The 54,727-nt window shown below is 42.2% G+C and carries 47 protein-coding genes; 16 read left to right on the top strand and 31 right to left on the bottom strand.

Features of this window, described 5'->3' with window-relative positions; genetic code table 11:
- Nucleotides 1–71: 71 nt before the first annotated feature.
- From FC87_RS05760 to FC87_RS05740, 5 genes are all read right to left on the bottom strand, one after another.
- Nucleotides 72–1,661 carry a type I restriction-modification system subunit M gene (locus FC87_RS05760; RefSeq protein ID WP_054690714.1) on the bottom strand — a complete coding sequence of 530 codons (1,590 nt, stop codon included), beginning with the start codon at nucleotides 1,659–1,661 and terminating at the stop codon, nucleotides 72–74.
- Nucleotides 1,662–1,678: 17 nt separating this feature from the next.
- Nucleotides 1,679–4,657 carry a type I restriction endonuclease subunit R gene (locus FC87_RS05755; RefSeq protein WP_009166243.1) on the bottom strand — a complete coding sequence of 993 codons (2,979 nt, stop codon included), beginning with the start codon at nucleotides 4,655–4,657 and terminating at the stop codon, nucleotides 1,679–1,681.
- Nucleotides 4,658–4,730: 73 nt separating this feature from the next.
- Nucleotides 4,731–5,423: a Fic family protein gene (locus tag FC87_RS05750; protein WP_040473151.1), complete on the bottom strand. Its 693-nt coding sequence runs from the start codon at nucleotides 5,421–5,423 to the stop codon at nucleotides 4,731–4,733.
- Between the two features lie 232 nt (nucleotides 5,424–5,655).
- Nucleotides 5,656–6,492, bottom strand: coding sequence for a hypothetical protein (locus FC87_RS05745; RefSeq protein WP_054690712.1), 837 nt, complete (start codon nucleotides 6,490–6,492; stop codon nucleotides 5,656–5,658).
- A 200-nt stretch (nucleotides 6,493–6,692) separates the two neighbouring features.
- Nucleotides 6,693–7,889, bottom strand: coding sequence for an ammonium transporter (locus tag FC87_RS05740; protein ID WP_056961876.1), 1,197 nt, complete (start codon nucleotides 7,887–7,889; stop codon nucleotides 6,693–6,695).
- A 190-nt stretch (nucleotides 7,890–8,079) separates the two neighbouring features.
- Between FC87_RS05740 and FC87_RS05735 the strand changes: the two genes are divergently transcribed.
- The gene (locus FC87_RS05735; protein WP_056961873.1) at nucleotides 8,080–9,417 is read left to right on the top strand and encodes an aspartate aminotransferase family protein; all 1,338 of its coding nucleotides are present in this window, start codon (nucleotides 8,080–8,082) and stop codon (nucleotides 9,415–9,417) included.
- Nucleotide 9,418: 1 nt separating this feature from the next.
- Here FC87_RS05735 and FC87_RS05730 read toward each other — a convergent pair whose 3' ends face one another.
- From FC87_RS05730 to rbsK, 3 genes are all read right to left on the bottom strand, one after another.
- The gene (locus FC87_RS05730; RefSeq protein WP_056961871.1) at nucleotides 9,419–9,988 is read right to left on the bottom strand and encodes a DNA-3-methyladenine glycosylase I; all 570 of its coding nucleotides are present in this window, start codon (nucleotides 9,986–9,988) and stop codon (nucleotides 9,419–9,421) included.
- 161 nt (nucleotides 9,989–10,149) lie between these two features.
- A complete protein-coding gene (locus tag FC87_RS05725; RefSeq protein WP_054690710.1) occupies nucleotides 10,150–11,070 on the bottom strand; it encodes a phosphoglycerate dehydrogenase in 921 nt (306 codons plus the stop codon).
- A gap of 21 nt (nucleotides 11,071–11,091) precedes the next feature.
- On the bottom strand, nucleotides 11,092–12,717 hold the full coding sequence (gene rbsK / locus FC87_RS05720) for a ribokinase (protein ID WP_202812910.1): 1,626 nt from the start codon (nucleotides 12,715–12,717) through the stop codon (nucleotides 11,092–11,094).
- A gap of 344 nt (nucleotides 12,718–13,061) precedes the next feature.
- Between rbsK and FC87_RS05715 the strand changes: the two genes are divergently transcribed.
- Together FC87_RS05715 and FC87_RS05710 are read left to right on the top strand one after the other, a co-directional pair.
- Entirely contained in the window at nucleotides 13,062–14,087 is a 1,026-nt protein-coding gene (locus tag FC87_RS05715; RefSeq protein WP_009166251.1) for a zinc-dependent alcohol dehydrogenase family protein, read from the top strand.
- Between the two features lie 63 nt (nucleotides 14,088–14,150).
- Nucleotides 14,151–14,936 (top strand): DUF6198 family protein, encoded by a 786-nt coding sequence (locus FC87_RS05710; protein ID WP_051393818.1) that lies wholly within the window; start codon nucleotides 14,151–14,153, stop codon nucleotides 14,934–14,936.
- Between the two features lie 128 nt (nucleotides 14,937–15,064).
- Here the strand turns inward: FC87_RS05710 and FC87_RS06955 are convergent, their stop codons facing one another.
- Nucleotides 15,065–15,682, bottom strand: coding sequence for a hypothetical protein (locus FC87_RS06955; RefSeq protein ID WP_156656538.1), 618 nt, complete (start codon nucleotides 15,680–15,682; stop codon nucleotides 15,065–15,067).
- Here FC87_RS06955 and FC87_RS05700 point away from each other — a divergent pair.
- Together FC87_RS05700 and FC87_RS05695 are read left to right on the top strand one after the other, a co-directional pair.
- Nucleotides 15,675–16,313: a hypothetical protein gene (locus tag FC87_RS05700; protein WP_054690704.1), complete on the top strand. Its 639-nt coding sequence runs from the start codon at nucleotides 15,675–15,677 to the stop codon at nucleotides 16,311–16,313. The two genes, FC87_RS06955 and FC87_RS05700, sit on opposite strands and share 8 nt — an antisense overlap.
- A gap of 27 nt (nucleotides 16,314–16,340) precedes the next feature.
- Nucleotides 16,341–16,706 carry a hypothetical protein gene (locus FC87_RS05695; RefSeq protein ID WP_054690703.1) on the top strand — a complete coding sequence of 122 codons (366 nt, stop codon included), beginning with the start codon at nucleotides 16,341–16,343 and terminating at the stop codon, nucleotides 16,704–16,706.
- 88 nt (nucleotides 16,707–16,794) lie between these two features.
- Here the strand turns inward: FC87_RS05695 and FC87_RS07210 are convergent.
- From FC87_RS07210 to FC87_RS05665, 6 genes are all read right to left on the bottom strand, one after another.
- Nucleotides 16,795–20,228, bottom strand: a 3,434-nt coding sequence (locus tag FC87_RS07210) for a KxYKxGKxW signal peptide domain-containing protein (RefSeq protein WP_420864877.1), incomplete at its 3' end; no start/stop codon positions are given.
- A gap of 201 nt (nucleotides 20,229–20,429) precedes the next feature.
- Complete coding sequence (locus tag FC87_RS05685) at nucleotides 20,430–22,214, bottom strand: oligopeptide ABC transporter substrate-binding protein (RefSeq protein ID WP_054690693.1); 1,785 nt, start codon at nucleotides 22,212–22,214, stop codon at nucleotides 20,430–20,432.
- 21 nt (nucleotides 22,215–22,235) lie between these two features.
- Nucleotides 22,236–23,174 carry an ABC transporter permease gene (locus tag FC87_RS05680; protein ID WP_009167098.1) on the bottom strand — a complete coding sequence of 313 codons (939 nt, stop codon included), beginning with the start codon at nucleotides 23,172–23,174 and terminating at the stop codon, nucleotides 22,236–22,238.
- Nucleotides 23,175–23,191: 17 nt separating this feature from the next.
- Complete coding sequence (locus FC87_RS05675) at nucleotides 23,192–24,148, bottom strand: ABC transporter permease (RefSeq protein ID WP_009167099.1); 957 nt, start codon at nucleotides 24,146–24,148, stop codon at nucleotides 23,192–23,194.
- 2 nt (nucleotides 24,149–24,150) lie between these two features.
- A complete protein-coding gene (locus tag FC87_RS05670; RefSeq protein WP_056961865.1) occupies nucleotides 24,151–25,122 on the bottom strand; it encodes an ATP-binding cassette domain-containing protein in 972 nt (323 codons plus the stop codon).
- Complete coding sequence (locus tag FC87_RS05665) at nucleotides 25,119–26,126, bottom strand: ABC transporter ATP-binding protein (RefSeq protein ID WP_054690691.1); 1,008 nt, start codon at nucleotides 26,124–26,126, stop codon at nucleotides 25,119–25,121. The genes FC87_RS05670 and FC87_RS05665 overlap by 4 nt, the downstream gene beginning before the upstream one ends.
- 407 nt (nucleotides 26,127–26,533) lie before the next feature.
- On the opposite strand from FC87_RS05665, the gene FC87_RS05660 reads away from it, so the two are divergent.
- Genes FC87_RS05660 through FC87_RS05640 form a run of 5 tightly spaced genes read left to right on the top strand, consistent with a single transcriptional unit; the run spans nucleotide 26,534 to nucleotide 32,135 of the window.
- Nucleotides 26,534–28,180, top strand: coding sequence for a peptide ABC transporter substrate-binding protein (locus FC87_RS05660; RefSeq protein ID WP_056961863.1), 1,647 nt, complete (start codon nucleotides 26,534–26,536; stop codon nucleotides 28,178–28,180).
- A gap of 17 nt (nucleotides 28,181–28,197) precedes the next feature.
- Nucleotides 28,198–29,130, top strand: coding sequence for an oligopeptide ABC transporter permease (gene opp3b / locus FC87_RS05655; RefSeq protein ID WP_009167103.1), 933 nt, complete (start codon nucleotides 28,198–28,200; stop codon nucleotides 29,128–29,130).
- Nucleotides 29,130–30,152 carry an ABC transporter permease gene (locus tag FC87_RS05650; protein WP_009167104.1) on the top strand — a complete coding sequence of 341 codons (1,023 nt, stop codon included), beginning with the start codon at nucleotides 29,130–29,132 and terminating at the stop codon, nucleotides 30,150–30,152. The genes opp3b and FC87_RS05650 overlap by 1 nt, the downstream gene beginning before the upstream one ends.
- A gap of 14 nt (nucleotides 30,153–30,166) precedes the next feature.
- Nucleotides 30,167–31,216, top strand: a complete 1,050-nt coding sequence (locus FC87_RS05645) for an ABC transporter ATP-binding protein (RefSeq protein WP_056961861.1) — start codon at nucleotides 30,167–30,169, stop codon at nucleotides 31,214–31,216.
- Entirely contained in the window at nucleotides 31,209–32,135 is a 927-nt protein-coding gene (locus tag FC87_RS05640; RefSeq protein WP_035422494.1) for an ABC transporter ATP-binding protein, read from the top strand. The genes FC87_RS05645 and FC87_RS05640 overlap by 8 nt, the downstream gene beginning before the upstream one ends.
- 67 nt (nucleotides 32,136–32,202) lie before the next feature.
- On the opposite strand, the gene FC87_RS05635 is transcribed toward FC87_RS05640, so the two are convergent.
- The 4 genes from FC87_RS05635 to FC87_RS05620 form a co-directional block, all read right to left on the bottom strand.
- Nucleotides 32,203–33,060: a phytoene/squalene synthase family protein gene (locus FC87_RS05635; RefSeq protein ID WP_056961859.1), complete on the bottom strand. Its 858-nt coding sequence runs from the start codon at nucleotides 33,058–33,060 to the stop codon at nucleotides 32,203–32,205.
- Entirely contained in the window at nucleotides 33,044–34,537 is a 1,494-nt protein-coding gene (locus FC87_RS05630; RefSeq protein ID WP_009167108.1) for a phytoene desaturase family protein, read from the bottom strand. The genes FC87_RS05635 and FC87_RS05630 overlap by 17 nt, the downstream gene beginning before the upstream one ends.
- A gap of 177 nt (nucleotides 34,538–34,714) precedes the next feature.
- A complete protein-coding gene (locus FC87_RS05625) occupies nucleotides 34,715–35,476 on the bottom strand; it encodes an ABC transporter permease (protein ID WP_056961857.1) in 762 nt (253 codons plus the stop codon).
- Entirely contained in the window at nucleotides 35,469–36,125 is a 657-nt protein-coding gene (locus FC87_RS05620) for an ABC transporter ATP-binding protein (RefSeq protein WP_054690690.1), read from the bottom strand. Before FC87_RS05620 ends, FC87_RS05625 begins: the two co-directional genes overlap by 8 nt.
- A gap of 147 nt (nucleotides 36,126–36,272) precedes the next feature.
- Between FC87_RS05620 and rlmD the strand changes: the two genes are divergently transcribed.
- Nucleotides 36,273–37,679 carry a 23S rRNA (uracil(1939)-C(5))-methyltransferase RlmD gene (rlmD, locus tag FC87_RS05615; RefSeq protein ID WP_056961856.1) on the top strand — a complete coding sequence of 469 codons (1,407 nt, stop codon included), beginning with the start codon at nucleotides 36,273–36,275 and terminating at the stop codon, nucleotides 37,677–37,679.
- Nucleotides 37,680–37,690: 11 nt separating this feature from the next.
- Nucleotides 37,691–38,098: a hypothetical protein gene (locus FC87_RS05610; RefSeq protein ID WP_035422489.1), complete on the top strand. Its 408-nt coding sequence runs from the start codon at nucleotides 37,691–37,693 to the stop codon at nucleotides 38,096–38,098.
- A gap of 46 nt (nucleotides 38,099–38,144) precedes the next feature.
- On the opposite strand, the gene FC87_RS07205 is transcribed toward FC87_RS05610, so the two are convergent.
- From FC87_RS07205 to FC87_RS05585, 6 genes are all read right to left on the bottom strand, one after another.
- Entirely contained in the window at nucleotides 38,145–38,309 is a 165-nt protein-coding gene (locus FC87_RS07205; protein WP_420864878.1) for an LPXTG cell wall anchor domain-containing protein, read from the bottom strand.
- 998 nt (nucleotides 38,310–39,307) lie between these two features.
- Nucleotides 39,308–41,216 (bottom strand): BspA family leucine-rich repeat surface protein (locus tag FC87_RS07200; protein WP_420864876.1); only part of this gene is annotated, 1,909 nt, incomplete at its 3' end.
- Nucleotides 41,217–41,332: 116 nt separating this feature from the next.
- Nucleotides 41,333–42,274 (bottom strand): phosphoglycerate dehydrogenase, encoded by a 942-nt coding sequence (locus FC87_RS05600; protein ID WP_054690683.1) that lies wholly within the window; start codon nucleotides 42,272–42,274, stop codon nucleotides 41,333–41,335.
- Nucleotides 42,275–42,276: 2 nt separating this feature from the next.
- Nucleotides 42,277–43,239, bottom strand: coding sequence for a sugar kinase (locus tag FC87_RS05595; protein ID WP_009166369.1), 963 nt, complete (start codon nucleotides 43,237–43,239; stop codon nucleotides 42,277–42,279).
- Nucleotides 43,240–43,260: 21 nt separating this feature from the next.
- The gene (locus FC87_RS05590; protein ID WP_035422147.1) at nucleotides 43,261–44,544 is read right to left on the bottom strand and encodes a hypothetical protein; all 1,284 of its coding nucleotides are present in this window, start codon (nucleotides 44,542–44,544) and stop codon (nucleotides 43,261–43,263) included.
- Nucleotides 44,545–44,546: 2 nt separating this feature from the next.
- Complete coding sequence (locus FC87_RS05585) at nucleotides 44,547–45,290, bottom strand: sugar phosphate isomerase/epimerase family protein (protein ID WP_054690677.1); 744 nt, start codon at nucleotides 45,288–45,290, stop codon at nucleotides 44,547–44,549.
- A 109-nt stretch (nucleotides 45,291–45,399) separates the two neighbouring features.
- Here FC87_RS05585 and FC87_RS05580 point away from each other — a divergent pair, with 109 nt between their 5' ends.
- Both FC87_RS05580 and FC87_RS05575 read left to right on the top strand, forming a co-directional pair.
- Complete coding sequence (locus FC87_RS05580) at nucleotides 45,400–46,392, top strand: LacI family DNA-binding transcriptional regulator (protein ID WP_056961851.1); 993 nt, start codon at nucleotides 45,400–45,402, stop codon at nucleotides 46,390–46,392.
- 234 nt (nucleotides 46,393–46,626) lie between these two features.
- Nucleotides 46,627–47,511: a 3-hydroxyacyl-CoA dehydrogenase gene (locus FC87_RS05575; RefSeq protein ID WP_009166365.1), complete on the top strand. Its 885-nt coding sequence runs from the start codon at nucleotides 46,627–46,629 to the stop codon at nucleotides 47,509–47,511.
- Nucleotides 47,512–47,593: 82 nt separating this feature from the next.
- On the opposite strand, the gene rbsU is transcribed toward FC87_RS05575, so the two are convergent.
- The 4 genes from rbsU to FC87_RS05555 all read right to left on the bottom strand — a co-directional run bounded on the left by rbsU (nucleotide 47,594) and on the right by FC87_RS05555 (nucleotide 51,402).
- The gene (rbsU, locus tag FC87_RS05570) at nucleotides 47,594–48,514 is read right to left on the bottom strand and encodes a ribose/proton symporter RbsU (RefSeq protein ID WP_035422140.1); all 921 of its coding nucleotides are present in this window, start codon (nucleotides 48,512–48,514) and stop codon (nucleotides 47,594–47,596) included.
- Between the two features lie 111 nt (nucleotides 48,515–48,625).
- Nucleotides 48,626–49,510, bottom strand: coding sequence for a GRP family sugar transporter (locus tag FC87_RS05565; protein ID WP_035422139.1), 885 nt, complete (start codon nucleotides 49,508–49,510; stop codon nucleotides 48,626–48,628).
- Nucleotides 49,511–51,073, bottom strand: a complete 1,563-nt coding sequence (glpK, locus tag FC87_RS05560) for a glycerol kinase GlpK (RefSeq protein ID WP_009166364.1) — start codon at nucleotides 51,071–51,073, stop codon at nucleotides 49,511–49,513.
- 77 nt (nucleotides 51,074–51,150) lie between these two features.
- A complete protein-coding gene (locus FC87_RS05555; protein ID WP_009166363.1) occupies nucleotides 51,151–51,402 on the bottom strand; it encodes a hypothetical protein in 252 nt (83 codons plus the stop codon).
- Between the two features lie 133 nt (nucleotides 51,403–51,535).
- Here FC87_RS05555 and FC87_RS05550 point away from each other — a divergent pair, with 133 nt between their 5' ends.
- The gene (locus FC87_RS05550; RefSeq protein ID WP_056961849.1) at nucleotides 51,536–52,330 is read left to right on the top strand and encodes a tyrosine-protein phosphatase; all 795 of its coding nucleotides are present in this window, start codon (nucleotides 51,536–51,538) and stop codon (nucleotides 52,328–52,330) included.
- Between the two features lie 224 nt (nucleotides 52,331–52,554).
- Nucleotides 52,555–53,808, top strand: coding sequence for a tyrosine--tRNA ligase (gene tyrS, locus FC87_RS05545; RefSeq protein WP_009166361.1), 1,254 nt, complete (start codon nucleotides 52,555–52,557; stop codon nucleotides 53,806–53,808).
- Between the two features lie 60 nt (nucleotides 53,809–53,868).
- Here the strand turns inward: tyrS and FC87_RS05540 are convergent, their stop codons facing one another.
- Nucleotides 53,869–54,252: a hypothetical protein gene (locus FC87_RS05540; protein ID WP_009166360.1), complete on the bottom strand. Its 384-nt coding sequence runs from the start codon at nucleotides 54,250–54,252 to the stop codon at nucleotides 53,869–53,871.
- Between the two features lie 165 nt (nucleotides 54,253–54,417).
- Nucleotides 54,418–54,727, bottom strand: a 310-nt coding sequence (locus tag FC87_RS07110) for an aggregation-promoting factor C-terminal-like domain-containing protein (protein WP_477190168.1), incomplete at its 5' end; no start/stop codon positions are given.

Below are 54,727 nucleotides of genomic sequence, written 5' to 3'. Positions count from 1 at the left end.
AAATATCACCAAGCTTACGCTGCTCCCAAGGTTCCAAAAAGCCCTTAAACCGGATTTTAGGAGTCATTTTATCATTTTTCATTAAATAACCCCTTAATTTCATCAAGCTGCTGTTGAGCGACAGCATCTGCACCGACCAAATCATCCATTAACGAACTAATTTCACCGTTTAACTGTTTAATTTCGGTATCAGTTTCCTGCATGTCACTAACCAATTTATCAACATCAACGGGTGGCTCTGGTTCAAAAGTATCGACGTAGCGTGGAATATTAAGGTTATATTCATTTTCCTTGATTTCATCAAGATTTGCTACATGGGCATACTTATCAACATCTTTACGGTTTAGATAAGTATCAACAATTTTATTAATGTCTTCATTTCTTAATTTGTTGCTGTTTTTTTGTTTTTCAAATCCTTTCGATGCATCAATAAAAAGCACGTCATCTTCCATTCGATTTTTTTCTAATACCATGATAATCGTTGGGATTCCAGTATTGGTAAATATTTTAGGAGGGATACCGATCACAGCTGAAATATTATTCTCTTCCAGTAACTGTTTTCTAATTCTTCCTTCTGCTGCTCCACGGAACAAAACTCCGTGAGGTAAAACAATCGCCATTCTTCCATCTTGCTTCAAGTGATAAAGGCCATGTTGTAAAAAGGCAAAATCGGCTTTTGATTTAGGGGCAACTCCACTCTTAAATCGAGGATCATCTTCACGATTAGTATTATCCCATTTCAAAGAATATGGTGGATTTGCCATCACTGCATCAAACATCCGAGGATTATCAACCCCATCTGTAACACCATCCGGCCAATCAGAGCTTAGGGTGTCGGAATTGTGAATATGAATGTCGTTATACTCCACCCCGTGCATCATTAAGTTAATTCTGCCTAGGTTATACGTAGTCGTAATTACTTCTTGTCCATAATATTTGATGGCTCCACGAACTCCGTCATTTTTCATGTATGAAGCTGTCGTTAACAATAACGAACCTGAGCCCATCGCTGGATCATAAAGGCTATATTCTGGCATATCTTCGCGACCTGCTGTTAAAATACGAGCCATGATATCAGATACTTCATGCGGAGTATAAAATTCACCAGCTTTAGCTCCAGAATTAGCAGCAAACATTCCAATTAAATATTCGTATAGATCTCCAAGCACGTCTGTATTTTCATCGATTTCAATCTTATCGATTAAACCAATCCAGTCCATCAAGGTCTTGGTTCTAGTTTGGGTATTGCTTCCCAGGCGATTAGAAGTTAAATCCATGTCATCAAAAATACCTTCAAATTCAGGCTTCGCATTAGGACTAACTCCCTGATTAAATCGAACAATTGCATCTGATACATTAGAAATATTAAACTGATCAGTATTAATTTTTTCTTGCCAGTCAGAAAACATATCTCCTGGTCTAATTACATAGCCAAGTTTATTTTGCATAAACCTAGTCGCCTTTTCTGGATTTTGCTGCCAAATGTTTTCCCAGGATTCTCCATGAAGCTGATTATTTAACCATGCTTGGGCTTTATTAGAAAGAAATTTGTAAAACATCAACCCAAAAATGTAATTTTTATATTCAGCAGGTTCAATCTTTCCCCTTGTTTCATTTAGAGTTTTCCAAATGAGACTCTTTTTTTCAGCTGTTAATACCATAATATTTATTATATTCCTTATTTATTATTTATTTTGTCAAAGTAATTCGTTACTGAATCTTCAAAATCGGCCGTTTGAAAGAAACCAATGTCTAATTTTTCCTCAATCTCTTGTAATTTTTGGCTTAACTCCGGATTATCATTTAATGATTTGCCGGGCGAATACAGTGCATATGCACTAATGATATCGTTGCCGTTGTAATTATGATCGGCAGCCCATTTATAAATCTTTAATTCTTGTTGGGCATTTCTAATAACTTTACGTGTTGACTGTAACGTTTCAGTATTAAAGTGTTCTTTATATTCCCCTCGTTCAATACCATCAAGCACCGCACCAATTTCTTCTCGGCTACTTTCGTCCATTGGCTTCACATGTTCCTCAACTGCTGTGCGATTTTGATTACTTTTTTCGTCCATATAGTTGTTTAACAATTCAACCAAGTGATCATAATCGATGATTTCATTTGCATACGACTCAATTGCAACTTTAATATTAGTCAAATCAATTTGTTTTTTAGCCGGTAACATTTCATTAACATCGTTCATTCTAGCCTGGAGAGAGTTAAACTGTTCCTCTGTTTTTATTTGTAAGGAAGTTGGTTGGTTTTTGTCATCCGTAACCTCACTCCCAATGCTGTATCCTTGCTGTACTAATCTTTGCACTTTAGAATTAACATCAGCAGCTGTCACGGCAAATTCAAACTTTTCTTTTTCGGAAGGTGGGGTTTGCGAAAAATCTTCCCCAGCTAATTCTTGTAATCGTTCAATTTGTGGTTGTAAGTCATTAATTTGCTTAGACATGCTAGGAGCTAAAATATCATCATCTAATAATTTCTTTTGTTCAGCTGTGTCTGGAACTTTACTAGCATCTTCAATCGTATCATTACCACCCTTGGTATAAATAATAAGGGCGTTTTTTACGTTTTCTTCCATTGCTGAACCTTTACGATAAAAACGTACTTTACCATGTGGTTTAGCATTCCTATCAATTGTTCGATTAGTTCTAGACATGGCCTGGATTAGTGGGCCTTCCTTCATCATTTTATCCATATAAATTATATTGATATATTTTGAATCAAAACCCGTCAAAAGCTGATCCGAAACAATAATTAAATCTAATCGGTCATCATCATTCCCGGTATTATAAGGTTTCTTACGAGAGATTCTCTTAGTTATATCATTTAAATATGCTCGTTCTGGATCATTATCTTCCAAAAAATTACGGGTCCCATACCGTTCGATATAATCTTCCATAGATTGCTTCAAAGCTGCTTGTAAATCAGAGTCTCCCACACCATTGTCGTCGCTTTTTGAATAAGTCATGCTTACTCTTAGTTCTGGAGCATCCTTTTTAAATAAATTATAGTATGCGACCACGGCTTGCTTACCAGAAACAGCTAACATACCTTGAAATTGGTTCGGTTTTCGAACGCCCATTTCAATGGGCCCACTGGAATTTGCAACCCAGTTGTTTTTAATATCGTTTACAACGGCTTTCCTAAAAGGTAAGCTCGTCAAAACCTCTTTTTCTAGCTCGTCATCAGAAACTTTTGTTTTTTTATCTGCTTCAATCTGTGATTCATAATAGGTCACATCAAAACCAAGCACATTCCCGTCTCCAATGGCATCCTTAATGGTGTAGCGATGTAGTCTGGGTCCAAAAATATCATAAGTAGAAATTTCCTTAGAAGTTTTGACTTCATTTATTTCATCACTATAAAAGTTAGGCGTCCCGGTAAAACCAAACCAGGTTGTTTTTGGCAGTGCCCTCTTTATCCGCTTAACCGCATCTCCACTAGCTGAACGGTGCGCCTCGTCCATTAAGATAACCATTCGATCATCAGAAGCTAACTTTCCCTCTTTGATTACTTTATCTAGACCTTGAATCGAAATTAAATAAATATGTGACTGACTATTTTTTCGTAAGCCTTTCTTTAGTTCCCGTCCATTAACCACCTTAATTCGATCCTCAAAGGTTTTATAAGCAAACGATTTAAAATTTTCTGCAGTTTGATTAACTAAATCCACCCGATCAACAATAAACAACACATTTTTCACTCGTGGCATTGAAGCTAAAAGTTGGGCGACCTTGAACGAAGTAACTGTTTTACCAGAACCTGTCGTATGCCAAATATAGCCTCCCTCTCTTTCAATCAGCCCATTATTATCCATTTCCTTCATTCGCTCTAAGATTTTCCGAGTTGCTTGAATCTGATATGAACGCATTACCATCAAATTGTCATTTGAAGCGTCTGGAATCATATTAACTGTAACTAAACGATGTAGTGCGGGGATTCCCATCACTCTATGAATAAATTTCATCGTATTAGTTACATCTTTACCATCATCATCACGCCAACCAAATACAAAATCCCGGTTATAAGATTCTATGTTCTTGGGTCTTGCAAAATAATGAGCGGAATGTTGTGACAAAATAAATTGAACTTGTACAAAGGACATTAGTCCAGCATACATACCATCGCCATCATATTTTTGTAACTGTTCAAATGCACTCCATTGATTCTGTAATGACTCGTCTTTTTCTTCAATATGGCAGACTGGTAAACCATTAATTAATAATAAAATATCAACCCGCCGATTTTCACTTAAACTATAAGGTAAATTATTAAAAGTAATCTGGTTAACTACTTCATAGCGAGAATGACCGCCAGCGACTTCATCACCATAAAAAATTTCTAATTCAATCTGACTGCCGTCATCACGATTTAACGGAATCGTGCCTACTCCACCAGCCCCAGCCAGCATTAGTTGCGCATCATAAGGAGTTTTATTTTTCTTTAATTCTAGCTTGATTCTAGAAAATTCATCATCAGTTAATGATTTACCCTTAAGCCGTTTATGATTATTTTGATTTAAAATGTCTCGCCAATGATCATATAAGTGCTTAATAGTTACACCTGAATAATCATCAAGATAATCCCAACCTTCATCCCTTAGTTTATCAATCACTGCCGCTTCAAACTTATTTTCTGCCATGATTCCATCCTTTGATATTATTAATCCAAACAAAAATAATTTATTAAATTTAATTATACATTTTTTAAGGGACTCATTTCCCACGTGCTTGTAAACCTTGAATCCCGTTTTCATATGTCCATTGCTTAGTTTTGGTCATATCATTAGTACGGTAAAAATCCGCAATTAATTCATTCCATTTGTCCCATTTACTTAAAGGAACATTAATTAGGCCGGCGCCGCCGTCTATCATAATTTTATTGGCACTCAGTATTGCCGTTCGTTTGTTGCCATCCCAGAATATTTGTTGGCGCATATTATGATACATGAGTGTCAATGCTTTATCGGTGGTAGTAATCCGTGAAGCTTCCAATGTTTTTTGCAAAAAATTCTGTTCTTGAAGCTCATCAATCAGCGGTGATTCAAAGAATTCTTCGTCACCTAAATCAACCCCACCTTGTCCCTGTCGTAATTCACCGAGAACTAGTGCATCTTCTGCCGCCACAATTTTATTGATTTGTTTCTCCATGGCTAATGTCAGTGGACCATCTTGGATCGTTACATATTGCCAACCACGCTTCAAATTAACAATCGTCAAAACATCCTCAATAGGAACTCCCGCTACGCTCATGCCATCCATGATAGTTTGTGTCTGTGGCAAGGTGGTATTAACACCTTCAAAACGGGAGCTAGTGTACACAAGTTTTGTAAGATTTGTACGAGCAAACCGTTTATTCTCATCAGGTGTGAATTTGTATCTATTCGCGTATGGTTGCGTTTCGGACATATTCGAACTCCTTAGCCAATTATTTGGTTTTCAATTAACTTCGGTCTTCTTGAGCTAGACCGAGATATACGTTTACTTACAAAGTATTAATTTGTTCCGCCCCACCACAGCGTAATAATTATATTTTTTTCAGATTTTTTAGCTTACACTCGTTAGCAGCGTAAGCTTTATATTAAAAACATCATACAACAAAAGGAGCTCCTTATCCAAGGCGCTCCCTTTAATCTATAGATTATTTCTTCATTGTTTTGTGCAGTTGATTACCCCGATAAAGATTATACCCAATTCCTAACACGTAAAATAGCGCTGCAAGCCATGGCAACCAGCGACCAATGCTATACATATTTTGCATGTCACTCAAACTCAACCCGTTTTGCCAAGCTTTCGTTGCGCTATCAATCGGATTGGTATAAACATAGATGGCAAAAACTACGCCTCCCAACAACATGATCACTCCAATTGTTTTCAGCATCGTCCCCGCCGTTTTCTCGCGATTAACTCCCTTCAACAAACCCCCAATTGAGGCTAGAATCCCATATTCAGTCAGAGTTCCCCCAAAGAAGTAATAATAGCCGGCCGTACTCAACGAACCGCTTTGAATCACGGTCAATAATTGATTAGATAGATTGCCAACCCGATTGCGTCCAATCGTATAGATCACCACTCCAATAATCAAAGCCAAGAGACCACTCCACAGCTCCAAATTGCCAGTAAAATCTGATTTTTTAAAACCATTTAGACGCTGGCGCCAGCCAGTTGCTGGGGTAGAGTTGGGCTGAAAGGTGATCGTCTCTTCATCATGCACCACTGCTGGTTTCTCACCAAGAATTCGCTTATGTAAATTCGTCTCCCATGTAAACCGCTTTTTACCAGTTAATAGTGGCGTCAGATACAGAAAAGCCACTAAAAGTAACAATAAAAATTTCTGGGAACCTGGTAAAACAATCATCAACAACCAAACTCCAAAGATCGTTAATCCACTATTACTAACAAATAACAATACTTGTTTTAAATGTGGCTTGGTTGGGATGATCTTCTCCCAAGAAGACTCTATGTGCATTTTCCTCATTAATTAGCCTCCCATCATAACACTACTCTAACTTAAATCTAACTGCTTCCTTATAAAAAAGCAATTTAAGTTTTACTGAACTTTGCTACCAAGGATTCCATTTAAACACTGATCATTAATTTTGTAACAAAAAGCTACTAAAAAAGCCCGCTAATTGCTAACCAGCAATCTCGGACTTTTTGTTGTAAGCTTTTAATTTTTTAAGCGTCCCAATCCTCCTGTAGCTTTTCTGCCGCGGACGAAATTCGCATCCGGATAATTTGCTTCAAAACTAGGATAATCAAGGTCACAATTACTGCGGTGTACAAAATCGTAAAACCAGTGGCCCCTAACTGTAATCCCAATTGATGCCAGCCTCCACCTGCGAACAAACCGTTCGAGGTAACTGCTGCATTAATCGATTTGCTGGCAAAGAGCCCGGTCATTATGCTCCCAACAATCCCAGAGACTCCATGACAGCCAAAGGCGTCCAACGTATCATCAATCTTCAACAGTGGTTTAACCGTTGTAATGAAAAAGTAACTAACCAAGGTCGCCACCAAGCCGATCCAAAGCGCGGCTGCCACTGAAACAAATCCACATGCCGGTGTGATCGCCACCAAACCACAAATTGCTCCCGAGCAAACTCCAAATAACGTGGCATTTCGTTTCGTAAAGACATCGAGCACCATCCAAGTCAACATGGCCGTCGCAGTTGCCACCGTCGTCGTCAGCATGGCCTGCATCGCCACGCTATTCATGCTTAGTGCCGAGCCCGCATTAAATCCATACCAACCAACCCACAGCATCGCCGTTCCTAGTAAAACCCAACTCAAATTTTTAGGACTTCCCTTTTTCTGTACAAGCCGAGGTCCCAAAAAATAGGCCAAAATGAGGGCAGTCACTCCCGCATCGATATGAACAACCAGTCCCCCGGCAAAATCTAATGCTCCAAAACTCTGTAAAAAGCCTCCACCCCATACCAGATGAACCAGGGGATAATATACAAAAATGGACCAGAGTATCACAAATGAAATCAAAAATTTAAAATTCATGCGACCGACAATCGCTCCTACAAATAATGCTGGTGTGATAATCGCAAACATCATCTGAAATAACAAAAACGCCGCATTTGAAATTTTACCTCCGGCGGCTACAGAAGGCGCAGCTAAATTCAAATGATTCAGCATGAGATTATGAAAATCTCCGATTAGATTCCAATGATTCCCGGAAAAAGAAAGTGAGTAGCCCCCAATCACCCACAAAAGTACTGGAATGCTACACATGATAAAAACCGACATTAGAGTATTATTAATCTGCTTTTGTGGCACCATTCCCCCATAAAAAAATGCTAGTCCTGGTGTCATAAAAAAGACTAGCACTGCACAAATGAAGATAAACGTCATACTACTTGCCATCAATCTGTCCTCCCCGACCAAGATTTCAAAATTGATTTTAGTATAGTAAGTTTCTGGTCACCTGCCTAGCTTTCATGTTGCAATTTGCGACATCTAAAAAATATCTCAAGTAGCCTTGACATGTACCTTAGAAACAAATAAACTTTACAAAAATTATTGTAGGAAATCTAATTACCGGGAGGCGGTTTTTATGGGCACCAATCAGTCATTGCTAAATCGCGAACAACAAAACTATGCTCCTGCTGATCGAATTAAATATTTTGATATTGTCTTAGCAAGTGGGCAAGGTGCCAGCTTGACTGACGTAGAGGGTCATGAGTACCTAGACCTATTGTCGAGTGCCTCGGCAACTAACGTCGGTCACTGTCATCCGCACGTGGTTGAAGCGATAAAACGCCAAGCAGACCAATTAATCCAATATACACCCGCCTATTTTGCTACCAAGCCAGAGGTTGCACTGACGGAAAGATTGGCCGCATTAGCTCCCATCGACGGACCAGTCAAAGTAGCTTTTGGTAATTCTGGATCAGATGCCAATGATGCCATCATTAAATTTGCTAGAGCAGCGACAGGTCGTTCTTACGTGGTCAGCTTCACGGGTGCTTATCACGGATCAACCTACGGTTCGATTAGTACTTCGGCTATAAGTCTTAATATGAGCCGCAAAATTGGTCCATTACTCCCAAACGTTATTAAAATGCCCTTCCCCAGTCCTTGGGAACGATTAGCACATGAAACTGACACAGAATTTTCCGAGCGCATGTTTCAAGAATTTCTCCGACCATTCACAACCTACCTGCCTCCCGAAGAAACCGCCGTTATCGAAATCGAACCCATCCAAGGTGATGGTGGTTTTCTCAAGGTTCCAGAGCATTTTATGAATTTGATCTACCAGTTTGCCCAAGATCACGGGATCTTATTTGCCGTTGACGAGGTCAATCAAGGACTCGGACGGAGTGGCAAAATGTGGAGCATCGAACATTTTCCTCATGTCCATCCTGATCTAGTCGCTATTGGTAAATCACTAGCAGCCGGACTACCCCTTAGTGCCGTGCTCGGACGAGCTAAAGTCATGGATGCCCTAGCAGCACCAGGAAATGTCTACACCACTGCCGGAAATCCGGTTACCACCGCAGCAGCTAGCGCCGTGCTGGACGTGATCGCTGACGAGCAGCTAGTTGAACGTAGCGCACGACTCGGAGCACGAGCAGCCGACTTTTTCAACCAGCTTCAAACAAAGTATCCAGTCATCCATGACGTCCGTCTTTACGGTCTAAATGGTGGTCTAGAAATCTGCAAACCCCACACCGACCATCCAGATAGCAACACGGCTACTCGGTTAATTCAAAGAATTTTTGAGCTAGGGGCGCTGATGATCACCGTCCGCGGAAATGTCTTACGATTTCAACCACCATTAGTTATCACGGAAGCGGAGCTCGACCGTGCCCTTCAAATCATCGCTCAAGCATTTCAAGAATTAGAAGCAGGACGGCTAACTGGGCCCGTTCCCCAACTGGGATGGAACTAGTTCACCGTGCAGTTTGCAGTTGCTGATAGCGAAAACAACTGCTTTCATGATCATTAACCAGCCCAGCTGCCTGAAAAAATGAATAAATCGTCACCGGTCCTACAAACTGAAAGCCGGCTTGTTTTAATTTTTGACTGAACTCGACCGCCTTTGGAATTGTTTTAGGAACATCATTAGCCGTCTGACAATGATGATTCAGCGGGTGCTGTCCAACCACTGACCAGACGACTTCAGCAAAATTTTGTCCTTGTTGCTCCCCAGCAGCAATAATCTTAGCATTCGTGATAACTGCCTGGAGCTTGCGCTGGTTTCTAATGAGAGCGGCATTAGTCATCAGGCGTGGCAACTGCTCCTGCATTTGTGCAACCTTAGTGACCTCAAAATCATGAAATGCTTCCCGAAACGCTGGTCTTTTCGCCAAAACGGTGCTCCAACTCAAACCTGCTTGCATTATTTCTAGTGACAGAATTTCAAATAAGCGGCAACGATCATGACAGGGAGTACCCCACTCCTCATCATGGTACGGTTGCATCATTTGATCCTCGGTAGGAACCCAACTGCATCGAATCATATCCGCAATCCTTTCTTCTATACGAGTGGTTTTACGTTTCTTAAGCTAGCTGTTTATTGGAGGAATTCCATTTATACGGCTAACAGCTATTTATAATCACAATAATATTATAAAAATATCCTTCAGCTGTGTTGCTAACAATAGCTGAAGGATATTTATTTTTATAATGACCATCGAAGGGGTTGTTGTTGCAACAATCGTAAAATTTCACTGGCAGCATCACCACTCATCCGTTCAATTGCTTCTGTTGTACTACCACCAAGATGCGGTGTCAGCAAAACATTGGGTAATTGATATAGCGGACTGGTCAGTGGTAGCGGTTGCTCAGTAAATACATCAAGTGCAGCACCCGCAATTTTCTGCTGTTGCAAGGCCGTCAGCAAAGCTGATTGGTTCACAATTGGTCCCCGCGCCAAATTAACTAAGACTGAGCTAGCTTTCATCCAGCTCAATTCTTGCGACCCAATCGAACCAATGGTGGTTGGATTGGCTGGCAAATGAAGGGTAACCACATCAGCTGTTCGAAAAAGCTGTTCTCGATCCACAAATTTACCAACCGTGCTCGTAGCTGGATGGGGTGTTGAAATTAGAATCTTCATCCCCAACGCTGCTAATTTTTGCGCAACTAGTTTACCAATCCGACCATAACCTAAAATCCCAGCAGTTTTCCCTGCCAAATCAGACCCTGGAATTGCCTGTAACCAGTCTCCCTGACGCATTAGCATCGAGTTCCGAGTTAGATGTCGCATTAAATCAAAGATCTCTGCTACCGTGGCCTCTGCCACCGTATTGGCATTGGCGTGTGGTGTGATGGTCACAGCAACTCCACGTTGACGTAATGCTTCGACATCGAGATTGTCATAGCCAACTCCCATTCGAGCGATTAGTCGTAGCTTTGGCAAAGATTCTAAGTCAGCTGTCGTTAAGGGGTTCAAGCCCCAAATTGCTGCCACAGCTTGTGGAGCCTGCTCCGTCAAAGCTGTAGCCGTGCTTTCAGTTAGCTCTACTAACGTAGCATGATCTACTAATAATTGTCGTGCCGTAGCTGGCAACGACTTTGGAATCGCAATGACTGGTTTCATCACTATCACGACCTTTCTAATCTAATTTTTAGACCGATCAATGACCCGAACATGCTGACCACCAATGATTAATTCATCACAAATCCCCAAGAATAATCCATGTTCAACCACTCCGGTTTGATGTTTTAAATCAGTTGCCAGTTTTGCTAAATCAGCTTGAGCTGGAATCGTAATGTCAATCAAATAATTGCCAGAATCCGTCGTTAAAATATCACCGTTCTTTTCAAAACGAAAAGCGGGTTCATAACCATGGTCGCGGAGATAACGAAAGACTCCCATGCCACCAAAAGGAATCACTTCTACCGGTAGCTGCTGGCCGACCAGAGTCTGCTTAGGTTTGCTTTGATCAACAATCCAAATATTTTTCTTAGACATGCTGGCAACTAATTTTTCAAAGAGTAGCGCGGCTCCACCACCTTTAATTCCGTCAAGGTTCTCATCCACTACATCAGCACCGTCTACCGTAATGTCAACGGCGTCAATCGTATTTACATCTAACATTTTCATTTTAAGCCGTTCCGCCAACTGTTGTGTTCCAAGGGAAGTGGCAACACATTCAATATCCAAATGTTCTTTTTCAATTCGTTCATGAATTGCCTTTACAAAGTAAGCCGACGTGGTGCCAGAACCCAATCCCAAAACAATGTGGTCGGGAATTCTAGCAGCTGCATACCGGGCAGCCGCTGCTTTTTCGGCCTCAACTTCATCCTGATCTGTATCAATTTTTTGAATTTCCGCGTTAATTGCTGCTTGATCTGGAATTGAATTTTGCGCTCCAGCAACTTGAACGGTTAAGGAAGAAGCATGGTTGGCATATAGCATCGCCTCACGAATATTGGAGTTATCTAGTTCCAGTTGCGAGGCCAGCGCTCCGATAAATGTATCACCTGCTGCTGTAGTATCGACTGCCTTAACTTTAAACGCTGGAATAAAGGCGTGTGACTCAGGTGTGGCATAGAATGAACCCTTATCGCCAACCGTGATGATCACCATCTTAATTCCTTGTGCAAAAAACTTAAGTGCATTATCTAACATGGAAACTTCATCTTTGACTTCCAACCCCGTCAACGTCTGTGCTTCCGTTTCATTGGGGGTAATGATATCAGTTAAATGTAGCAATTCTTCTGGAATTTCTTTTGCAGGAGCCGGATTCAAAATCGTTTGAACGCCATTTTCCTTAGCAATTTTAAAAGCTGCGATAATGGCCGGAATCGGGATCTCCAACTGGGCGATGACTCGATCAGCCTTTGCCAGTGCTTCACGATGTGCAATTACATCATCCGGGCTCAGTGCCATATTGGCACCTCCATAAACATAGATGGAATTTTGTCCCGATTGATCCACGGTAATGTAGGCTTTCCCCGTCTGAGACTGGTCGGTCATAATCACATGATCAACATTCATGTGATCTTGCTGAAATCCCTTCAACATCATTTCAGCATCTTCATCACGACCAAGCTTAGTAATAAAAGTGGTGTCCGCTCCAGAACGCACTGCGGCAATCGCTTGATTGGCCCCCTTACCGCCACCATGTGACTGCTGATAACTATCAATTGCTAACGTTTCACCTGGAAGTGCATATTTTTCGACGTTTAAAACTTTATCAACGTTGGTTGATCCAACCACTACAATTTTTTTTGGCATCATGAAATCCTCCTGTTATTACTTTCCATTATAGCATACTCAGCCCATTTCTGTAAGCGCTTACAAAAAGTTGGCTTTACCCTTGTTTGTGAACTTTTTTATTACAAAATTGTCCCTTTAAGTGTTCACAATCACAAATTTAATCCCGGTTTAAAATCAATTTTCAGCAAAAATTACTTAACTTTCAAAACCCATAAAAACCCCTTGCAATAATAATGTAAACGGTTTATATTTTTAATTGTATATAACGGTTTGATCTAGATAGCGGTTATTTTGTTTTTAGAACTCGATCTGATCATGCTCAATTTATAACTTTTTATTTAGAGGTAATTAAAGGAGAGATTATTATGGCCGAAAAACAGCAAGCTTTAGTAATGACTGAAGTAAAGAACATGGAGATTAAAGAGGTTGATTTACCAGCAGTAAAAGCAGATGAGGTTGTCATCGAAACTGCATACGCTGGCATTTGTGGAACTGATAACGCACTCTTTAATGGTCTTCCCGGTTCTGCCGATGCAGTTCCTCCAATTATCTTAGGCCATGAAAACTCTGGAGTTGTTAAATCAGTGGGTGCCGATGTTCAATACCTTAAAGTTGGCGATCGAGTTGCCGTTGATCCAAACATCTACTGTGGTAAGTGTCACTACTGTCGAACTGGTCGCCCTGAATTATGTGAAAACCTTTCAGCAGTTGGTGTTACCCGTAATGGTGGCCTAGAACAATACTTCAGTGCTCCTGAACGAGTAGTTTACAAACTCCCTGACGAAGTTTCTCTTCGAGAAGCTTGTTCATTAGAACCAATTTCATGTGCCGTTCACACGATGAAAATTATGGATGAAATTACCCCTTATCAAACTGCCTTAATTATCGGTGATGGCTACATGGCTAAGCTCTTCGCCCAGATTCTTCGTGCTTATGGAATTCAAAACATTACAATGACCGGTCGCCATGATGACCTACTTGCCCAAGAAAAAGAACAGCTTCACTTGAACCAAGTAATTAACACCACTAAAGAAAAAATTGAAAAATCATACGACGTTGTCTTTGAATGTGTTGGTAAACCTGAAACCCAAGAACAAGCTGTACAAGCAGCTAATCCTGGTGCCCAGGTCATGATGTTTGGAGTGGGTGCTCCCGGACAAACCTTCGAAATGAACACCTATGAAGTCTTCAAGAAACAACTTACTATCAAGGGTTCCATGATTAACCCTAATGCTTTTGAAGACTCGATTGCCCTCCTTAAATCTGGTGCTGTTAAGATCGAACCATTCCAGGCAAACTTACTTCGGCTTGATGAAGTTCAAGGGGTCTTAGATCACTCGACTCCAAAGGTTGGTAAATGTGTGGTTGCCGTCAACCCGAACTTAAAGTAATCGTCGATTAGGAGAACTAGCTTGGCAAACCAAAAACCTAAAAAGACCCCACGGACGATCTCGATGCGGGTCTCAATCATGTATTTCATAATCTCATTATTAATTAATGCGTTAGGTAACGTTCTGACGTTAGTTACTAGTACAAAAATTGTTCCTTCCTTTTTGGGATCGGCTTTCTGGACCGCCTGTGAGACGAATTTAGGGATTGCCTTTGGTTGGAATCTATTTTGGGCGTTTTTGATTCTCGGAGTTGTAATTACGATTTTAAACGCCATTTTAGTCGGGCACTGGGACTGGGGACGTGCCATCGGAAATATTATTTTTATGGTACCTTTCTCTTTCTTAATCCAATTTTTCAATAACCTGTTTGTTGGTGGCGATTTATTTGGATTAACTATGAAGCCCATCATTAACATCCCAATGGCAACTAATTGGTGGTTAATTGTTCTTTACATCCTGATTAATTTTCTCGGAGTGGCTCTGATTGCAACGGCCATTTCGATTTATCAGCGCGCTAACCTGGTTTTGCATCCTGCCGATGACCTGATGCAAATTTTACGCTTTAAATACTTCAATGGTTCTGCTTGGAAAGCGATGTGGGCTTCTTACATTCCACCTACCATCATGGGAGTTGTTGCATTCATCATCACTCGCCAGTTTACGTACTATGGAATTGGAACGCTGTTCGCCTTTCTTTTCCAGGGACAAATTACTGGGATTGCTGATAAGACAATCTTCCCACGGCTTAAACATCAAGCAATTGATATCACTGAGGGTGACGAGTCCATTATTGCTGAGGAAATCGATAGCGATATTGAAGAATTAGAAGATGCTCCTCAAAAGAAATAGGTTTTTACTTGTAAACCAAAAACCCTATCATCCAACGATGGTAGGGTTTTTATTTACATAATAGTACAAAAACGTACCACCGTATTTATCCAGTATAAATACGATGGCACGTTTTTTTATGCTTAAATTTACTTTTTAAGATGCCGAATAGCGTAGGATATGGCTGCTGAAGCAGCAATTAATATTCCTCCACCAATAACCCCAGCAGCTCGGGTTAAGGTTCTTGATTGATCATTTCTTTGTTGCACTGCTTTTTGATTATGCTGGCTATTCTTTCGCTGCTTAGTAGTTTCATTCTGAGCAGTTGGATTTACTGATGCTGGTGAGACATTATTTGATGCCGGTTGTTCATTAGCAACCACACCTCGATTAGCTGTAACGGCTCCATTCGTGGCACTCGGCTTAGCAGCAGTCTCAGTAACCTGCGCAGTTCCTGAGGTCTTCACAGCGTTTGCTTGTACAGAACGAGCTACAACTGTCGAAGTTCTGTCAGATGAACTGGTTGCTGGAGCTGAACTGCTCTGAGAATGGAACGTATGGTCTGACTGCAGAATTGATGATGATACCGAAATACTATTAGAAACAACTATTGATTCTGAACTAGCAGGTTTCGATCCACTTAGTGATCGAGAATTACTTGCTGAACTTGTTGTTTCACTTAACGAGACTGAACTACTCCGAGAAATTGATGTCGAGCGACTGTTCCAGATCGAGATCGACCAGCTGGTTGAATATGACTTGCTCATTGATGACGCTAGTTCACTGAGCGAACTCGAGTTGCTCTTAGAAATCGAAGCAAGTTCAGAATTTCCGGTTGATTGGGAACTTGAAGCACTATCAGAATTTGAACCAGATGCCGAGGCACTTACTGATTGTGAAGTACTTGTCGATCCAGTCGACTCACTTAGCGAAACCGAATTACTTTCAGAGTCTGCAGTAGAACCACTTACTGAAACTGAATTACTCCGAGAACCTGAAATAGATTCAAACTCTGAAATAGAATGCGATTCGGACCGTGAATTTGAGTCAGACGCTGATGTGCTTCCAGAAGTCGATGCAGACCCACTTACAGATTGCGACGTAATTGTCGATTCAATCGACTCACTTATTGACACAGAAATACTCCGAGAATTTGAAGCAGACTCTGAAGCTGCAATTGATTGCGATTCAGATTGTGAGCTTGAATTAGAAGTTGACGTACTGTCAGAAACTGACACTGATCCACTTAACGATTGCGAAGTGCTAGTTGAAGTACTGCCAGAAATCGATACAGAGCCACTCACTGACTGCGACGTGCTCGTTGATGCAGCTGACTCACTTAGCGAAACCGAAATACTCTTAGAGTCTGAAGTAGATTCAGAATCAGCAGTCGAGTGAGACTTAGACTGCGAGCTTGAATCCGATGTGGACGTCGAGCCACTTAGTGAGACAGAACTACTCTTAGAATCTGAAACAGACTCAGAAGCTTCAATTGATTGCGAGTCGGACTGTGAACTTGCTTCAGATGTCGACGTACTGTCAGAGATTGAAGTTGAGTCGCTTACGGACTGCGACGTGCTTGTTGATGCCAGCGATTCACTTAGTGAAACTGAAATACTCTTAGAATCTGAAGTAGATTCAGAATTTGCACTCGACTCACTTAACGAGACCGAAATACTCCTAGAGTCTGATGTTGATTCAGAATCTACAGTCGAGTGTGACTCGGACTGTGAGGTTGAATCAGATGTCGAGGTACTGTCAGAGCTTGAAGTTGATCCACTTACTGACTGAGACGTACTTGTTGATACAGCTGACTCACTTAGTGAAATCGAACTACTCTTAGAATTTGAAGTAGATTCGGAATTTGCACTCGACTCGNCCACTTACGGACTGAGAAGTACTCGTCGATGCAGACTCACTTAGTGAAACCGAACTACTCCGAGAATTTGAAGCAGACTCTGAAGCTGCAATCGATTGCGAGTCCGATGTTGAAGTACTTCCAGAAATTGAAGTTGAACCACTTACCGACTGCGATGTGCTTGTTGATGCAGTCGACTCACTTAGTGAAACCGAACTACTCTTAGAATCTGAAACAGACTCAGAAACTTCAATTGATTGTGATTCAGATTGAGAGCTTGAGTCAGATGTTGACATGCTATCAGAAACTGAAATTGATCCACTTACCGATTGAGAGTCAGACTGTGAGCTTGAATCAGAAGTTGACGCACTTTCAGAACTTGAAGTTGACCCACTTGCGGACTGCGACGTACTTGTCGATGCAAATGACTCACTTAGCGAAACTGAACTGCTCTTAGAATCTGAAGTAGACGCTGAAGATGCAATTGATTGTGACTTGGACTGCAAAATTGAGTCAGATGTTGATGTAGATTCGGAATCTGCAGTTGACTGTGACTCAGACTGTGAACTTAAATCCGATGTTGACGTACTGTCAGAAACTGATGTTGAGCCACTTACGGACTGAGATGTACTCGTCGATGAAGTCGACTCACTTAGCGAGACCGAAATACTCTTAGAGTCTGAAGTAGATTCAGAAGCTGCAATCGATTGCGACGTACTTGTCGATTCAATCGACTCACTTAACGAAACCGAAATACTCCTAGAATCGGAAGTTGACTCTGATTCTACAATTGATTGTGATTCAGATTGTGAGCTTGAGTCAGAAGTTGACATGCTATCAGAAACTGAAATTGATCCACTTACCGATTGAGAAGTACTCGTTGACGTACTATCAGAAACTGAAATCGAGCCGCTTACCGACTGCGACGTACTTGTCGATGCAGCTGATTCACTTAGCGAAACCGAACTGCTCTTAGAATCTGATGTTGATTCAGAATCAACAATTGATTGCGATACGAATTGTGAGCTTGAAGTAGACTCTGAATTTACAACTGACTGTGATTTGGACTGGGAATCTGAAGCGGAAGTTGATGTACTGTTAGAACCAGAGACAGAACTGCTTGACGATTCCGAAATACTAGTTGAGGTTGAATCAACTAGTGATTTCGACTCAGATTGTGAATTTAAATCGGACATTGATGTAGACTGCGACGTACTATTTGAAACAGATGCGCTGCCTGAAAGAGAATCGTAATATTTTTGTAAACTACTAATAATGCTTTCGTTGTAAGAAGTTGAGTTGCTCAATGAAAGCTGTTGCTGCTCCTCAGCTAAAATTGAAGCCGAAATACTAGCAGAATTCTGGACCGAAGTTTGATGTGAAGCAACTATAGATTGACTCGTATCAACAGAATCACGAATGGATCCTGAGTGAAACGACCAAGCTGAATCCGCTGAATCCTCAATACTTTTATAAATAGTACTTAATGAAGTCGAAACACGGTTAAAGACCGATTGTGAATATTGATTAGAGACCGACAGCGAAAAAGGCGCCTCTGATGCAGATTTACTCGAAGAAGCCACATTTGAAGCTTGGATTTCTCTTGATTTACTGCGGTTAACTCCAAATATACCCCAGGAATCGTGATAATCTTTAGTTGATTTTGAAGTGCTAAATTCATATGAATTACGAAAACTCTGACTTTTTTGTAATGAAAAACTTTGAGATGCTATTACACTGTTACGGTTAGTTGAATTAAGCAGAAAATGACGGTCTGCTTCAATCGAATCAGAATATGAGGCCTGCTCATCATTGATGGACTGTTCTCGTGACTCACTATTACTAATGCTTGCAGAGATAGAGTCATCTTGCTGTGAATCCGCCTCCCGACTGAATGATTCACTCTGTGATAATGACGAATTCGCAGATCCAATTAAACTATCAGAAATCGAAGTACTGAGCGAAGAAAACTCTGCTGATTGGCTCGGAGTAACTACCTGAGAACCATAGCTGGCTGACATACTTGTAGAAAGTGAAGTAACCAATGATGTGCCCAAACTTGCTGAAGCAGACATTGACAGCGAACTATCAATAACATCCCTGTTTTGAAGAAACTGAGAGCGAACGTTAGAGAAGCTGGCAGTTGCCTTACCACCAACGTTATTTTGATAGTCTTCATTGGCATCAGTAATCATGCGCCCAACCTGACTATTTTTTCCCACATTCAAAATCCGCAGGAATTTATCAGAAATAAACTGGGCTAGCCCAGTTGTGTCAATTCCTACATTAAAGTACATGGTATCGCCAGGTTGAAATCCAAATGCTCGTGGATCGAATTTAAAGCTAAGCTGCCCATTATCAGGAGTGGCCCGCTGTGCGCCAATTTGTTGCCAACCATCTTCATTAGGGTCCCAGATATACAAATTAACTTTCAGCTCACCCAAGAAGTTAAGCCATCCTTGATCTGTCTTAATATGGACCGTTCCAGTGAGCTCATCGTAATAATAGTTCCCATCTCGCAAAGCGTCTGAGATATTCATGGCCATGCCAAAATCAGCCAAACTAGTATTTTGTTTCATTAAGGCATCGTTAATTTTTCGCATGAAATCATCAAATGATGAATTATCACCAACAATCGCATCCGGTCGTTGCTGATCTTGAGATTGCATCAACGTCATGGTGGAAAATTGGTTGGCTTCTTGTTGCTTTATCGTACTATTATTGTCATCATCAACTTGTGAAGCACTTTGACTAGAACTTGTCGAGAAACTCTCTGAATCACTGGTTACGTCAGATCGATCATCATTACTATCAAGCAAACTATTCGAGGCACTGGTTTCATCGTGATCCGTAGCCGTTTCGCTAGCTTCCCGTTTGTCTTGACCGTCGTCAGTAACTTGACTCATGGACTGCTCAGCTTGACTATTAGATTGACTAACTTCAGCTGTACTATTCGAATAAGATTGACTGGTCGAGGTACTAGTGCTGGAGCCAGAAGTCGACTGCTCCTGCTGTTCAGACTGCGACTGGCTGTAACTCGTCATACTAATCGTTGACGTCGTTTCACTATGCGACTGCTGGCTAGCATTAACCTGATTACTAACACTTCGACTATTGTTTAAATTCAGCTGACTCTCAGTCGTTGATTCGGCCTGGCTCGTACTATTTGAATCTGTTTGGTTCGTCGTAGCATTACTCGATTCATCATTACTAGCACTTCCAGATGGCAACGTAGTCTGTCGCTGATTTACCAATAAATCCTTACTCTTCGCAGTAACAGTTTGCGTCGTATCTGCCATGACTGCCCCAGAACTAACAAATAAGCCCGCTACCACTCCGCTCAAACTCGAAGTTCCAGCGATCAGCCATCTTTTGCGGGATTTATACATTCTGTAACGAACTTTTTTATTGTTTTCATATAATTGTTTGGCTCGTTGTTGTTTAAATCGGCTCATTTTAAATCATCACCTCCATAATATAATGATTTCATTCGGACTTAATTTAGCTATCTGCTAATTATAAGTAATAAAAAATCCAATTGCAATTATTAGCAGACCTTTTTTGGTTTCTTTTAAAAAATATTAAATACTATGAAAATTTTTACCTATAATGCACAAAAAAGGATTGCTATAAAAATAGCAATCCTTTTAATTACACTACTTTGTAAATTCTAGGTTACTCCAGAATTGATTGTTAGCAGCATCGGAATTGTAATTCTTCAGTTTACTGTTAACGGGTACCCAGTCAGTTCTGTATGTTTCTGGCACGTAGGCTGCCTGATCATTCATGTATCGTTGCCACTTACTGTACTGTTGTTTTCGGTAATTCTTATTCCACGACTGCTCATTGTTTAGACTATTCAAGAGTTTCGTGTTTTCTGGAGTACTGAAGTGACCCATATTATAGGCCGCATCAGCTCCGTAAAGTTGCGTTGGAGTTGGTTCTGAACCAACTGACCAACTTGCAGCGTAAATATCCATCTCATCCTGTTTTGGTGCCTGCAAAGCTTCGTAGAAACTATTCATTTCCATTGGCTTGCCTCCGGCGTACTTCACATTCAAGCCAATTTTACGCCAATTTTGAACATAGGAATCCATTGTTGCTTCAACTGTTTTTGAGGACTGCATAACCCCAAAGTTAATTTCCAATGGCTTGCCGTTTGGCTGGGTTCGCCACTTACCCTTCTTTTTATAACCGGCTTCGTCTAGTAGTTTTTCAGCCTTCTTTTGATCAAAACTATAACCCTTAATATTTTTATCATGAACATCCTTGAAAATTGGCGGAATCAACGTGTTACCCCGCGCAGTCAATCCATGACCAAACTTTTTAGCAGGAGTATTCACATCGATGGCATACATCATAGCTTGGCGGAGTTTTTTGTTACTCATTTTCATGTTAGGATCGGTCACTTGTTGATTCGTTTTTGGATCCATGTGGCCTAGATTAAATCCAAAGTAGTTGTAACTGTTTCCTGGGTTACCAGTAATTTTATAGTCCTTCAATTTGGCCACATCTGGATAGTTGTTAGCTCCCAAACCACCCAAAGTAAAATCATACTTTTTGGCTTTCAAAGCGGCAGCAATATTGTTACTAGAAACGACTTGGATGTTAATGTGTTTAATTTTTGCTTGTTTACCATAGTAATACTTGTTTGGTGACCAGCTTGTAGATTCTCCTTGAACCATACTGTCAAGCTTGTAAGGCCCCGTAAAGATTGGTTTCTTACGAATCTGTGGTGCTGAAGTCAACTTATCAATAGGAACATCCTTAATGTAAGCATATGGTTCTACTGACCCCCAGATAAAGCTGTTCCCCGCATACTGCATTGAAGGAGTTACTCGGTCAACGTGAATCACGACTTTTTTACCATTTTCTCCCTCGGGCATCTCAATCCCAGAAATCGTTTTAGCGGTTCCCGCATGGTAATCGGCCATTCCCTTGATATTTTCAAAATCAGAACTGTACTGCTGAGACTTAGTGTTAGGGTTAGCAATTATCTCGTAGGGGTATTCAATGTCCTTGGCCGTTACCGGGCTTCCGTTCGACCACTTAGCATTTTTTCGCAACGTAATTGTCACAGTTTGGCGATTCCGGTCAATTCGCTGGTTAGCCATACCACCATCGATAATCTTATAATCACTATCCGTTTTAAACAATGAATTAACCGAACCAGGCTGTTCCCCACCAGGAGAAAACACATCTGAATCTTCGGCGTTAGTTGACAAAGTCGGAGATGAAATCCCAGCAAACGGTGAATTATTCACCTCTGCAAGCTTTAAAGTGCCCTGATTTGCCTTACTATCACTGCTTCCCTGTGCACTATAACTCGGTTTCAATTTATTGGGGTTGACGGTTGCATTTTGATCATTTGAACATGCCGCCAACGTCAACGGTACGACAGTCATTGCCACCATGACTGCCCATTTTCGATATTTGTTCATTTTCCTACTCCCTTCAAATCGCTAATCAATTTGTTGACTAGCATTCAATGTCCGACGAATCACTTGCCCAACATAACTAATTGCTAAACACAGCAAGATAATCTCAACAGCAGCAAACAACCATGTCCACCAATACTGCGTAATATTCTCTGGATCAGTTGCATTGGCAATTAACGTTCCTAATGAGGGGGTTCCATTGGGAAGTCCAAAACCTAAAAAAGATAGACCAGTTTCAACTCCAATATTTTCAGCAAATGAGAGAGTTGTATCTACAATAATTAAAGAAGAAATATTCGGTAAAATCTCACGGAACATAATCTTTAAATTGCTACTACCAGCCGTTTTTGAAGCCGTCACGTAATCCTTTTGTGACTCTGCCAAAGTTCTCGATCGAATCAGCCGCGACGTGCCCATCCAATAAAACAAAGACAAAATCAACGTTAGCGTAATCGCGTTGTATTGCGGGATGATTGTCACAATTACGATAATGGTCATCAACATCGGAATAATCATCATAAAGTCATACAAACGTTGCATCGTGAGGTCAACCAAGCCACCAAAGAAGCCTGAAACTAATCCGTACACCACTCCAAAGGTCGAAGAGATGGCTGTCAGTCCAAGTGCAATGCAAATCGAATTTCGTGATCCCACGATCAGTTGCTGCGCAATCGAACGCCCACTGGAATCCGCTCCTAACAAATAATCAGAAAAAGGGGGAGAATTGTAAGCCATGATGTCAACATTCATTGCTTTGCCAGTGTCTACAAACCAGGAGCCCACTACAACGAAGACAATAAATCCAACAATTGCAATCAATGAAATCAATGCGGCACGATCTCGTTTAAACTGGTGCCACATAATCTTGGCACTGCTTGGAGTTGCCTCTTGTTCAGCTTCTTTAGTCAATCTATCCAACTCCGCCGCGGAAATTTGGCTCTGTGAATCAAATGAACTTGCCATACTTGCTCACCTCCTTCTTATTCAACCCGAATCCGCGGATCAATGACTGCCAAAACCACATCAGAAATCAATGTACCTAAAAGATTCAAGAAACCGTATAACAAAACCAACGCAGTGATTACCGTATAGTCACGATAATTGACGGCATTCAAGAACAGCAAACCCATTCCGGGATAAGAGAACACCATTTCAGTAAAAATCGAGCCGGCCAGTAATCCAGTAATTGAATACCCTGAGAAAGCTGCAATTGGTAACAATGAATTCCGAAAGATATGATGCCGGTAGATATCTTTCATTGGAATTCCCTTTGATTTAGCAGTTTTCACATAAGCCGAATGCTTAGCGTCAATCACCTCAGAACGCAGATATTGCACAATGTTCACTGTCCCGAACAAGGCTCCTAGTAATCCGGGGAGAATGATATGAGTTAGGCGAGAAATCACGGTCCCAAAGCCGGTGGCAGTAGGAGAAATCGACCCAGCGGTGGGAAACAGATTAAAAAGATATCCAAAAATCCAAATGCCCAGCACTAGGACAACGAAAAATGGAATTGCCATCGTGACGTAGGTATAAACCCTAACCAAGTTATCCTGCCATTTTCCTTCGTGCTTACCGGCATAAACCCCCAAGGGTAAAGCAATCATGTAAGTCATAATCATGGTAAACAGCGCTAACCAAAGAGTATTTAATCCTCGTTGTTGAATCAGTCCGACGACCGGTTCTTTATACTCGTAGCTCATGCCTAAATCACCATGAAACAGATGGACAACCCAATTCCAATATTGCTGGTACCACGGATCATACAGACCATTGGCTTGCATTAAATGATGGATTTGTTGCGGACTAGATTTGGGATTGATTGACCCTAGAAAGGGATCCCCTGGCATTGCTTTCGCTAGTAAAAACACTAGCATGCTCAAAATAATCAACTCAGGAATCATGATTAAAAAGCGGCGTAAAATTGTTTTCCACATGACTAGTGCTCCTCTCTCTGTAAGATTTTATGGCGAAGCGCTTCGTTAGGTGGCAACGAAACCCAGTGGGTCTCAGAAACTTGCACGAGGGGAAAAGCCCGCCCTTGTTGATCGTAGTACTGGTGCTTGTCTTGATGGTATTTTTGATTCATAGCCAACCGCGCCTCGCGATGTTGTTCGCGATGGTCAACATCCGTTTGTGGAATTGCTTCCAACAACTGCTTCGTATAGATGTGGATTGGATGTTGATAAATATCAGATCGCGTTCCAATTTCAACAATCTCACCACGAGTCATGATGGCAATTCGATCACACATATGGCGAATAACTCCCAAATCATGTGATATAAACAGATAAGAAATGCCAAATTCAGCTTGAATTTTTTTCATAAAATTCAAGACCTGCGCTTGTACAGATAGATCCAAGGCAGAAACTGGCTCGTCCGCAATGATTAATTTCGGATGGGTAGCTACTGCTCGCGCAATTCCAATTCGTTGTTGCTGCCCTCCAGAAAACTGGTGCGGATATTTATATAGAGCATCCGGTGATAGCCCAACAATATCTAGTAGCTGTAGCACCCGCAGTTTTAAATCATTTTTACTCAGATTTTCAAAATTACGCAGAGGCTCACTAATAATGGAAGCAATTCGCTTTTGCGGGTTCAAACTTGAAAATGAATCTTGAAAAATCATTTGAACATCACGCCGAAAGTCTTGATGTTGTCGTTTAGCAACCTTAGTAACGTCATGCCCTTGATAGCTAATCGTGCCCCCCGTTTGGGGTTCTAATCCCAAAATGGCCCGACCAGTTGTTGATTTTCCAGATCCAGATTCACCCACCAATCCAAAGGTCTCACCTTGATTGATTGAGAAACTCACATCGCGAACTGCCTGAATTTCGTCCAATTTTCGATTAAAAAAGCCGCCACGCACCGGAAAATATACTTGTAAATCCTTAACCGTTAGTAAGCTCATGCGCGCTGATCCTCCTTAAAATAAAATTGACGATAACAGGTACAACGCACCTGATGTCCGTCCCCTAAATCGTGCATAACGGGTAAGTCTTCATGAGCACTTGCCGGAATCCAGGGAATCCGAGGGGCAAAGCGATCGCCAGCCGCTGGCATCTTTTGTAAAGATGGAACATTCCCCTGAATGACATAGAGATCATCAGTTGCATTATCAATCTGAGGAATCGATCGTAGCAGTGACCGCGTATAAGGATGCTGGGGTTCCTTGAAAATTTGTTGCACCGAACCACTCTCCACAATTTGGCCAGCATACATCACGGCTACCCGGTCTGCCGTCTCAGCAACTACGCCCAAGTCATGGGTAATTAAGATAATGCTGGTATGGTTTTCTTGTTGAACTCGTCGCAATAAATCTAAGATTTGTGCTTGAATCGTCACGTCTAGCGCCGTTGTTGGCTCATCGGCAATGATCAAATCTGGTTTACAAGCCACTGCCATTGCAATCATGACTCGCTGTCGCATTCCTCCAGATAACTGATGCGGAAACTGGCGTGCCGTGCGTTTGGGATCATGAATTCCAACTTCTGCCAATAACTTCAAAACTCGTTGATATCGCTCCGTCTTACTCAAATCGGTGTGATAAGCCATCACCTCATCAATCTGGTTAGCAATTCGTTTTAACGGATTAAGTGCCGATAACGGGTCTTGAAAAATCATACTAAGCTTAAGTCCTCGAATCTCGTCATAACCTGTTTCCGTGAGCTTGGTGAGTTCTTGTCCTTCAAAGACAGCTGATCCACTGACTTTGCTATCATGTTCATCTAGCAATCCCATGATGGTGTTTGCAAAAGTACTTTTGCCACAGCCGGATTCACCTACGATCGCTAAGAATTCATCAGGATTAACCGTTAAATTGACATCATCAAGCGCTTGGTAGTAGTGGTCATTAATTTTAAACGAGGTCTTTAAATGTTTTGTTACTAGCAACGGTGCTTGTGTTTTTTTCAAAATCCCCGTGCTCCTTTCGCCCAGCTCTTAATCAAAATTTAATTGTTTTTCAGTTTAAGCGTGCCTTTACCAAAATGCAATAAAAAATTGTAAATTTCTTAAAATTATTTGCTTTTAAGTGATGATTAGCTAACATCGACGTTTTAAAGTTCGTTTATTTCCGTAAAAATCGCACGTAAACCGGTTTCCATATAATTGTGATGATGCCGGTCATGGGAACGCTTTCATTAGAGCTCGTTTCCAAACAATTTTAAGAAATTACCCCTCATGCGGCTCAAAATACCGAAATCAATTGTAGAAAACAGATTTAATCTTAGGAATTTCATTTACAACCGAATTCACACGGTTTATTATTAGTTAAAACTTAATTACTACTAGTAAGTTTTAACTAGACAGGAGGTAGTCCCATGAAAAGACTCAAGCACCCTAAATTCTTTTCATTTGCAATGCTTGGCGTTGTTGCTGTTGCTTTAGCTGGTTGTTCCCAACAAAGTAGTAGCAATACCCCAAGAAATAAAACGGTGGCGGTTAGTAGCAAGGACGTCATCAGTACCATGGATTCATCGCTAAATACCGACCAAATTGGATCGCAGAACCTTAATAACACCATGGAGGGGTTATATCGTTATCGTGGCAAGCAACTCAAACCAGCAATGGCCACTTCAATTGCCCAACCTACCAATAATGGGACGGTTTATAACATTAATCTCCGTCATGCTAAGTGGTCAAATGGCGATCCGGTCACAGCACATGACTTTGTCTATGCTTGGCGACGAATTGTTGATCCTAAGACTGGCTCACAGTATTCCTACATCTACAGTGGCATTAAAAATGCCGATGCGATTGTAGCCGGAAAAAAGAAACCAGATACTCTCGGTATCAAAGCGTTGGGTGATCACCAATTGCAGATTACCCTGGAACATCCGATTCCTTACTTCAACACCCTTGTGACTGGGAGTCAGTTTCTTCCAATCAACCAACGTTCGATTAAAAAAGCCGGCAATACTTATGGAATCAGTAGTAAAGAAATGGCCTTTAACGGACCTTACAAGCTAGTTAACTGGAAGGTGGGCGACACCGAATGGACAGAAGTTAAAAATCATTCCTACTGGAACGCACACCATGTTCAGCCTAAAGCCATCAAGTACTACACGATCAAGGATCCAAATACCGGGCTCAATCTTTACGATACTAATCAAATGGATCGCTATCAGGACATCTCCGGCGATTCTGCCCGACAGCTTTCCAATCGCCACGATTTCGGCACTGATTTGACCAGTTCGACTTTCTACATCGAAATGAATCAAAAAAAGCTTCCTTACTTTAAAAATGCCAAGTTGCGACAAGCAATTTCACTCACCATCAATCGAGACGAGCTTTCAAACAATGTCCTTGGAAAAACCGGAACCGCATCTCACAGCATTGTTCCGCGCGACATGACTCATCACAAAACCACGGGGACTGATTTTGTCAAAGAGCCAAGCGCCCTTGCCGACCAGCAATATACTAGTTATAATCCGAAAAAAGCAACTAAGCTTTGGCAAGAAGGTTTACAAGAAACCGGTCAAAAAGAATTAAATCTGACCATGACAACCGATGATACCGACACGGCCAAAAAACAAGCCGAATACTTACAAAACAGTTTTGAAAAAAATCTGCCTGGCTTAAAAGTAACGATTAGCAGTGTTCCCTTTAAAACTCGAATCCAACGTCAATCAACCCATGACTTCGATTTGATTGTAGCCGCTTGGAACGCTGACTACCCTGATCCAACCAACTTCATGGATCTCTTTACCACTGGCAATCCACAAAATGACGGTCAATGGAGTAACAAAGAATATGACCACTATGTAAAGGCCGCAGAAACAACTGATATCAATAATCCTGAACTCCGATGGAAAGATATGTTACAAGCTCAACATATCATCACCAAAGAACAGGGTGTGATTCCTTTGTATCAGGTCACTTCTGCCTCACTAACAAAATCAAATGTTCATAATTTCAAAATCACGCCAACCGGACTTTACGATATGGCAAGTGTGATTAAAAACTAGCGGAGGGGAGCCGTCACATGACCAGATATATTTTAAAGCGAATTTTTTATCTCTTTTTGACGTTATTAATCATTGCTTCCATCACCTTTTTTATGATGAAGGCCTTGCCTGGGACGCCCTATACGAACCAAGCAAAATTATCACCAGAACAAATCGCCACTTTAAACCAAAAATACGGATTTAATAAGCCCCTGTGGGTGCAATATTTCATGTACTTGGGGAATCTGTTGCATGGTGATTTAGGAACATCCTTTCAATTTAATAACCAACCCGTAACTCAGCTGATTGGTAACCACGTTGGCCCCTCCGTCCAATTAGGACTCCAGGCAATGATTCTCGGAACTATTTTAGGAATTATTTTAGGTAGCATTGCGGCTATCAAAAAACACAGCTGGATTGATGCCCTTACCACGATTGTTTCAATTCTGGGTCTATCAATTCCTAGTTTTGTGTTGGCAATTCTTCTTCAGTGGTTCTTTGGTTTCAAAATTCAGCTACTTCCAGTTGCCCTCTGGCATGGATTTAGTTCGTCAATCCTCCCAACGCTTGCCCTGACTGCTCTGCCTCTAGCTAGTATTGCTCGCTACATGCGGACAGAAATGGTCGATGTCTTGAGTAGTGATTACATCGAGTTGGCTCGTGCCAAGGGAGACGATAGTTCAGAAGTCATCTTAAAACATGCCATTCGGAACTCCCTAATTCCAATCATTACGGTAATCGGACCCATGGCCGTTCAGATTATGACCGGTTCAATGGTAGTGGAATCCATCTTCTCCATCCCTGGGATCGGAAATCAGTTTGTTCAGTCAATTCTAACCAATGACTACCCCACCATCATGGGGCTAACCCTCTTCTATTCATTCTTAATGGTGGTTGTCATCTTAATTACAGATATTATGTATGGAGTTATTGATCCCCGGATTCGCCTGGGAAAAGGAGGTAAGGCATAATGAGTCAGAATCAAACTTCGCCAGCAAATGGGTTTGTCTTGGCTAATCACGACCCCGCCAACTTCTCAAACGAGGGGATTAATTCGGAAACCCGCACTTATTTTCAAGACGTGCGACGCCGATTTATGCATAACAAAATTGCCATGACGTCTTTTATTATTCTATTATTGATTATTCTAGTGGCCTTTATTGGTCCATTCTTATTACCAACCGATCCCAACGCCCAAAATGTGGTTTACGCTAATTTACCCCCCAAATTTGGCAATTTAAATTTACCAGGGCTTAATGGCATGCAGGATATCGGTGGAAAAACCGTCAATGCCTATCAAGCTGCTCACGTCCCTAATGGAACTTATTACCTGTTTGGAACCGACTACCTCGGACGGGATCTTTTTGCCCGAATTCTTTATGGAACCCGACTATCAATCATTGTTGCGTTAGTTGCAACTTTACTAGATTTAGTAATCGGAGTTCCCTATGGGATCGTCTCTGGGCTCAGCAGTGAGCGAGTAGATACTTTTATGCAACGAATCATTGAAATTATCTCATCCGTACCAGATTTGATCGTCGTAATCTTGTTATTGATCGTCTTAAAACCAGGATTGACCTCAATTATCATTGCGATTGCCTTTACAGGGTGGGTTACAATGGCACGTTTAATTCGAGCCCAGGTGTTTCAATTAAAAACTAACGAGTTCGTATTAGCTTCGCAAACCTTGGGTGAATCAAAGTGGAAAATCTCGCTGCGTCATCTCGTGCCTAACCTAAGTTCAACCATCATCATTCAAACCATGTTCTCAATTCCTACTGCGATCTTCTTCGAAGCTTTCTTGAGTTTCATTGGAATCGGAATCCCCGCTCCAAATGCTTCGCTTGGAACCTTGATGAGCGATGGGCAAAAAGCCTTTCACTTCCTCCCTTATCAAATGTGGATTCCGGCGATTATCTTAAGTTTGATCATGATTACTACCAACTTACTGGGCGACGGGCTGCGAGATGCTTTTGACCCAGAATCTGATTAGAAAGGACTGTGACGATGCCAGAAAAAATTTTAGACGTTCAAAATTTAGTAGTCGATTTTACAACTCTCAATGGAACTGTCCACGCCATTCGTAACGTCAGCTTCTCGTTGAACAAGGGCGAAACCCTTGCTCTTGTGGGTGAATCCGGTTCTGGAAAATCAGTAACGGTTCGTAGCATCATCCAACTCTATGCTAAAAATGCTAAGGTTATGGGTGGTAAAGTTAATTTCCACGGCGAAAACCTCTTGCAGAAATCTCCCAAAGAAATGAATAAATTACGTGGCAAAAAGATTTCTATGATCTTTCAAGATCCGATGACTTCTCTAGATCCCACGATGACGATTGGCAAGCAGGTCGCAGAACCCCTCTTGGTGCACCACGATGCCACCAAAGAAGCAGCGTATCAACGAGCTCAAGAAGTCTTAGAGTTGGTCGGTATTCCGAACGCAAAAGCTCGGATGAAAAACTATCCCCATCAGTTTTCTGGTGGACAACGTCAACGAATCGTGATTGCGATGGCAATCATCGACAATCCAGAAATTTTAATTGCTGATGAACCAACAACTGCTCTGGATGTTACGGTACAGGCACAAATCATCAGTTTACTAAAGGATTTACAGCAACGGATTGGAACGGCAATTATCTTTATTACCCATGATCTCGGAGTGGTTGCAGGGATTGCTGATCGAGTGGCCGTGATGTATGCTGGGAAAATTATCGAATATGGGACGACGGACGAAATCTACTATAACCCCCAACACCCGTACACCTGGGGGCTGTTAGATTCGATGCCCACTCTTGATATTCAAGGGCAACGTCTCAAAGCAATTCCAGGCTCACCAGCTAATTTAATTAATCCCCCCAAAGGTGATGCCTTTGCTCCCCGCAACCCATATGCATTAAAAATTGATAGTGAAGAAGAACCTCCTTTCTTTAAAGTTACTGATAGTCACTATGCAGCTACATGGCTGTTGGCTCCGCGGGCTCCTAAGGTAACCCCACCAGCATCCATTCAAAAACGATTTGCTAAATACACGGCATTGCGAGGTGAAGACCATGCCTAACTCAAAACAACAGCGCAAAGCAGTCATCCAAGTCCGCAACCTGAAACAATACTTTAATGCCGGAAAAAAATCAGAAGTGCGTGCTGTTGATGACATCTCATTTGATATTTATGAAGGTGAAACGCTGGGGCTCGTCGGTGAATCTGGTTCCGGAAAGACAACTACCGGGCGGAGCATCATCCGGCTATACAACCCGACTAGCGGCGAAGTAATCTTTAATGGCCAAAACATCGCTAAATTAAAAAATCGAGATTTAAAAGGATTCCGCAAAAACATGCAGATGATTTTCCAAGATCCGTACGCTTCGCTCGATCCCCGTATGAAGGTCAAGGATATCATCGCAGAGGGCATTGATATCCATCACTTGGCAAAGGATCAAGCGGAGCGAGATCACCAAGTTGCCGAACTCTTGGAAAAAGTTAATCTCAGCCCTGATTTTGCTAACCGATATCCACATGAATTTTCTGGAGGACAACGACAGCGAATCGGGATTGCCCGTGCCCTGGCGGTGCAACCAAAATTCATCATTGCTGACGAACCGATCTCAGCTCTCGATGTCTCAATCCAAGCACAGGTGGTTAACTTGCTGCAAGATATCCAGCAGGAACAAAATTTAACGTATCTCTTTATTGCCCATGATCTCTCCATGGTGAAATACATTAGTGATCGTATTGCAGTCCTCTATCTCGGAAAGATTGTTGAACTAGCCGATACCGAGGAAGTTTACAATCATCCCTTACATCCCTACACCCAGAGTTTGATTTCGGCTGTCCCCGTACCAGACCCAGAGATTGAGAAAAATCACAAAATTAAAACCTTTGATCGAAGTCAGGCTTTTCATGATGATGACCAGCTTCGTGAAGTTTTACCAGGCCATTTCTTATACTGCAACGAAGCAACGGCCGCTACATTTAAATAGTTAGAAACAAAAACACGTCCACTATCACTAGTAGACGTGTTTTTGTTTCTTGTGGATAATCCGTAACTTAATTAATCCCAGCCTGTCGCAACAATTCCAGCTTGCGTTTCCGACTGACGTGTTGTCGCGTAGAAAAAACGTCATAGCCGTGACGCCGCACCTCTGACAAAATCTCACGATAGACTAGCAGTGCGCTTAATACGGCTGCTTGTGAATCTAAATCTAGGTCAGCAATCATCCCTAATGAATCATCATAGAGTTGTTCGGCTTGCTGGGCCAGCTCTTCCCACAATGCAATGAAGTTCGGGGTAATCTGGTGATGAGCCAACATTGTCTCTGTCACCCCGTGCGCACGCATTGCACTTTTCGGTAAATAAATGCGTCCGTTTTCAAAGTCTTCCCCGATGTCTCGGAGAATATTGGTGAGTTGCATCGCTTGTCCTAGTTGTTTCGCCGGTAACTGTAACTGCTCGAATTTTTTTGAAAGAATTGGCAACAACAGCAAGCCAACGCTGCTTGCCACATAGTATGCATAGTCAAGCAATTGGCGATTTGAATCTGGCTGGACAAAATTATAATCTAGGCGCTGACCCGTCAACATGTCCAAAAAATACTTCGATTCAATGGGATAAGTTTTAAACACAACGTTCAAAGCACGCCACAGTGGCTTATCAACTGCTTGCTGATGACGAAATTTTTCCAATTCAGTGGTCAATTGGTTTAACTCTTCGAGACTTTGTGCCTGATCAATCGCATCATCAGCCAATCGACAAAAAGCATAGATAGCATAAACGCTTTGATTTTTGGGGAAAGGTAATTGCGAAAATGCTAAATAAAATGATTTTGAATTGGACTTAATGATGGCTTCACACGTCGCAAAATCTGAACGTGCTGCTCGAAATAATTGGTCATTCGGCGTGATCATCGCGAAGAACCTCCTCAACGGCTAATTTAGCACTCTGCATCACGATTGGAACTCCTGCCCCTGGATGGGTACTACTACCGCAAAAATACAAATGATCAGCATATTTAAACTTGTTGTGCGGACGGTAATAATTACTCTGGCGTAGGGTTGGTTTCAAACCAAAAGTAGCTCCATTATAGGCATTGAATTTTGTTTGAAAATCTTTGGGTGTATAAAACTCTTCAAACGAAATGTGTTGCTCGATATCTTTAAAACCCGTGCGTTCCTTGATTAAGTTGATAATTTGGTTGCGGTACTTAGTCTGAACTGCTGGAGACCAATCCGCATACTTTGACAACTCCGGCACCGGTACCAAAACATAGAGCGCTTCTTGTCCAGTGGGAGCCAACGTATCATCTAAAAGGGAGGGACGATAAACATAAAATGAAGGATCAGTCGGTAAATTACCATTTTCAAACAACTCATCAATGTTTAATTTGAAATCATCCGCAAAGTAGATACTATGGAGGGCACTCGGACTATATTTTTTATCAAGCCCCAAATACATTACAAAACAAGAACACGAATATTCCATGTTTTCAATTTTGTGATTCGTATATTTACCCCGTTGGCGCTCATCAGGAATCAACGACTGCATGGCATAGGGAAAGTCTGCATTACAGACGACCGCATCTGACGGCACCAAAGTGTGGTCGATTTTAACTCCAACTGCTTGTCGATTTTGAATGACCAACTCTGAAACGGGGGTATTGTAAACAATCTGACCACCAAGTTCAGTAAACAAGCGTGCCAGAGCGGTCGCCATCGTATACATTCCTCCCTTAATAAAGTAAATTCCGTACAAAAGTTCAATCATGGGGATGATTGTATATAATGACGGACCCTGATAAGGGGAAATTCCGATGTAAAGGGTTTGAAATGCCAAGGATTTACGCAATCTTTCATCCTTAACGTATTTTGCAATTGACGAATATGCATCATTAAAGGTTTTCAATTTAACCCCGGCAAATAGTGATTTGGGATTGTAAAAGTCAGTAAAACTCCGAAATGACCGAGTCAAGAAATTGTCCTTAGCAATCAGATATCGCTGATAGATGTCACTTAAAAAGTGCAAATAACCTTGAGCATCCTCGGGTGAAATCTTTTCCAGAGTCTGAGTTAGTTGCACTAAATCATTTGAAAAAGAAAGTTCTTCCTCATCTCGAAAGAACAATTCCAGCATTGGTTCCACCTTCTGCATTGGAATGTAGTCATCAGGGTTGCGTCCACAGAAGGTAAAGATTTCACGATAAATTTCTGGCATCATCACAATCGTTGGACCAACATCAAAGGTGAAGCCCTTCGCTTTAATTTGGTTCATCTTGCCGCCAGGAGTTGCTTCTTTTTCGTAAATCGTAACTTCATAACCCAATTTTTGAAGCCGAATTGCCGCCGTTAAGCCCCCAATTCCTGCCCCTACTACGCTGATTTTTTTCATGATTGGTCGCCTCATTAAATAATGATGATTAATTAGTTTTAATCAAAAATAACCTTGATTTGTTATTAGTATCATACCACAAGCAACTCTCAAAATAGCTATAATCCAATCTTTCCACCGGTTTGCTAACAAAAAACCGTTAGTTTCATTTCGCAAGAAACAACGGTTAGTAATGCTCTATTTAATTAATTGTTGTCGTTGATTATAAAAGCTCTGATAACCCAAGTAACACCCAATCATCGAACTAATCGAAGTAATCCCCAATAACATGAAAGTCACCATAATTTGATATTTAATGGCCAGGACTGGATCCGCGCCAGCAAAAATCATCCCAGACATCATCCCAGGTAAAGCGACTAATCCGACTGTCTTAGCAGTATCAATCGTCGGTTGCAATCCGGTTTTAATTGCATCTCGAATAATTCCTTTGCTAGCTGTCATCGGACTGGCACCGAGTGCTAACATCTCCAAAATCTGAGAACGCCGATCGGTGAACATCGAGTTCATCGTGCGGAAGCACAACCCCATTGCAACCATGGAATTGCTGACAATCATGCCGGTTAACGGAATAATTTGCGATGGAATGAATTTTACGGCTCCAGCAAAGACCAGCACTAGTAAAATTACTAAGGTGCTCGTCGCAATTGCTAACAGAGAAATCGGAAAGGAATTTTTTAAGTCGTTGCTTCGTCCTTTCGCATTATAAGCTCCGTTAAAAATAATAACTAAAATCAGCAGTAACGTTAATAGCCAGCTATCAACGCGGAAAACATACTTTAAAACGTAACCCACCACGAAGAGTTGGATAACACAACAAAACGTCGCAATAATCAAGTCCTTGGCAATCCCTAATTTTTCGCGATATCCAATCCAGAGTGCTAAACCGACAAAGACTCCGGTTAGTCCAAGCGCCGTATTGGAGACAATCAGATTATTCATGTTGATCCACCTCCGCTAGTTTGCCGTCTGCCAACCGGTAAAGGTTATGGGCATGTTTCAATTCTTCTTCATCGTGGGTAATCATGATGACGGATAGTTGATGACGATCGTTAAAATAATCAATCATTTTATGAACACTCCCTTTACTATCACTATCCAAACCAGTCGTCACCTCATCCATAATCAGGACTTCTGGCACAAACATGACATTTCGTAAAAGAGCAACGCGCTGCTTTTCCCCTCCAGAAAGGCTCGTAATCTCACGATCAAGATCACTAGCTCCCAAATCAACGGTTTGCAACGCCTTAACCGCATGCTGCTCATCAAATGGTTTCTTTCGTAACTGATAAGGAAAAGCTAAGTTCTCTCTAACCGTCTTGCCAAACAGCGTTGGTTGTTGAACGGCATACGAGACCCGCCGTCGATAAGCAATCGGATCTAGTGTTTCGATATCTTGGTCATCAAATGTAATCGTTCCGGAAGTTGGCTCGAGAAGGGAAGCCAGTAAACGCACAAAAGTTGATTTACCGCTTCCTGATGGTCCTGTAATGGTAACAATCTCCTGCTTTTCAAGCGACCAGTCAATTCCATTAATGATCGACCGTCCCGTCGCTTGATAGGTCAAGTTGCTTGTTGCTAACTGTGGCATAATAATCTCCATTCTTTTGAAATACAAAATAATTATACGCTATTTCAAATTCCATTCCAACGTGAATCCAGGTCAGCGCCTATTATCCTACGTCACTCGCCCTAGTAATGCTATAATTAACTAGTATCGATTTAATAAGGAGTAACGATGAAAAAACGGATTTCAAATCGACCCACTAACAGTTCCACTGTCCAGGTCAAACTAAACCAACGTGTCACGATCACCATCAAACGACTCGGAATTAATGGCGAAGGCGTCGGTTACTACCGTCGAAAATTGATTTTCATTCCCGGCGCCCTCCCGCACGAGCTGGTTCAAGCCCAGATTACGGAAATCAATCCCACCTATTTACGTGCCAGTATTATCCAAATCGACAAAAAAAGCGCGTTTCGGGTTTCGCCTCGAGATGCCTATGCCGGAAAGGTTGGTGGGTTTGAACTAGAAGCACTGGCCTATCCACAACAACTTGAGTTTAAGAGAGACCTCGTTAAGCAAGCCCTGCGGCGCTATCATCCGCGCGGTTTTGAAAAATATGAGGTGCGCCCAACCATTGGCATGACTAATCCTTACGAATACCGTAACAAAGCCCAGTTCCAAGTTCGAACCACCGCAACCGGGCACGTGATTGCTGGTCTGTACAAAGCGGGCACTCATGAGGTGGTTGATTTGCCAACCTGTTCGGTTCAAGACCCGATGACGATGCATGTCATGCGAAAAGTGGTTGCTCTGATTGAAGACCTGCAGATTCCAACCTTTGAACCAAAAAATCACTCAGGTATTATCAAAACCATCGTGGTTCGGGCTGCCCAGTTTACCAATGATGTTCAGCTCGTTTTAATTACCAATACCCCCAAACTAGTTAAAAAACAGCCGCTTTTGGAACGAATTACCGCGGAAATCCCTGAAGTTACCTCAGTGATGCAAAACATTAACCCCGGTGACAGTCCGCTTATCTGGGGCGATGAGACCCGTCATTTGGCTGGTAACAACACGATTACTGAAAAAATCAATGGGCTAAGCTTTGATATCTCGGCACGCGCCTTTCTCCAACTAAATTCTCATATGACTACTAGACTATATCAGCTTGCCAGTGAGGCTCTTGAGTTACATCAAGAAGATCGCCTGGTAGATGCCTATGCCGGGGTCGGTACCATTGGAATCTACCTGGCAGATCAAGTTAAAGAGGTTCGGGGAATGGAAACCATTGCTGAGGCTGTAGCCGATGCTAATCAAAATGCAGAAAAAAACCAGCGACAAAATGCCCACTACTATGTGGGAAAGGCTGAGGAACTCTTGTTTGACTGGTCTGCCGAAGGCTGGACGCCCACGGCACTTGTGGTCGATCCACCCCGTGCTGGTTTAGAGAATCGTTTGTTACAAACCATTTTAAAACTCAAACCGGCAAAGTTTGTCTATATTTCTTGTAACCAATCAACTTTAGCGCAAAACTTGGTTGAGCTCAGCAAGATTTATCGTGTTGACTATCTTCAACCGGTTGACATGATGCCGCAGAACCCCCATGTTGAAATCGTAGTGAAATTTACTCGTAAATAGGAGAAGTTTGTATGAATCCATTTAATTTTAACTTTGGCGATGATAATGATCAGGACAACTTATTAAAAATCATCCCACCAAACTATGCCGTTGTGAAAAATGATCGAGGTCAAATTCGCGTCAATAAAGTGGGACTATCATTTACTTGCTTATTCTTTTGTAATTTACCCGCAATTTTTCGCGCTGACTGGTATAACTTCTTTTGTATGATTGGCGTTGAACTTTTTGGTGCGATGTTATTAACATACGCAACTGGCGTCAATTTATATACCGCCGCATCCAGTTTGACCTTCTTTTTTTCACTACTTTGGACTGGCATTTACAATCTCATGTACTTTCGGCATCTCCAGAATCTAGGTTACAAACCCGTTGACGAACGATCCGCTAATTTACTAAAATCTCGCCGTTACTTTAAATAAAAACCAATGGAATTTAAAATTCCATTGGTTTTTTTTGTTACCAGCCTTAATGTTTGCGACGCTTATAAACAAACCTACCGATCAGTCCTAACAGTGCAAATCCAAGCACTGCCATAAGGGTCGTTGTATGTTCCCCAGTCTTTGGCAACAAGGCGGAGGCTTTTTCACCTTGTTGTGTTGGTTTAGCAGGTGCTGATTGTGGATGTTGCACTGCCGTAGCTCTTCCAACCTTGGGTGTCGGTTGTTCGTAAGGTGGCTTTAGCAACTCCCGTTCAGCTCCTTGTTGCTGATCTTCGCTTTCTCCTACCGGATGGTGGTCATCAGTAGTGGGCTGCTCATCTACACCTTCTGGCGTCAAAACCGCCCGAACATGAACAAAGACCGTAACGGTTTGCCCATCACTAGCCGTCAAAACAACGGGGTAAATCCCAACCTGTTGCGGATTAACCTGACTAATATCAACGGTTATTAGTAATTCCTTGCCATCCCGATCGGTTGCTCTGGCGCCGTAGTCACTTGGGCTCGTAGGAACCTCATCGCCAATGCTGATGGTAATATCATTACCCGTCAGTCCCTGCTGATTTGCCAACACCGTTACTTGTACGATCTTCGTTTGACCATCAGCAGTAGTTAACGTCACATCATACGTTCCTGGCTTTTGATTATCAACCTGGCTTGTATCCACCGTAACCGGAAGCTCGTTTCCGTCTTTATCGGTGGCTTTCGCACCATAAGTAGCAGGATCATTTGAGACCGCTTCGCCTGTATAAATCTTAACGTCTTGTCCAGTGATGCTTTGTTGATTTGCCAACACCGTTACTTGCACGATCTTCGTTTGTCCATCAGCAGTAGTCAGCGTCACATCATACGTCCCTGGCTTTTGATTATCAACCTGGCTCGTATCCACCGTAACTGGGATTTCGTTTCCGTCTTTATCGGTGGCTTTCGCCCCATAAGTGGCAGGATCATTTGAAACTGCCTCGCCCGTATAAATCTTAACGTCTTGTCCAGTGATGCTTTGTTGATTTTGAAGCACTGTAACTTGCACAACTTTCTTTTGTCCGTCACTAGTACTTAACGTCACATCATACGTCCCTGGCTTTTGGTTATCAACCTGGCTTGTATCCACCGTAACCGGAAGCTCATTTCCGTCTTTATCGGTTGCTTTCGCCCCATAAGTGGCAGGATCATTTGAAACCGTTGCTCCGNCTTCGCCTGTATAAATCTTAACGTCTTGTCCAGTGATGCTTTGTTGATTTGCCAACACCGTTACTTGCACGATCTTCGTTTGTCCATCAGCAGTAGTCAGCGTCACATCATACGTCCCTGGCTTTTGATTATCAACCTGGCTCGTATCCACCGTAACTGGGATTTCGTTTCCGTCTTTATCGGTGGCTTTCGCCCCATAAGTGGCAGGATCATTTGAAACTGCCTCGCCCGTATAAATCTTAACGTCTTGTCCAGTGATGCTTTGTTGATTTTGAAGCACTGTAACTTGCACAACTTTCTTTTGTCCGTCACTAGTACTTAACGTCACATCATACGTCCCTGGCTTTTGGTTATCAACCTGGCTTGTATCCACCGTAACCGGAAGCTCATTTCCGTCTTTATCGGTTGCTTTCGCCCCATAAGTGGCAGGATCATTTGAAACCGTTGCTCCGGTATAAATCTTAACGTCTTGTCCAGTGATGCTTTGTTGGTTTGCTAATCCATAATTCCAAACCCAATTACCGGGAAAGGAGTTAGTGGGGGTCTCACTAGTTTGATAAGAAGGAGAATCCATGTTAACCCAATTGCTGTAAGCTACCTTTCTGAGTTGCCCGTCATATTCAAAAGTTTTAGTCACAAAGGGAGTCGCCAGCGAACTGTTACTCAAATCGGTATTGACTCCGATCCTCAACTGACTCAAAGAACTAGTTCCAGAAAACATTGATTGGCGAATCGCACGGGTCGAATCAAAATTAGATAAATCTAATTTTTTTAAAGAATAATCACTCCAAAACATTTCTTGCATGGTGGTAACACGACTAGTATTAAAATTAGATAAATCTAGTGTCTCTAATGAATTGTTAACAAAAAACATTCCCGACATATCAACAACATTACTTGTATCAAAACTAGACACATTTACGCTAATTAACGAAGACATCACACCAAACATCGATCTCATTGAAACTACTTTACTAGTATTAAAACTAGATAGATCCAAACTAGTAACTTTTCTTACATCTCTAAACATATACTGCATTGTCGTCACTTTTTGCGTATCAAAAGTTGATAAATCAAGTGACTCCAGCGATATGTTGTTTGAAAACATACCGTACATGTTAGTAACTTGTGAGGTGTTTAGGTTATGCATATTATCAAATTTAATTAAATTAGAAAAATTTGCTAATAGCTTACTGGAATCCTGGGGAGCCTCCACCTTGGCTGCAAAATTAATATATTTAACCTGATCTCTAAAGTTATCGATTTCGCCACGATTTAACCCACTACCTAAAACCCCACCTTGATCAAAGGTTAACGTTTCGCCATCAAACGTCCAATGTGCCGTACCCCAAGTTCCAGTCGTTGGTTCGCTGGGCGTTGCTGCCAATGAAACCACTGGAGAAGTTGCTGCGGATGGTGCTGGAGTGGTTTCGGTCGCCGCCTCGGTTGGCTTTTCATCATGAACCGTGGCGGTTGGCTCAGCTGAAGCTTGATCAGGACTTGGTTTCGTGGCATTGGCATCATTAGTTGCCGGTAGTTGGTTCGTTTCTTGAGTTGACACAGCCGGTTGTTCGGATTCCGCTTGCTGTGGTGGGGTGTTTGATAAATTAGCATCCCCTGCATCCGCTTTAGTTGACGCTGGTGTGGTATCCGTCATCGACTGCGCTGCAGTAGCTGTTGATTGTTGCCCAGTTGCCGGTTCGTTAACTGGTGCTGGTTCGGCATCCGTCGTTGATTTGGTTGCTTCATCAGAAGTAGCAACAGCCAAATTAGCTTCCGTAGTATCTGCTTGAATCGTCTGCTGACCTAACCAAATCCCACCGGTCAAAGTCAACGTTGTTACTGTCGCAAACATCCAATGCTTGCCCGCTTTATACATTTTATAATGCTGCTTTTCTAAATTATTCATATCAATCCTCCCTTAATTCGAATTGTTTTAGCCTTAATTATAAAAGCAAGAGCATATTAAGCATATGTTCTTGTTTTAGTTTATTTATTAATGTATCGGAGATAATAACTTTCTAATTAAATTTGATTAACTGGAAAGTTAGGATCATCACCATGCAACACCTTGACAATATCATGGGCTGCATCAACCGCCATTCGTTGCTTGGTTTCAACCGTATTGGAAGCAATGTGCGGAGTTAACAAAACGTTCTCCAACTGCACTAGTGGATCTGAAACAGGTAGAGGTTCGTGTTCAAACACATCCAATGCGGCACCAGCAATTTGTCCCGTCTGAAGGGCCGCCACCAGATCATCTTCCACTAAAATACTTCCACGAGCCATGTTAATCAAATAGGCGTCATCTTTCATCATAGTAAATTCCCGTTTGCCAATCGAATGCTCCGTTGCAGGAATAGCAGGCAAATGAACCATCACGTAGTCAGCCGTCTTAAACAACGTATCACGGTCAACCAGCTCGACCCCTTCAGTTGGTCGTGAGGATGGATCCACTGCAATTATTTTGACTCCAAATCCCTGCAATTTAGCCGCGACCTGATGACCAATTCGACCAAAACCAAGAATTCCAACCGTTTTACCCTCTAAATCACGACCAAGATGGTTTTTTCGATAGTTCCAATGACCATCATGAAGTGCTTTGGAATCCTGATAAAGGTTCTTACTGATCGCTAAAAGTTCAGTAATAGCGGTCTCAGCCACGGAACCAGACAGTGCAGTTGGAGTATTAACTACCTGAATTCCACGCTGCGTAGCGGCTGCAACATCAACTGCATCATATCCCACCCCGTTTCGCGCAATTACTTGTAGGTTCGGCATGGCATCCATGATCTCCGCATCAAATGGCTGCGTCCCGATCAAAACAGCATTTGCAGCTGCTCCTTCACTCATCATCACAGCTTTGTCGCTACTGGTTCCGACGATCACTTGCAACCCAGCTTCTTTTAAGATTTCCTTGCCAACTGCTGGGATATCATCTGGTAAATAAACAATTTTTTTGGACATAACTATACTCCTTTTTGTGCAATCAAAAATTCCTGAAGTTGAGTGGGGGTTGGATAACCATCGTTATCACCGGGAGTTTGCACTTGCAAAGCCCCCACAGCATTGCCCCGCTCTACAGCTGCTTCTAGACTCAGCTGATCAAGTAATCCGGTTATCAAACCGAGTGCAAAACCATCACCAGCTCCGACTGTATCAACTACTTTGGCTGCCCGAAAACCTGGGATAATCTTGCCCTGTTTGTCTCCCTTGTTTTTTAGGTAGGCTCCCGCTTCCCCTAATTTAACAACCACCGTCCGGGTTTGGTCGCCATTGTGCAGGTAAAAATCCGCAATTGTTTCTGGGTCATCGCTGCCAACCAAAATTTTACCCTCGTTAATCCCCGGTAACACAATTTGACCAAAACGAGCTAACTGATTAATTGTTTCAATCATCTGTGCCTCGGAGTCCCACAATGCTGGGCGCAGATTAGGATCAAAGGTAGTTAGAATCCCGTGTTCTAGTAATTTAGTAGCAAATTCCTCAAACGTAGCTAGCGCGAGTCGTGAAATCGCCGGAAAAATCCCCGAAAGATGACCAATTTTAACCCCAGAAAAATCGATTTCGTCAATCACCGCTGGTTTCAGGTGAGCTGCGGCCGAATTCTTCCGAAAATTAAACGTCTGCGGATCCCCCTCAGCAACCAGCTCCTTGAGTTGAAAGGCCGTCCAGTTATTCGGATCGGACTCAATGTAAGTAGTTCCGACTTGATGATTTTTAATGTTTTTAATCGCAAAATCACCTAACGGATCTTGCCCGACTTGCGAAATATACTCAGTTGAATGGCCTAGACGCGCAGCGCCAATTAACACATTCAATTCCGCCCCACCCAGCAATTTATAGTAATCAATACTGTCAACCAATCCTGCTCCTAAGTCTTTAGAAGCAAAAGTTACAATTGGTTCGCCTAAAGTTAATAGTTCCGTCATCAGTTTGTTCTCCTTCGTTACTTAGTGGCCAAAAAATACATACACCAACATGACATTAACCGCGGTAATTATCCACATCACTGGTACGCCGGTCTTGAGATATTCTTTACTGCTCAATTTTGAATAGGTTAAAGCCCAAGTATTCCAAGATTGAGTTAGATCAATTGAAACCGCCATGATGCTTACGGTATAGAATAGTGGTAATAAAAACATGGGATTAAAGTAGCCCGTGGCTGCTAAAACTGAAGCCGTAGCAGCTCCTGCTCCCCATACGTGCAACGGACCACGAAAGAGTGCTAACGGTGCTAATACCGCAAACAAGAGCGCTAATATCAATGGATTATGGGGCAGGATCACTTCAATCAAACCTTTAAAATGTGGCACATTAATTGTGGCAGCTCCAACGAACATGATAAGCGCTAGTAAGAAAATAATCAGCCCCGCAATGTCATTAACTGCGCGTACCGTGGTCTGATTAACAAAATCAACCAGTCCATGAAACGTTTTCATCTTACCGGTCAAGAGCAAGGCGATTAACGTTGATAGTAGCAGTGCGGGAATGGCATCCCACTTAAAAACTAAATTGAAAATTACCGGTAGTAGTGGAATCACATACGTAATTGGATTAACTCGAGGAACAGCTGGGGCACCTGCTTTTGCTTCGGCTAATTCCTCGATGGCTCCGCCCTTAATCTGGCGCCGATGGATTAGAATAAAGATAATAATCCCCACGGTTTGAACCAACATTGCCGTAATCCCAAACATCAAATATTTTCCAGAATAACTAACGGACGGAAAAAAGGCCTTAATTTGATTAAAGAGCACGACGTTGAGGTACATTGCTCCTCCAATTGCCATTGTAAAAATTGGAATCGCTAATCTTTTGGGGACTCCGATCGACAACAGAATGGGAATTAGAATAACCCCGATTGCCATTACCGAACCAACCCCATATGCCGATGAAAAGATCAATACCGTAACTAATACAATCATAATCGTAGCTAAGATCGGAGCTTTACGACCAACTTTTTCGGTCTGAGCTGATATTGAACCTGCAATCCCCGTCTCCACTAAAACCCGACCAAACCAAGATCCAAAAATAATATAGATAATGGTGGGTCCATAATTCAACGCCGGTTCGGCAATTACCTTTTGCATGACCGTATTGAAAGGAATTAATCCGATAACGGACCACAGCACTGCCATGATGAAGAAGCCAACGGTAAGATTCCCGCCCTTCATGATGTAGTAAATGAACGCCAAAAAAGTAATTAGTAACAGTGTACTAATGATAATATTTGTCATCGTCAGTCTCCTTCAGTAAGCTTCGCAATCCCCGCTTCTAAAACAGCTTGGGAGGCCGTTGGATACTCCAAAGCCACCGGAACATCTTGCGGTAATTGCTGAAGGATCGTTTCCCATGGTAGCTCACCGTCACCTAATGGAACCGTCACAGTTTGTTTCCCGCTGCCAAGACAATCTTTCAGATGAATATAACTCACGTGTTCAGTCAGCATCGTTGCTGCTTGCAGTGGATCTTCATCGACATAGCACCAATTACCCAAGTCATAAACATAGCCAATTTGCAATCCATGGCGTCGGGCGGCATCCAAAAAGTTGACAATCGCTGCCAAACTTCCGGACTGTTGCGTCTGATCATTTTCAACATTAATCTGGTCAACTAATCGCCCATAGTGTTCCAGCTTGATGAGTTGTTCGGTCTTAAATCCTTTAAATTCACCGATGTTAAATTTAATGGCATGAATTCCTAATTGTTGAGCCTCTGTAAAGTAAGTCGTCAACTTAGCGTTTAACTTGCCTCCAATAAATAATTCATCCGGAACTGAATAAAACAAAGTTAAGCCATGTTGTTCTGCGTAAGCGCGAATCCCTTTGATTTCACCCGGGATATTTTTGAAAAATTCGCGGCGAATTTCTACATTAGTAATCCCCAAACTAACCGCCGTGTGCAGCATTTCTAACTGCAACTCACCTTGAGCCCTGGCATTAGCGAAGACCAAATTGTTTAAAACTAGGTTGTTCTTTTCCATGATGTGTACCTCTTCCTATTTTTGTAAACCGTTTTCGGAAACCGGTTTACAAAAATAAGTGTAATCGCTTTCATGGATATTGTCAACTTTTTTATTGTATAATGCGAGTATGATGAAAAAGACAACTATTAATGATATTGCAAAAGCAGCCGGGGTATCTAAAACCACCGTCTCACGCTATCTAAACAAAAAATATGCCAACATGTCGGAAGCTACCAAAAACAAAATCGAAGCTACCATCGCCAAACTCCACTATCAACCCAACCGTAACGCCCAAAGTTTGAAAACTAATCAATCTTATTTATTGGGAGTTTCCGTAGCCGACATTTCCAATCCATATACTCCCCGCCTGCTCAAGGGGATCAATGACTATTTGCAGTCAACGCGCTATCAGATCATGATTATGGATGCCGATAATTCCGTCCAATTAGAACAAGCCAACATTCAAAAGCTGCTACGTGATGAGATCGATGGATTACTACTGCAACCGCTCAACAATCAAGCAAAAAATTATGAACAATTGATTGCCTCCGGCCTGCCAACCATTCAAGTAGACCGCTATTTGGAAACTAGTAACTGGTCAGCCGTTGTTTCTGATAATTTTAAAAAAGCTGCCGAAGTTGGTGCCCTCATCCAAGCACACCACTACCAGCATGTGATTGTCTTGACAAATAGCATCCAATATATCAGTAGTCGAAAAAATCGCTTGTCCGGCTTAAAAGCCGCCCTTCAAACTAGCAACATCAATATTCAGGTTCTTAACGTAGATCAAGAGCAGGACTGGCAAACGATTTTAGTGACTGCTGCTCAGCAAGATCAAAAGACCGTCATCTATGCTCTAAATGGTTCCCTGCTATGGGAGACAATTCGAACGCTGCGCTCGGCAGAAATTGATTTTCCTACAGATGTTGGTTTGCTGGGCTATGATGATAGTGGTCTGGCTGATTTAATCACTCCTGGCATTACATCAATTATGCAAAACCCCCATCAGATTGGAAAATTAGCGGCTTGTAAATTGGTCAAACTGATTGACAATCCGAAAAAAACAAAAACTGAAAAAACTGAAATTCCAACTTCATTAATTAAACGTGCTTCTCTATGATCACCGTTTAAAGTAACCAAATGCAAAAAACCGATGTCCCTAATAGACATCGGTTTTTTTAATTTTAAATTCTTTAGCATGCCGAATGGAACCAAACGTAGCTAGACCTTGATTTATCAAAGCTGAACACAACTGTCATTATAATTTTACAATTATCATTTTCAATGATGTCGTTTTGTTTTGGTAATGCTACAATTTAGTTGACTTTATAACTAGATTCCTCGGGAGGAAATCATGACTTATCAAAACGTAACAATCATCGGCGGCGGGGTCCTTGGAGCTCAAATTGCGCTTGTATCAGCTTTGCATGGTAAAAACGTGACCATCTGGGGGAGAAAAAATCAATCGTTAGACAAGGCTCGGCAGCGAGTGACTTTATATTCACAAACCGCTACTAAATTTTTAAAGCTCTCTCATCAACAGCTTGAACAATCATCAACAAATTTGCATTACCTTACGGATTTAGAGACTGCCGTTGCAAATGCTGATTTAGTAATTGAATGCCTCCCCGAAAATCGAGCTTTAAAACGCGATTTCTTTAAGAGGTTTGCACAAATCGCCCCTCAAAAGACTGTCATAGCAACCAATACCTCAACCATGCTTCCATCTGAGTTTGCTGAAGATACTGGTCGCCCAACTAAGTTTTTGGCATACCACTTTGCTAATGAAATTTGGAAATACAATACAGCTGAAATCATGCCCCAAAGTCAGACTGATCCACAATTAATTGATACTTTTATCGCCTATTCTAAGGAGATTGGCATGGTTCCGTTGGTAATCCATAAGGAACAGGCGGGTTATTTACTGAACTCCATGTTAATTCCTTTTTTACAAGCCGCTTTAAACCTGTGGGGAACTGACGTTGCAAACTTTCAAACCATTGATAAAACTTGGATGATCGCCACTGGAAGTGCAATTGGTCCCTTTGGCTATTTAGATCTGATCGGCATTCGGACTATCTTAGCCATCGGTGAAGCAGATGAGCAAGCTGATTTATCCCAACCCGTCTACACCAAGATTAAAAATATGCTGGCAGCTGGCCATATTGGGGTGGAAACTGGGCAGGGATTCTATACCTATCCGCACCCCGCCTATCAACAAGCCGACTTTTTAAAGTAATCAGCGAACTAACTTTGCTGTTTGCTTAAATTTAGCAATCAAAAAAACGACCCATCAAAACGATGGATCGTTTTTTATATAACTATCTTAAGAAGGCAGTTACTGCGGCAGCACCAATGATCAATGCTAGCCCAATTAACGTCATAACCATTTCTTTAGATGTTTTCTTCTGATGCAACATGTAAATCCCTGTCAAAGTTGCTAAGACTACACTTACCTGCGAAATTACGAAAGCATTTGAAAGTCCCAACATCTTAGGTTGTGCAGCAATCAGATATGATAAAGCAGCAATTCCAAACAGTAATCCTGCAAAAATCTGTTTATAAGAAACTGCTTCCTTAAAGACATTTTCTTGATTGATTCGCATCAAACTATAAACTACCGCAACTAAGACCATTCCGATCGCCTGTGGTAAAAAGGCTTGTAAACCAGTCATTTCTGGCGTGCTTGGCAAAATTCCTTTCGCCCAAGTTAAATTACCAGCCTGTGGGGCTGCCGAGTATAACCAGTAACCGATAACCCCGATTAATTGGTAAATAACGGCCTTTTTCAAGGCATCGACATTTGTATTTTCTTTATTTTCCGACCAAGTCGTCAAAGTTGCTCCAATGATGATAACGATTAGAGCAAGAATTCCTAAGACCTTGTTCAGAGCACCTGGCCAACTGCTCAGGGCAAAAGCACCCCATAGCGCAGTTACAATCAGTTGAAAAGCAGTGGTAATTGGCATTACCCGTGAAGAACCGATCAAAGTATAACCTTTAAAGGCCATAATCTGACCGAAGCCCCAACCACATCCAGATAGAATCCCGTAAACTAAGTTCCATCCAGTTGGGAAAGCACTACCTGAGACAAAGTACACAACTAATGCGACGACCAAGGCTCCAATCGTAGCACCCAAAATCTGATTAGAAGGTTTCCCTCCAATCTTAGATGAGACTGTGGGGAAGAATCCCCACCCAATAACTGGAATAATTCCAATTAATAATGCAATTCCTTCCATCTTTTTTCCTCCATTGACCGCAACGGGTCAGTAAATTATTTCTGAGTTAATTATAAATCATTTTCATTTTATCTGAAAGCGATTTCATGAAATTAGTTAATTTTTCTTCCGCTAGTTTGGAATAAAGGCTGTCAAGGCTGCTGCGACCACAATCAAAGCCAATCCTAGCAAGGTGACTACCATTTCTCGGGGCGTCTTAGTTTGATGAAGCCAGAAAATTCCCGTTAAGGTTGACACAATCACGTAGGCTTGTGAAAGCACAAAGGCGGTCGATAGTCCTAACATATTGGGCTGCGTTGCGATGAAATAGCTAAGCGCTGCTAACGAAAGCACTACTCCAGAAATGATCTGTTGATAAGAAACCCGTTCCTTAAAAGCATTTTCGTGTTTAAGTCGTGCCAGGCAATAAATTACTGCCGCCACAACCATTCCAATTCCCTGTGGCAAGAAAACCGTAAGTCCACTTAGATTGATGAAGCGGGGTGCTGCTGAATAAAGCCAGTACCCGGCTGATCCAATCAACTGATACCCAATCGCCACGCGCATTTTGTGCACACTAGCGGCTTGGCGATGCTGTTGCCAAATGGTTAGATAAGTTCCCACCACGATGATTAACAATGCACTGAAACCCATGATTTTTGCATCTAGGCGAGCCCAATTTCCAAGGAAGAGCACGCCCCACAACGTATTGATTACCATCTGGACACCGGTATGAATCGGCAAAACCCGTGAAGAACCGACTAGTTGATATCCTTTGAAGCCCATAATTTGACCAAAGCCCCAGCCCGCTCCCGACAAGCTGCCCACTAACAAGACCATCCCCGTCGGCAATGGTAAATGAAAAAGGAAACTAACTCCCACCCCAGTCAAAAAACTGCCGAGCGTAGCCCCTAGAATTTGGTTGGTTGGTCGACCGCCGATTTTACTCGCAATCGTTGGAAATAACCCCCAACCCAAAATTGGAAATAATCCAACTAAAAGTGCGATCAGATTCATTTATTCGTGCTCCTTTTGATCATGGTTAGCCTGCGGTTGAAAACTCTGAGCGGCCTGCACGGCTCGCCGCCATCCTCGCAATCGTCGTTGCCGGACTGGTTCCGTCATTTTAGCTGTGAAACATCGTCCCGTAGTAGTAATTTGTTGGACTTCATCCACATCCTTCCAAAAGCCGGTTGCTAGTCCACTCAAAACAGCGGCACCCCAAGCCGTAGTTTCCTCATCACTAGTTCGTTGCACTGGCTTAGCCAGGATATCCGCCAAAAATTCCATTAAATAAGTATTCCGACTGGAACCACCATCTGCTCCGAATTGGGTAATCGCAAGTTGCGTAGCTGTTTCCATCTCATCGACAATATCCTTAGTTCGATAGGCGATTGATTGTAACGTAGCTTGCACCAGTTCGTTAGCTCCAGTCGCCTGTGTCATGCCAAAAATTGCTCCTCGCGTTTTCGTATCCCAATAAGGTGCCCCCAGTCCAGTAAAAGCTGGCACTAGGTAAACATTACTCTGCGGGTCTGCCTCATTTGCCGCCTTACGCGAGGCTGGAACATCCTTGATCAACCCCAGTTCATCACGCAACCACAACAATGCCCGCCCGGCCGTGAAAATGGTTCCTTCTAAACCGTAGCTCACCGTGCCATTCATTCCATAGGCAATTGTCGTCAACAATCGATCGGCATGCTTAGCTGGTTGCGTGCCCGTATTCATCATGATAAAAGCACCGTCGCCATAGGTTCCTTCTACCATGCCAGGGGTGAAACTCATCGAACCGACTAACGCGGCCTGTTGATCACCAGCTAGGCCAGCGATTGGGACCTGCACGCCGTAAAATTGGTAGTTCTCCGTAAACCCATAAACCGCATCGCTAGGTTGCACCTTTGGCAACATCGTCCGTGGAATGTTCAGCATCCGCAAAATATCAGCATCCCACTCCAAAGTATGGATATTAAAGAGCATCGTCCGGCTGGCGTTGGTATAGTCGGTTGCGTGAATGCGACCGGCCGATAGCTTCCACATCAACCAAGTGTCAATTGTCCCAAAAAGCAGGTCGCCTGCCTCGGCCCGGGTTTGTGCTCCTGGAACCTGATCTAAAATCCAACGAAGCTTGGTCGCAGAGAAATAGGCATCAATCACTAAACCCGTTTTTTCTCGAATAACCCCCGCTTTCCCATCCTGACGGAGCTGATCAGCCAAATGATTGGTCTGTTGTGAAAGCCAGCCAATTGCCGGATAGATGGGCTTGCCGGTATTGCGATCCCAAACTACGGTCGTTTCGCGTTGATTAGTAATCCCAATCGAATGAATCATCTCTGGATGAATCTGAGCATCAATCAGCGCGGCGGCAATCGCTGAAAGCACGGAACTCCAGATAACATCCGGATCTTGTTCGACCCACCCCGAATGGTTATTGATATGTGGAACTGGTTTCATGCTTTCAATCACTTTTCGACCATCATGATCATAGATAACCGCTCGCGTACTACTAGTTCCCTGATCAATGGCTAAAATGTAAGGTGCTGAAGTTGTCATGGTAACCCCTTTCGTCAAAGCTGCTCGCATTATCATAACACGGCGACCTTGTTTCGAAAAAAATGGTGCAGTTAGACTCAAAGTCTAACTGCACCACCAAGCTAATTTTAACGTTTAATTTCAACCTTAATGTCACAATCGAGATCTGCGGGCTGAAGTTGTTCTTGATAGGTAAAGGCTGCTTCCTTGAAGTAGTGCTTCATCTCATCATTAATCACCTGCAATGACCGTGGATCATTGTTTTGTTGCTTGATTAATAACGTATATTCCTTAGTATCCTCATCAACATTTTCAAAGTCGTACAGGACATCAACGGTATTTAAAATTTCTTGAATTAATTGTCGTTCCGTCATTTTCATGGACTAAATCTCCTTCAAAACGTTTGCCTTTAGCCTATGACACTTTTCGATTTTTGTAAACACCAGACGCTCCGTAGTTTTCTGAGTCATGCTATAATTAAAGTACTATAACTATTGCGAAAGAAGTGAAATCATGGAAAATAAGCGTGTTTTACCACTTGATTCAGTCGACAATCCTCGCGAACTTGGTGGCTATGAAACCCGTGATGGGCACCGCGTCAAGTGGCAAAAGTTGATCCGAACCGGCAGTCTCGGTCGTTTAACTGCTACCGATTTGAATTATCTGGAAGCTTACGGAGTCCGTGCTGACGTCGATTTGCGTTCAAAACCAGAGGTAAACGCAGCCGGTGACCAACTCGCAAACAGCAACATTGTTTACCACTTTACCCCGGTTTTTAACGAAGATCGCACTGATAATTCCCAAGATCCCCGTGATTTCCGTAAATTATTAGAAAATGACCCTCATTATGGACATGATCACATGGTAAATACTTATGTCCAAATGATTAGTAAGAAAGAACCCCGCCAAGCTTTTTATCGTCTTTTTCAAACGCTTTTAAACAATGATCAGGCGGAGGATGCCATTTTGTTCCATTGTACGGCGGGCAAGGATCGAACTGGAATGGCTGCTGTTTTTATTTTGGCAGCGCTTGGCGTTGATGAAGAAACGATTAAACATGATTATCTCCTAACTAATGAAGTGGTTCGTGATATTATCGAACAAAAGGTCGCCGATGTAAAACAGGCGGGCTTTTCTGACCAAGCGGCTGAGAATCTCCGTGCCCTTTATTGCGTTGACATAGATTACTTAAATGCAGCCCTCGCTGAAATCAAGCAACGCTATGGTTCAATGGATAATTTTTTGCACCAGGGAATTGGCTTGTCAACGGCTGACCTCACCAAATTACGACAACTTTATCTCGAATGACTAGCCAAACTAAACAAATTTATTTATAATACGTAGCAAGAGGGTGAACTGAGATGTCAGAGAATTGGCGGTTGCTGCAAGCCATGCAGGTTCACCCCTCAAATTACAACTTTAACCTAAATTAAGTGCAGGTCAACCGACCTGAAAATGGGTGGTACCGCGCGTCAGCGTCCCAATAGCGTTGCTATTGAGACGCTTTTTATTTTGTTAAAAGGAGACCAACAATGGATATTTTAAACGATCTACAATGGCGAGGCGCCATTAATCAAGTGACTGATTTACCCGGACTAACGCAGGAACTTCAGGAACACCCGATTGCCCTCTACTGTGGGGTTGATCCCACGGGGCCCAGTATGCACATTGGTCATCTAATTCCCTTTATGTTGATGGAACGTTTCGCCAGAGCCGGTAATTACCCGTACATTGTCATCGGTGGGGCTACTGGCTCAATCGGCGATCCCAGCGGTCGTGCAACTGAACGGCAGTTGCAAACCAAACAGCAGGTACAGGCTAATGTCACGGCACTCACCAAGCAAATGCAACAATTATTTGGAACTAATTCAAACATCAAAATTGTTAACAACTATGACTGGACTAAAGATCTTAGTTTGTTGGACTTTCTACGCGATTACGGAAAACATTTCAATGTCAACACCATGTTAAATAAAGAAGTCGTGGCCACTCGGTTGGATCAAGGAATTTCCTTTACTGAATTCACCTACCAAATCCTTCAAGCCTACGATTTCTTAACGTTGAATCAAAAGCATCACGTTCAGCTTCAAGTTGGTGGCGCCGATCAGTGGGGAAATATCACAGCGGGAATTGACTTAATTCATAAGTTAGTCGGTCGAAAACAGCCGGTCTTTGGATTAACTATTCCTCTCATGCTCAAAGCAGACGGCACCAAATTTGGCAAAACTGCCGGCGGGGCGGTGTGGCTCGATCCCCAAAAAACCACGCCCTACGAATTCTATCAATTTTGGTACAACCAAGATGATCGCGATGTTGTAAAATACCTGAAATTTTTCACCTTCTTGAGCCACGCAGAAATTGATGAATTGGCAAAAAAAGTTGAACAGACGCCCTGGAAACGGGACGCCCAACGCGCCCTTGCTGAAAACGTAACTGAATTTGTTCATGGTCATGCTGCCGTAGAAAATGCTGAACGAATCGCTCAGCTACTCTTTACGAATAATCTCCAGGAACTGACCGCAGATGAAGTCCAGCAAGTCTTTCACAGCGTACCAACCACTACCATTGCAAAAACTCCCCATAATTTAGTCGACCTGTTATTAACAATGCAGGTTGAAACTTCTAAACGGCAGGCGCGCGAAGATATCAAGAATGGGGCCATTCGGATTAACGGCATTAAAATAACTGATACCAATGCGCAAATTGATCCTCAAAATAATTTTGACGGTCGTTATTTAATTGCGCAACGTGGTAAGAAGAAACATTTTCTGGCACAAGTCCAATAATGCCTTAAAAAAAGAAGGACGACACCCTAATGGTTGTCATCCTTCTTTTTTTCTTTGAAATTAATCTGCTGCCGTCAGGGATGCTTTAATGTCAGCTAACGACACCTCTCCCTTTAGGTATTTTTGATACAGTGGATTTGCATCTGCTTCCGTTTCATCTTGGCGAAAATCATAATTTTCGATAATCATTTCTAAACTTTTTTGGTTCAGATTAGTCATCCCGGGTTCGTTTAAATAAGAAGATAACCAAATCGAATATACGTTTCCCAAACTACTTTTATTAATAATTTGCGGATCCAAGTAACTCGGATCACCGTTTAAGAGAGCCACTAAAACTCGAAAATCTTGACTATTTTTAGTTTCATCACGAGTAGTCCCAATCGTAGCAATTTCTTTTTCTAAAATACGTTGATTAAGTATCTGGCGTTTTTTAATTTCTGGCATTAGTCATAAACTCCTGTTTAATCTACATTCCGTTTAACTAACCAGTGAAACTGGTTATCTAATTTTACCACACCATTTTCATCTAGACACTAATGAAAAACCCACCTAGTCGGCACGTGCCGAACTGGGTGGGTCTCATTAAAATTTAATTTATAAAAATTTTGTTTACCAGTAACTGTGTGAAGCACGGAAGTTAACGGCGTTTTGAACAGAACCGTATCGGCTAATTGCGTACTGCCGAGCAACTCGTTCTTGATTAGCTGGAGAATAGTCACCATTCAAGTAGGAAGCTGACAATTGGTACTTACCAATGTACTGACCGTTACGAGCTGTGTATGAACCACCTGATTCTACGCGCGCAATTGAATCCATTGAGCCATCATTGTTAACTGGAGCATTGTTAGTTGTTTGCCGAGCTGGTTGAGCCTGAACTGCTGGTTTAGCAGCTGGTTGCGGAGCTGCAGCAGGAGCGGGC

Origin of the sequence: Fructilactobacillus florum DSM 22689 = JCM 16035 (genome assembly GCF_001436645.1) — a bacterium.
GTDB lineage: Bacteria > Bacillota > Bacilli > Lactobacillales > Lactobacillaceae > Fructilactobacillus > Fructilactobacillus florum.
This window is presented reverse-complemented; position numbering and strand designations above follow the sequence as displayed.

Coding starts and splice junctions, on each gene's coding strand:
- FC87_RS05550 (WP_056961849.1), top strand. CDS start 51,536: ATGGAAAATAAGCGTGTTTTACCACTTGATTCAGTCGACAATCCTCGC.
- FC87_RS05600 (WP_054690683.1), bottom strand. CDS start 42,274: ATGTCCAAAAAAATTGTTTATTTACCAGATGATATCCCAGCAGTTGGC.
- FC87_RS05740 (WP_056961876.1), bottom strand. CDS start 7,889: ATGGCAAGTAGTATGACGTTTATCTTCATTTGTGCAGTGCTAGTCTTT.
- FC87_RS05725 (WP_054690710.1), bottom strand. CDS start 11,070: ATGAAACCAGTCATTGCGATTCCAAAGTCGTTGCCAGCTACGGCACGA.
- FC87_RS05710 (WP_051393818.1), top strand. CDS start 14,151: ATGCGGGTCTCAATCATGTATTTCATAATCTCATTATTAATTAATGCG.
- FC87_RS05660 (WP_056961863.1), top strand. CDS start 26,534: ATGAAAAGACTCAAGCACCCTAAATTCTTTTCATTTGCAATGCTTGGC.
- FC87_RS05630 (WP_009167108.1), bottom strand. CDS start 34,537: ATGAAAAAAATCAGCGTAGTAGGGGCAGGAATTGGGGGCTTAACGGCG.
- FC87_RS05730 (WP_056961871.1), bottom strand. CDS start 9,988: ATGATTCGATGCAGTTGGGTTCCTACCGAGGATCAAATGATGCAACCG.
- FC87_RS05585 (WP_054690677.1), bottom strand. CDS start 45,290: ATGGAAAAGAACAACCTAGTTTTAAACAATTTGGTCTTCGCTAATGCC.
- FC87_RS05580 (WP_056961851.1), top strand. CDS start 45,400: ATGATGAAAAAGACAACTATTAATGATATTGCAAAAGCAGCCGGGGTA.
- FC87_RS05685 (WP_054690693.1), bottom strand. CDS start 22,214: ATGAACAAATATCGAAAATGGGCAGTCATGGTGGCAATGACTGTCGTA.
- FC87_RS05555 (WP_009166363.1), bottom strand. CDS start 51,402: ATGAAAATGACGGAACGACAATTAATTCAAGAAATTTTAAATACCGTT.
- rbsK (WP_202812910.1), bottom strand. CDS start 12,717: ATGATGCCAAAAAAAATTGTAGTGGTTGGATCAACCAACGTTGATAAA.
- FC87_RS05635 (WP_056961859.1), bottom strand. CDS start 33,060: ATGATCACGCCGAATGACCAATTATTTCGAGCAGCACGTTCAGATTTT.
- tyrS (WP_009166361.1), top strand. CDS start 52,555: ATGGATATTTTAAACGATCTACAATGGCGAGGCGCCATTAATCAAGTG.
- FC87_RS06955 (WP_156656538.1), bottom strand. CDS start 15,682: ATGAGCAAGTCATATTCAACCAGCTGGTCGATCTCGATCTGGAACAGT.
- FC87_RS05595 (WP_009166369.1), bottom strand. CDS start 43,239: ATGACGGAACTATTAACTTTAGGCGAACCAATTGTAACTTTTGCTTCT.
- FC87_RS05680 (WP_009167098.1), bottom strand. CDS start 23,174: ATGGCAAGTTCATTTGATTCACAGAGCCAAATTTCCGCGGCGGAGTTG.
- FC87_RS05610 (WP_035422489.1), top strand. CDS start 37,691: ATGAATCCATTTAATTTTAACTTTGGCGATGATAATGATCAGGACAAC.
- FC87_RS05640 (WP_035422494.1), top strand. CDS start 31,209: ATGCCTAACTCAAAACAACAGCGCAAAGCAGTCATCCAAGTCCGCAAC.
- FC87_RS05735 (WP_056961873.1), top strand. CDS start 8,080: ATGGGCACCAATCAGTCATTGCTAAATCGCGAACAACAAAACTATGCT.
- FC87_RS05650 (WP_009167104.1), top strand. CDS start 29,130: ATGAGTCAGAATCAAACTTCGCCAGCAAATGGGTTTGTCTTGGCTAAT.
- rlmD (WP_056961856.1), top strand. CDS start 36,273: ATGAAAAAACGGATTTCAAATCGACCCACTAACAGTTCCACTGTCCAG.
- FC87_RS05755 (WP_009166243.1), bottom strand. CDS start 4,657: ATGGCAGAAAATAAGTTTGAAGCGGCAGTGATTGATAAACTAAGGGAT.
- FC87_RS05670 (WP_056961865.1), bottom strand. CDS start 25,122: ATGAGCTTACTAACGGTTAAGGATTTACAAGTATATTTTCCGGTGCGT.
- glpK (WP_009166364.1), bottom strand. CDS start 51,073: ATGCGAGCAGCTTTGACGAAAGGGGTTACCATGACAACTTCAGCACCT.
- FC87_RS05575 (WP_009166365.1), top strand. CDS start 46,627: ATGACTTATCAAAACGTAACAATCATCGGCGGCGGGGTCCTTGGAGCT.
- rbsU (WP_035422140.1), bottom strand. CDS start 48,514: ATGGAAGGAATTGCATTATTAATTGGAATTATTCCAGTTATTGGGTGG.
- FC87_RS05645 (WP_056961861.1), top strand. CDS start 30,167: ATGCCAGAAAAAATTTTAGACGTTCAAAATTTAGTAGTCGATTTTACA.
- FC87_RS05565 (WP_035422139.1), bottom strand. CDS start 49,510: ATGAATCTGATCGCACTTTTAGTTGGATTATTTCCAATTTTGGGTTGG.
- FC87_RS05620 (WP_054690690.1), bottom strand. CDS start 36,125: ATGCCACAGTTAGCAACAAGCAACTTGACCTATCAAGCGACGGGACGG.
- FC87_RS05625 (WP_056961857.1), bottom strand. CDS start 35,476: ATGAATAATCTGATTGTCTCCAATACGGCGCTTGGACTAACCGGAGTC.
- FC87_RS05745 (WP_054690712.1), bottom strand. CDS start 6,492: ATGAGGAAAATGCACATAGAGTCTTCTTGGGAGAAGATCATCCCAACC.
- FC87_RS05750 (WP_040473151.1), bottom strand. CDS start 5,423: ATGTCCGAAACGCAACCATACGCGAATAGATACAAATTCACACCTGAT.
- FC87_RS05675 (WP_009167099.1), bottom strand. CDS start 24,148: ATGTGGAAAACAATTTTACGCCGCTTTTTAATCATGATTCCTGAGTTG.
- FC87_RS05715 (WP_009166251.1), top strand. CDS start 13,062: ATGGCCGAAAAACAGCAAGCTTTAGTAATGACTGAAGTAAAGAACATG.
- opp3b (WP_009167103.1), top strand. CDS start 28,198: ATGACCAGATATATTTTAAAGCGAATTTTTTATCTCTTTTTGACGTTA.
- FC87_RS05590 (WP_035422147.1), bottom strand. CDS start 44,544: ATGACAAATATTATCATTAGTACACTGTTACTAATTACTTTTTTGGCG.
- FC87_RS05540 (WP_009166360.1), bottom strand. CDS start 54,252: ATGCCAGAAATTAAAAAACGCCAGATACTTAATCAACGTATTTTAGAA.
- FC87_RS05760 (WP_054690714.1), bottom strand. CDS start 1,661: ATGGTATTAACAGCTGAAAAAAAGAGTCTCATTTGGAAAACTCTAAAT.